53 protein-coding genes, 2 tRNA genes and 2 pseudogenes (2 of these 57 cut by a window edge) are annotated in these 57,671 nt (G+C 39.2%); 15 read left to right on the plus strand and 42 right to left on the minus strand.

The genetic code is table 11. The features are described from left to right. The 3 genes from CSB87_RS07720 to truB form a co-directional block, all read right to left on the minus strand. A protein-coding gene (locus CSB87_RS07720) for a hemerythrin domain-containing protein (RefSeq protein ID WP_002051715.1) crosses the window boundary here: on the minus strand, window positions 1–123 show its start. It extends 321 nt beyond the left edge of the window; only the first 123 of its 444 coding nucleotides appear in the window; its start codon is at window positions 121–123; the stop codon falls past the left edge of the window. 211 nt (window positions 124–334) lie between these two features. Then, on the minus strand, window positions 335–1,111 hold the full coding sequence (locus tag CSB87_RS07725; RefSeq protein WP_004711708.1) for a sulfite exporter TauE/SafE family protein: 777 nt from the start codon (window positions 1,109–1,111) through the stop codon (window positions 335–337). Between the two features lie 19 nt (window positions 1,112–1,130). Continuing rightward, window positions 1,131–2,036: a tRNA pseudouridine(55) synthase TruB gene (gene truB, locus CSB87_RS07730; RefSeq protein WP_002051694.1), complete on the minus strand. Its 906-nt coding sequence runs from the start codon at window positions 2,034–2,036 to the stop codon at window positions 1,131–1,133. A gap of 153 nt (window positions 2,037–2,189) precedes the next feature. Between truB and CSB87_RS07735 the strand changes: the two genes are divergently transcribed. Both CSB87_RS07735 and CSB87_RS07740 read left to right on the plus strand, forming a co-directional pair. Further along, the gene (locus CSB87_RS07735; RefSeq protein WP_002051740.1) at window positions 2,190–3,224 is read left to right on the plus strand and encodes a lipase secretion chaperone; all 1,035 of its coding nucleotides are present in this window, start codon (window positions 2,190–2,192) and stop codon (window positions 3,222–3,224) included. A gap of 114 nt (window positions 3,225–3,338) precedes the next feature. After that, on the plus strand, window positions 3,339–4,280 hold the full coding sequence (locus CSB87_RS07740) for a lipase family alpha/beta hydrolase (RefSeq protein WP_079377864.1): 942 nt from the start codon (window positions 3,339–3,341) through the stop codon (window positions 4,278–4,280). A gap of 51 nt (window positions 4,281–4,331) precedes the next feature. On the opposite strand, the gene rplS is transcribed toward CSB87_RS07740, so the two are convergent. The 13 genes and pseudogenes from rplS to ispH form a co-directional block, all read right to left on the minus strand. Beyond that, on the minus strand, window positions 4,332–4,700 hold the full coding sequence (gene rplS / locus CSB87_RS07745) for a 50S ribosomal protein L19 (RefSeq protein WP_002051668.1): 369 nt from the start codon (window positions 4,698–4,700) through the stop codon (window positions 4,332–4,334). 215 nt (window positions 4,701–4,915) lie between these two features. Beyond that, window positions 4,916–5,671 (minus strand): tRNA (guanosine(37)-N1)-methyltransferase TrmD, encoded by a 756-nt coding sequence (gene trmD, locus CSB87_RS07750; protein WP_004884678.1) that lies wholly within the window; start codon window positions 5,669–5,671, stop codon window positions 4,916–4,918. 46 nt (window positions 5,672–5,717) lie between these two features. Beyond that, window positions 5,718–6,266 (minus strand): ribosome maturation factor RimM, encoded by a 549-nt coding sequence (gene rimM / locus CSB87_RS07755; RefSeq protein WP_031953422.1) that lies wholly within the window; start codon window positions 6,264–6,266, stop codon window positions 5,718–5,720. Window positions 6,267–6,285: 19 nt separating this feature from the next. Continuing rightward, window positions 6,286–6,537: a 30S ribosomal protein S16 gene (gene rpsP / locus CSB87_RS07760; protein WP_000260334.1), complete on the minus strand. Its 252-nt coding sequence runs from the start codon at window positions 6,535–6,537 to the stop codon at window positions 6,286–6,288. A gap of 146 nt (window positions 6,538–6,683) precedes the next feature. Further along, window positions 6,684–7,109, minus strand: a complete 426-nt coding sequence (locus tag CSB87_RS07765) for a type IV pilin protein (RefSeq protein WP_017392607.1) — start codon at window positions 7,107–7,109, stop codon at window positions 6,684–6,686. Then, complete coding sequence (locus CSB87_RS07770; protein ID WP_004884685.1) at window positions 7,106–7,588, minus strand: type IV pilin protein; 483 nt, start codon at window positions 7,586–7,588, stop codon at window positions 7,106–7,108. Before CSB87_RS07770 ends, CSB87_RS07765 begins: the two co-directional genes overlap by 4 nt. A 12-nt stretch (window positions 7,589–7,600) precedes the next feature. Beyond that, window positions 7,601–10,570 (minus strand): annotated as a pseudogene (locus tag CSB87_RS07775) (PilC/PilY family type IV pilus protein); the annotation flags it as partial. Window positions 10,571–11,599: 1,029 nt separating this feature from the next. Beyond that, window positions 11,600–11,785, minus strand: a pseudogene (locus CSB87_RS20255) (hypothetical protein); the annotation flags it as partial. Continuing rightward, window positions 11,785–12,600, minus strand: a complete 816-nt coding sequence (locus CSB87_RS07780; RefSeq protein ID WP_004711686.1) for a PilX N-terminal domain-containing pilus assembly protein — start codon at window positions 12,598–12,600, stop codon at window positions 11,785–11,787. The pseudogene CSB87_RS20255 and the gene CSB87_RS07780, both read right to left, overlap by 1 nt. Further along, window positions 12,597–13,595 (minus strand): PilW family protein, encoded by a 999-nt coding sequence (locus CSB87_RS07785; protein ID WP_031953425.1) that lies wholly within the window; start codon window positions 13,593–13,595, stop codon window positions 12,597–12,599. Before CSB87_RS07785 ends, CSB87_RS07780 begins: the two co-directional genes overlap by 4 nt. Then, a complete protein-coding gene (gene pilV / locus CSB87_RS07790) occupies window positions 13,595–14,155 on the minus strand; it encodes a type IV pilus modification protein PilV (RefSeq protein WP_079377028.1) in 561 nt (186 codons plus the stop codon). The genes CSB87_RS07785 and pilV overlap by 1 nt, the downstream gene beginning before the upstream one ends. Next, window positions 14,149–14,622, minus strand: coding sequence for a pilus assembly FimT family protein (locus CSB87_RS07795; RefSeq protein ID WP_016803890.1), 474 nt, complete (start codon window positions 14,620–14,622; stop codon window positions 14,149–14,151). Before CSB87_RS07795 ends, pilV begins: the two co-directional genes overlap by 7 nt. Before the next feature lie 168 nt (window positions 14,623–14,790). After that, a complete protein-coding gene (ispH, locus tag CSB87_RS07800) occupies window positions 14,791–15,741 on the minus strand; it encodes a 4-hydroxy-3-methylbut-2-enyl diphosphate reductase (protein ID WP_002051768.1) in 951 nt (316 codons plus the stop codon). Between the two features lie 122 nt (window positions 15,742–15,863). Between ispH and gmk the strand changes: the two genes are divergently transcribed. From gmk to bfr, 7 genes are all read left to right on the plus strand, one after another. Beyond that, a complete protein-coding gene (gmk, locus tag CSB87_RS07805) occupies window positions 15,864–16,493 on the plus strand; it encodes a guanylate kinase (RefSeq protein ID WP_002051739.1) in 630 nt (209 codons plus the stop codon). A 72-nt stretch (window positions 16,494–16,565) separates the two neighbouring features. Beyond that, a complete protein-coding gene (gene rpoZ, locus CSB87_RS07810; protein ID WP_000135049.1) occupies window positions 16,566–16,844 on the plus strand; it encodes a DNA-directed RNA polymerase subunit omega in 279 nt (92 codons plus the stop codon). 38 nt (window positions 16,845–16,882) lie between these two features. Continuing rightward, entirely contained in the window at window positions 16,883–17,014 is a 132-nt protein-coding gene (locus CSB87_RS07815; RefSeq protein WP_102990545.1) for a hypothetical protein, read from the plus strand. Window positions 17,015–17,053: 39 nt separating this feature from the next. Further along, the gene (locus tag CSB87_RS07820; protein WP_004711681.1) at window positions 17,054–19,159 is read left to right on the plus strand and encodes a RelA/SpoT family protein; all 2,106 of its coding nucleotides are present in this window, start codon (window positions 17,054–17,056) and stop codon (window positions 19,157–19,159) included. A gap of 121 nt (window positions 19,160–19,280) precedes the next feature. Next, window positions 19,281–19,664, plus strand: a complete 384-nt coding sequence (locus CSB87_RS07825) for a RidA family protein (protein WP_002051728.1) — start codon at window positions 19,281–19,283, stop codon at window positions 19,662–19,664. Window positions 19,665–19,883: 219 nt separating this feature from the next. Further along, window positions 19,884–20,078, plus strand: a complete 195-nt coding sequence (locus CSB87_RS07830; protein WP_000289091.1) for a bacterioferritin-associated ferredoxin — start codon at window positions 19,884–19,886, stop codon at window positions 20,076–20,078. Window positions 20,079–20,321: 243 nt separating this feature from the next. Next, window positions 20,322–20,786 (plus strand): heteropolymeric bacterioferritin subunit Bfr, encoded by a 465-nt coding sequence (gene bfr / locus CSB87_RS07835; protein WP_000678123.1) that lies wholly within the window; start codon window positions 20,322–20,324, stop codon window positions 20,784–20,786. A gap of 40 nt (window positions 20,787–20,826) precedes the next feature. Here the strand turns inward: bfr and CSB87_RS07840 are convergent, their stop codons facing one another. The 17 genes from CSB87_RS07840 to CSB87_RS07920 form a co-directional block, all read right to left on the minus strand. Beyond that, window positions 20,827–22,455 carry a PglL family O-oligosaccharyltransferase gene (locus CSB87_RS07840; RefSeq protein WP_031953426.1) on the minus strand — a complete coding sequence of 543 codons (1,629 nt, stop codon included), beginning with the start codon at window positions 22,453–22,455 and terminating at the stop codon, window positions 20,827–20,829. A 110-nt stretch (window positions 22,456–22,565) separates the two neighbouring features. Continuing rightward, window positions 22,566–23,876 carry an O-antigen ligase family protein gene (locus CSB87_RS07845; protein WP_031953427.1) on the minus strand — a complete coding sequence of 437 codons (1,311 nt, stop codon included), beginning with the start codon at window positions 23,874–23,876 and terminating at the stop codon, window positions 22,566–22,568. 53 nt (window positions 23,877–23,929) lie between these two features. Beyond that, a complete protein-coding gene (locus CSB87_RS07850; protein ID WP_031953428.1) occupies window positions 23,930–24,358 on the minus strand; it encodes a pilin in 429 nt (142 codons plus the stop codon). A 339-nt stretch (window positions 24,359–24,697) separates the two neighbouring features. Further along, window positions 24,698–25,258: a TPM domain-containing protein gene (locus tag CSB87_RS07855; protein ID WP_031953429.1), complete on the minus strand. Its 561-nt coding sequence runs from the start codon at window positions 25,256–25,258 to the stop codon at window positions 24,698–24,700. Beyond that, window positions 25,252–26,334: a TPM domain-containing protein gene (locus tag CSB87_RS07860; RefSeq protein ID WP_004884716.1), complete on the minus strand. Its 1,083-nt coding sequence runs from the start codon at window positions 26,332–26,334 to the stop codon at window positions 25,252–25,254. The genes CSB87_RS07855 and CSB87_RS07860 overlap by 7 nt, the downstream gene beginning before the upstream one ends. Window positions 26,335–26,355: 21 nt before the next feature. Then, window positions 26,356–26,946 (minus strand): LemA family protein, encoded by a 591-nt coding sequence (locus CSB87_RS07865; protein WP_002051712.1) that lies wholly within the window; start codon window positions 26,944–26,946, stop codon window positions 26,356–26,358. Between the two features lie 131 nt (window positions 26,947–27,077). Next, the gene (locus CSB87_RS07870) at window positions 27,078–27,965 is read right to left on the minus strand and encodes a metal-dependent hydrolase (protein ID WP_031953430.1); all 888 of its coding nucleotides are present in this window, start codon (window positions 27,963–27,965) and stop codon (window positions 27,078–27,080) included. Between the two features lie 173 nt (window positions 27,966–28,138). Then, window positions 28,139–29,560: a glutamate synthase subunit beta gene (locus CSB87_RS07875; protein ID WP_002051782.1), complete on the minus strand. Its 1,422-nt coding sequence runs from the start codon at window positions 29,558–29,560 to the stop codon at window positions 28,139–28,141. 69 nt (window positions 29,561–29,629) lie between these two features. Continuing rightward, window positions 29,630–34,105 carry a glutamate synthase large subunit gene (gene gltB / locus CSB87_RS07880; protein WP_171057467.1) on the minus strand — a complete coding sequence of 1,492 codons (4,476 nt, stop codon included), beginning with the start codon at window positions 34,103–34,105 and terminating at the stop codon, window positions 29,630–29,632. Between the two features lie 462 nt (window positions 34,106–34,567). Continuing rightward, on the minus strand, window positions 34,568–35,443 hold the full coding sequence (locus tag CSB87_RS07885; protein ID WP_031953432.1) for a hypothetical protein: 876 nt from the start codon (window positions 35,441–35,443) through the stop codon (window positions 34,568–34,570). Window positions 35,444–35,458: 15 nt separating this feature from the next. Continuing rightward, window positions 35,459–36,541, minus strand: a complete 1,083-nt coding sequence (aroB, locus tag CSB87_RS07890) for a 3-dehydroquinate synthase (protein ID WP_004884725.1) — start codon at window positions 36,539–36,541, stop codon at window positions 35,459–35,461. A 28-nt stretch (window positions 36,542–36,569) separates the two neighbouring features. After that, a complete protein-coding gene (aroK, locus tag CSB87_RS07895; RefSeq protein WP_031953433.1) occupies window positions 36,570–37,139 on the minus strand; it encodes a shikimate kinase AroK in 570 nt (189 codons plus the stop codon). An 11-nt stretch (window positions 37,140–37,150) separates the two neighbouring features. Then, entirely contained in the window at window positions 37,151–39,316 is a 2,166-nt protein-coding gene (gene pilQ / locus CSB87_RS07900; RefSeq protein WP_031953434.1) for a type IV pilus secretin PilQ, read from the minus strand. A 62-nt stretch (window positions 39,317–39,378) separates the two neighbouring features. Continuing rightward, window positions 39,379–39,906 carry a pilus assembly protein PilP gene (locus CSB87_RS07905; protein WP_006582542.1) on the minus strand — a complete coding sequence of 176 codons (528 nt, stop codon included), beginning with the start codon at window positions 39,904–39,906 and terminating at the stop codon, window positions 39,379–39,381. A 10-nt stretch (window positions 39,907–39,916) separates the two neighbouring features. Next, window positions 39,917–40,657: a type 4a pilus biogenesis protein PilO gene (locus CSB87_RS07910; RefSeq protein WP_006581061.1), complete on the minus strand. Its 741-nt coding sequence runs from the start codon at window positions 40,655–40,657 to the stop codon at window positions 39,917–39,919. Beyond that, window positions 40,654–41,298, minus strand: coding sequence for a PilN domain-containing protein (locus tag CSB87_RS07915; RefSeq protein ID WP_006581060.1), 645 nt, complete (start codon window positions 41,296–41,298; stop codon window positions 40,654–40,656). The genes CSB87_RS07910 and CSB87_RS07915 overlap by 4 nt, the downstream gene beginning before the upstream one ends. Further along, window positions 41,298–42,356 (minus strand): pilus assembly protein PilM, encoded by a 1,059-nt coding sequence (locus CSB87_RS07920; protein WP_031953435.1) that lies wholly within the window; start codon window positions 42,354–42,356, stop codon window positions 41,298–41,300. The genes CSB87_RS07915 and CSB87_RS07920 overlap by 1 nt, the downstream gene beginning before the upstream one ends. Window positions 42,357–42,518: 162 nt before the next feature. Between CSB87_RS07920 and ponA the strand changes: the two genes are divergently transcribed. Continuing rightward, the gene (gene ponA, locus CSB87_RS07925) at window positions 42,519–45,077 is read left to right on the plus strand and encodes a penicillin-binding protein PBP1a (protein ID WP_031953436.1); all 2,559 of its coding nucleotides are present in this window, start codon (window positions 42,519–42,521) and stop codon (window positions 45,075–45,077) included. 17 nt (window positions 45,078–45,094) lie between these two features. Here ponA and CSB87_RS07930 read toward each other — a convergent pair whose 3' ends face one another. From CSB87_RS07930 to CSB87_RS07970, 9 genes are all read right to left on the minus strand, one after another. After that, window positions 45,095–45,919, minus strand: coding sequence for a putative RNA methyltransferase (locus CSB87_RS07930; RefSeq protein ID WP_106105057.1), 825 nt, complete (start codon window positions 45,917–45,919; stop codon window positions 45,095–45,097). Between the two features lie 2 nt (window positions 45,920–45,921). Beyond that, window positions 45,922–46,254: a hypothetical protein gene (locus tag CSB87_RS07935; RefSeq protein WP_002051722.1), complete on the minus strand. Its 333-nt coding sequence runs from the start codon at window positions 46,252–46,254 to the stop codon at window positions 45,922–45,924. Between the two features lie 60 nt (window positions 46,255–46,314). After that, entirely contained in the window at window positions 46,315–47,433 is a 1,119-nt protein-coding gene (gene mraY / locus CSB87_RS07940) for a phospho-N-acetylmuramoyl-pentapeptide-transferase (RefSeq protein ID WP_002051726.1), read from the minus strand. Then, window positions 47,434–48,834, minus strand: coding sequence for a UDP-N-acetylmuramoyl-tripeptide--D-alanyl-D-alanine ligase (locus CSB87_RS07945; protein ID WP_031953438.1), 1,401 nt, complete (start codon window positions 48,832–48,834; stop codon window positions 47,434–47,436). It abuts the gene before it with no gap. Between the two features lie 8 nt (window positions 48,835–48,842). After that, window positions 48,843–50,342 carry a UDP-N-acetylmuramoyl-L-alanyl-D-glutamate--2,6-diaminopimelate ligase gene (locus CSB87_RS07950; RefSeq protein ID WP_031953439.1) on the minus strand — a complete coding sequence of 500 codons (1,500 nt, stop codon included), beginning with the start codon at window positions 50,340–50,342 and terminating at the stop codon, window positions 48,843–48,845. Between the two features lie 3 nt (window positions 50,343–50,345). Next, window positions 50,346–52,178 carry a penicillin-binding protein PBP3 gene (ftsI, locus tag CSB87_RS07955; RefSeq protein ID WP_106105058.1) on the minus strand — a complete coding sequence of 611 codons (1,833 nt, stop codon included), beginning with the start codon at window positions 52,176–52,178 and terminating at the stop codon, window positions 50,346–50,348. Window positions 52,179–52,189: 11 nt separating this feature from the next. Continuing rightward, entirely contained in the window at window positions 52,190–52,522 is a 333-nt protein-coding gene (locus CSB87_RS07960) for a cell division protein FtsL (RefSeq protein WP_002051754.1), read from the minus strand. Continuing rightward, window positions 52,522–53,445 carry a 16S rRNA (cytosine(1402)-N(4))-methyltransferase RsmH gene (rsmH, locus tag CSB87_RS07965; RefSeq protein WP_002051672.1) on the minus strand — a complete coding sequence of 308 codons (924 nt, stop codon included), beginning with the start codon at window positions 53,443–53,445 and terminating at the stop codon, window positions 52,522–52,524. Before rsmH ends, CSB87_RS07960 begins: the two co-directional genes overlap by 1 nt. Window positions 53,446–53,666: 221 nt before the next feature. Next, on the minus strand, window positions 53,667–54,668 hold the full coding sequence (locus CSB87_RS07970; RefSeq protein WP_004884742.1) for a sulfate ABC transporter substrate-binding protein: 1,002 nt from the start codon (window positions 54,666–54,668) through the stop codon (window positions 53,667–53,669). 400 nt (window positions 54,669–55,068) lie between these two features. Here CSB87_RS07970 and CSB87_RS07975 point away from each other — a divergent pair, with 400 nt between their 5' ends. From CSB87_RS07975 to CSB87_RS07995, 5 genes are all read left to right on the plus strand, one after another. Next, window positions 55,069–55,368 carry a hypothetical protein gene (locus CSB87_RS07975; RefSeq protein ID WP_002051642.1) on the plus strand — a complete coding sequence of 100 codons (300 nt, stop codon included), beginning with the start codon at window positions 55,069–55,071 and terminating at the stop codon, window positions 55,366–55,368. Between the two features lie 117 nt (window positions 55,369–55,485). Next, window positions 55,486–56,994, plus strand: a complete 1,509-nt coding sequence (gltX, locus tag CSB87_RS07980; protein WP_002051704.1) for a glutamate--tRNA ligase — start codon at window positions 55,486–55,488, stop codon at window positions 56,992–56,994. Window positions 56,995–57,051: 57 nt separating this feature from the next. Further along, window positions 57,052–57,127, plus strand: a tRNA-Ala gene (locus CSB87_RS07985). Window positions 57,128–57,152: 25 nt separating this feature from the next. Then, a tRNA-Glu gene (locus CSB87_RS07990) sits at window positions 57,153–57,228 on the plus strand. 131 nt (window positions 57,229–57,359) lie between these two features. After that, a protein-coding gene (locus CSB87_RS07995; protein WP_031953440.1) for an amino acid permease crosses the window boundary here: on the plus strand, window positions 57,360–57,671 show its beginning. It continues 1,107 nt past the right edge of the window; only the first 312 of its 1,419 coding nucleotides appear in the window; its start codon is at window positions 57,360–57,362; its stop codon lies beyond the right edge, outside the window.

Raw genomic sequence — 57,671 nt, forward strand, 5'->3', positions numbered from 1 at the left:
TTCATTTTTTAATGCATCAAATAATTGTTTTCGTTCTTCAGTTAAACCATGAGTCTGGATTAATTGTTCAGAAAGGTTACGTTGATTTTCATGGCTTTCTCTTAATGCTTCGAAAATATTCATTCTCTTCCTCATTTTTTAGCTAAAAAATCTTTTTTATTTCAAGGTTTATGATACGTTGAAATTTATATTGTTTACGTAGCTTAAAATGAGACTATTTTTTACACAGTTTTCTTTCTAGTAAATTTCTGTAATGATTTTTATATTTCGAATTTTAAATGATACATAAAAGTATGAACCGAACTCAAAGACAGCTCATACTTTCAATACTATTTTAGCCCGTGACAAAAATTTGATACCCTAAACGGCAAATCAAGATACTCACCAAAATTAAAAAGATAATACGGACAAAACCACTACCGTATTTAAGCGCGGTACGCACCCCAACAATAGAACCAATAACGTTTGCAGCTGCCATCATTAAACCGATATGTAAAATAGCGTGACCAGTTGGAATCAGAAAACTCAACGCAGCAAGATTCGTCATGAAGTTACCGATTTTTGACAATGCTGAAGCATGTAAAAAATCGACTTGTAAAAAGCGGATAAAGAAAAAGATAAAGAAACTACCCGTACCCGGCCCAAAAATACCGTCGTAAAAGCCAATCGCCAAACTACCAATACCTGCTAAAACTAGCATTTTCGTAGTAATTTTTTGCTCAGTATGAACTTGACCAAAGTTCTTTTTTACTAAGGTATAAATAGCAATTACGATCAGCATTACAAATACAAAAGGACGTAATACAGATTGTGGAATAAGTGATAAGCACGCTGCACCAGCAAATGAGCTAATGAGAGCACAAATGGCAATGACTGCCAAAAGCTTCCATTGCAACTTCACTCTTTTTGCAAACGTATAAGCCGCCGATGCAGTACCAAAAATCGATGAAACTTTATTTGTACCAATAACCGTTGCAGTCTGCATGGACGGGAAAGTACTCATGATGCCGGGAATCTGGATGAGTCCACCGCCACCAACGGCAGCATCAATTGCTCCCGCAGTAAACGCAAAAAAGATCAAACTAAGGATAACATCCCATTCCATGCCCATGCTCTATACTCTACATCTACTACAAATTTAAGATACGCTTAGGTACCAACCGTTTTTTATCAGTAATCTCAGCCAAACCTAAACAGCGTTCACCCGAAAAAACCAAAACTTCTGCTTCCGCAGAATGATCAATATTGCTTTCTAAACCATTGCAAAAATATTTTTCCCTTCCTTCAGGAACCTGAATTTTTAAGAAATGGTCAATTGGCGCATACACTGGTAGTAACAAAGTTTCTCTTTGCTCTTCCGTTAAGCTTTCTAAATATTCAATGGTATAACTTGGGATTAACTCAAAATGCCCCGTTTGAATACGGTGAAGCATTGTCAAATGACCACCACAGCCAAGTGCCTCACCAATATCTTCACCTAGCACACGAATATATGTTCCTTTAGAACAGGTTACATCTAGAGTGATACTATTTTCGGTAAATTCAATAAGCTCTAAAGCATAAATCGTAACTGGGCGCGCTTCACGTTCAATCTCGATTCCTTTTCTAGCAAGCTCATATAACGGCTTGCCCTCTTTTTTTAACGCCGAATACATCGGTGGAACTTGTTGAATATCTCCCCTAAACTTTTCTAAAGTTTGCTCAATAAGCTCTTTGCTAAGAACAGGAATAGGACGTTCTTGTAAAATATCGCCTTCAACATCGCCTGTTGTTGTAGTTTGGCCTAATCGAACAGTCGTCTGATAACGCTTTGTCGAGTCCAGCAAATAATGTGAAAACTTAGTGGCCTCTCCTAGACAAATAGGAAGTAAACCAGTCGCTAATGGATCTAATGCGCCAGTATGGCCTGCCTTTTGGGCACGGTACAGCCAACGCACTTTTTGCAAAGCGGCGTTTGAACTGAGCCCTAATGGTTTATTTAATAGAAATACACCACTGATATGGCGACGAGAAATTTTTTGATTTTTTGTCGTCATTTTTACTGGAACACAAAGCTAGAAAAAAGTGCCGACATGTTAGCAAATTCGGTAAGATATTTTCAGAATATTTAGATGCGTTTTCACTTATTTTATGGCACATTAATGATCGAGTAAAAAAACAACAAATTAAAACTTAAGGAAGATATCTTTATGCAAAGGATGCAGAAAAAGATATTGTGGTGTGTGCTCGGATTTTTTATTTTGAGCCTCATCGCATGTGTATATTGGCTAAGCCCCGATTCGAAAAGTAGCTCACCTCGGTTCAATCAGGATGAGACTAAAACTTTAACATCTACTCATCAAACACCTTTAAATTCAATAACAAGTGATAATGCTTACTTAAGTAAAAGTCAGCAAGATACTCAAGTTAATTGCCAGTTAAAAATTGATAGTTCTCAACATTTAGTTGTAAATAACCAAACCCGTGACTGTTTTGAATATTTTATTACACAGTATGGAGAATCTAATTTACAACAAGTCAAAACGCATTTTGAGAAATTCATACAAGATCAGTATTTAGAACCAGCCCGCTCACAGATTATTGACTTGTGGACTCGTTATTTAAAATACCGTGAGCAGCTTGCACAAATTCAACCACCTCAATCTAAACAACAAGATCAAAATTATTTTCAAAAGATCTTTAGTTCAATTCAAGATATTAGAAAGCGTTTCTTCTCTGCATCTGAAATTGAAGGACTCTTTTCAACAGAAGATATCTATCAGAACTACACATTAGATCGCATGAAAATTTTGGAAGATTCATCTTTAAGTGAAATTGAAAAAGCTAAAAAGCTAAAAGAACGCTTTGAACAGCTACCAGCAGACTGGCAACAAAATCTGCAAGAACTATCAAAACTTGATGATTTGCATACACTGACCAAACAAATTAAAGCTCGCAATGGTTCAGCGGAGGAACTGCGTCAAATGCGTACAGCACTTGTAGGAGCTGAGGCAACACAAAGATTAGAAACTTTAGATACGCAGCGTAATGCTTGGCAACAGCGAGTTACAGGCTTCTTAAAACAGCGAGATGAAGTTCTCAATAGCAATATGAGTGATAGTGCTAAAAATCAAGCAATTCAACAACTACGCCAACAACAATTTAGCTCATCACAGGAACAACTTCGTCTTCAAACTTTTGAAAAAGTCCATGACCAAGGAGGTGAACTACCATTTAACTATTAGGCTTTTCTATTTCAAAGTGAGCCAAACCTTATCCAGCAGTAACAGCTGCTGCTCATACAAAATAAAAATAGTGAGTAAAAAATGAAAAGGAACTTAATATTTTTCTGTGCTGCAATACTCTCAGGACTGAGTATTTCAGCAACCCATGCCACAAATGCAGAGCAAGTAAAAAGCTCATTTGTCTATTCGAATTATGCTCAAACCAAATATCCATTGGTTTTTAATCATGGTATGGCCGGTTTTAGCCGAGTTGGGACAGATACGCTTGGTCTTGATTATTGGTATCAGATTCTTCCTGACCTTGCGCGTAACGGAGGAAATGTCTGGGCAACAAGGGTTTCACCGTTTAACTCAACCGAAGTTCGCGGAGAACAACTTGCCCAACAAGTAGAAGAAATTATTGCTATTACGGGAAAACCTAAAGTCAACTTAATCGGACATAGTCACGGGGGACCAACAGTTCGCTATGTCGCTGGTATCATGCCAGAGAAAGTTGCTTCACTTACTACTATCGGAGCACCTCACAAAGGTTCTCCAATGGCAGATGTCATCCTGAATGTTGAGGGTACTCCTCTGTCTGGACTGGCAACATTAGTAAACTGGTTTTCAGCAGCGATTACTTGGGCAGAAGGCCTAGATCCAACTAGTTATCCGCATGACTCTTTAGCTGGCGCTCATAGTCTCTCAACTCAAGGCTCGGCACAGTTTAATGCACAATTTCCAATGGGTGTTCCTACCACATCTTGTGGTGAAGGTGCTTATCAAGAGAAAGGAATCTATATGTATTCATTCTCTGGCAATAAAGCACTCACAAATCCATTAGATCCTTTTGATATTGCATTAACAGGAAGTAGTTTGGTTGTTGACCCACTGGGAGATAACGATGGACTAGTTTCTAGATGTAGTGCCAAGTTTGGTAAGACTATTCGTGATGACTATAACTGGAACCATTTAGATGAAGTCAACCAAGTGCTTGGTATACGTTCTATTTTTGCAGCAGACCCAGTCTCGGTTTATCGTCAACATGCTAATCGTTTAAAACTACAAGGATTATGATTCCAAATAAAAAAATGCGCCAAAAGGCGCATTTTTTTACTCGGTATAAGCTTACGCTTTACGAGCTGGTAATTTTTCACGAATACGTGCAGCTTTACCAGACAAGTCACGGAGGTAGTAAAGTTTAGCACGACGAACGTCACCACGACGTTTCACTTCGATTTTAGCAACAACTGGTGAGTGAGTTTGGAATACACGCTCAACACCAACACCGCTAGAAATTTTACGTACTGTGAACGCAGAGTTCAAACCACGGTTTTTCTTAGCGATAACAACACCTTCAAATGCCTGAAGACGTTCACGATCACCTTCTTTTACTTTAACTTGAACAACTACTGTGTCACCAGGAGCAAATTCAGGAAGGTCAGTTTTTAACTGTGCATTTTCAACAGCTTGAACTAAAGGATGTTTACCACTCATTGTGGGAATCTCCAATATGTGCGGAGTCAGAAGAGGTCTGAGTTTCCGCTGGGGATAGAGGCTAAAAACGCATATCAACCCGTTTAACTTTCCCTTTACGACAATCGTAAAGAGCCTTAATTACACACAAATCTATAAATTTAAATAGACTTATGGTTTAACTCGAAGCATTGCTTCTCGTCTTGTGTTAGAACTTTCGTTCTTGAGAATAGCAATTAAGAATTACCGCCATTCTCTTGTATATCTTTCAGCCATTTTTTTTGCTGTTTAGTCAACTCTACTTTTTCTACCAACTCTGGTCGGCGTTCTAAAGTCCGTTGATATCGCTGCAAAAAACGCCACTTTTCAATGTTGGCATGATGTCCTGATTTTAAAATTTCAGGGACATCCAAACCTTCAAAATGGTCTGGCTTAGTATATTGCGGACAATCTAAAAGACCATCTACAAAAGAATCCTGTATCGCTGATTGCTCATCTGACATTACATTCGGCAAACGGCGAATAATACTATCAAGCAACACCATGGCAGGTAGTTCACCGCCAGATAAAACATAATCTCCAATTGACCATTCCTGATCAACATAATGCTGGATCAAACGTTCATCGACGCCTTCATAACGTCCACACAATACAATCAAGCCGTCATAATCAACAAACTGCTGTACTGCCTGTTCATTTAAAGTTTTGCCTTGTGGAGACATATACACCACAGGCACATGAACACATCCTGCTTGCGAAGCAAGTTGTTTGGCATGGTTAATTGCTTTTGCGAGAGGCTCAGCCATCATTACCATACCAGGACCACCGCCAAATGGACGTTCATCCACTCTCCGGTAACTCCCTTCAGCAAAATCACGTGGATTAATACAAGTGACTTGTACAATGTCACGCTTTGCTGCGCGTCCGCTAATCCCGTAGGCTGTAATCGCTTCAAACATTTCAGGAAAAAGCGTAATGACTGCAAAAAACACCGCAGACTCCTCTATTTTCCTGCTGCGTTAATCCCCTAAAAAAGGATTAATAATCTACGCCCCAATTGACGTAAATGCGACCAGCTTCAAGATCAACGCGTTGTACCACGTCTTTATGCCAAGGAATCATGCGTTCTTCTGAATCAATGCTGTCTGGTGTAGCACGTACAACCATCACATCATTAGCTCCAGTTTCAAACAACTCATGAATTTGCCCTAGGTTTACTTCCTGTTCTTCATCATCAAGTCCTAACACCGTTAAGCCTTTCAAATCTGACCAGTAGTACTCATCTACATTTGCTTTTGGCAATTGAGATTTAGCAATCCAGATATTAGCGCCAACCAAGCTCTCTGCTCCAGTGCGATCACTCACACCTTTTAAAGAGACAACTAAGCCTTTGCCATGTGGTTTCCAACGTTTTACATCAACTGTTTGCCAACCAGCCTTGGTCTCAATGTACCAAGGCAAGTAGTCAAACATATTGCTCATGGGTTCCGTATTGGAATACACCCAGAGCCACCCATTTAATCCATAAGCTGAACGTAACTGTCCAATCTGAATACGATCTTCGGGAACATTCTGTGTTGGTGTCATGGGCTACCTACTACAATAATTATGCAGTAGCTTTTTTAGCTTGAGCAGCCAAAGAAGCAACACGTTCAGAAGGTTGAGCACCTTGAGAAACCCAGTGAGCAAAACGGTCTGCGTCTAAACGAAGTTTTTCTGCTTGACCTTGTGCAGTTGGGTTAAAGAAACCGATACGCTCGATGAAACGACCATCACGTGCATTGCGGCTATCAGTCACAACGATTTGATAGAATGGACGTTTTTTTGCGCCGCCACGTGCTAAACGAATAACAACCATGATAAAAGCCTTATAATTCTTACGGATTATCCCTGCGCCGACCATCGGCAACACTTCAAACCCCTTTCATAGAGGGCGACATTCTACGTGATTTTCACCCTGAAAGAAAGATTAAATTTTGAGTTATCCGCAGTTTTGAATTTAAATTACTCTGTCCAACTTGATGAAGCCGATAGTGCACAATCTGTAGCACCTTTTGCCCAAAATTTTTGCCCTTGATCATTTAAGCAAATAATTCCATCACCCGCTTGTGAAGTATTAGCGATTGGTGTTGCCGTAAGCACCCATGTCGAATCGTTTAAAGTAGTAAAAGCTAAAGTATATAAAGCTTTGCCCTGAAGAGGACTCACATTAGAGCCATAAATTGATTGTATAGTTGCATTTGAGGGATAACGGTTATTCACCATCTTTTGAGACTCTAAAGTTTGTGCAATATTCATCATTTCAGATTGAACGGCTGTACGATTCCCTTTACGAACATATTGTAAATACGATGGAGTAGCTATCGCTACCAAAATTGCAATAATTGCTACCACAACCATAATTTCTATCAGTGTAAAACCATTCTTCACTGCCAACTCTCACTATTTGCTTCACATGTGTTACATGTAGTTGTTCCACCACAATCATTATCAACAGCAGTAGCTGTTAAGCTCTGGCAACGTAAACCTGAGTTTTTAGCAATAAAATTAAGATTTCTGGAATCTGTAGTAGTCGCTCTAATCACCCATGTCTGCCCATTCGCAGCAGAACTCGTTAATAAATTACCAGCAGTCGTATCATCAGTGATCTGAATCGTATACCCCCCACGAGTTAACGTTACAGAGGTTGTGGTAAATCCCCTATAGGTAAAATTTCTAGACTTATGCTGCTCCAATCGCTCAGCTAATTTTAAAATCTCACTCTTAGCGGCAGATGCGGTAGCTCTACGGGCATAACTTTGATAAGAAGGAACAGCAATAGCAACAAGAATAGCTAAAGTAAGAAGAGTGACCATAAGTTCAATCAGAGTAAAACCCCGATTGAACTTCAAATTATAGTATTTACTCATAAACCATCCCTTTTAGCGATACCGCTCATACCAGCGTGCAGGGATCAAATAGCTTGTGCATTGCCACTGCCCTGTTCCTTGCTCATTACCAGATAGCTTTAATTTTCCACAACTGTTTTGCGGAGATGGATTATCTTCACTAGGCACAAAAGTAATATTGCGAACCCCTGAACCAATTACATTTAGGTTCTTTGTTCCATCTGTTCCAAAACCACTATTATCTTCCTTATTATGATTAATCGATCCATCAGTATTCAGACACACTCCAAATGGTAGACAATAAGTTTGTCGATCTGTTTCACCTACTACACGTGGTAAACAAGGGTCTGACGCAACAATACCCGTTCCTTGAGGATCATAGACAGGAACGATTAAATTACCTGTAATTGCTATTGGTTCTTCAAAGGCTTTCATTCCCCCTTTAATACGGAAGCTATTATCAGCTTTTTCAGTACCATTGCTCGTACTAGAAAGTGATCGGTACCAACCTGCTTGACCTATACCCGTACTTGGAAAGAAAACTTGCCCTACGCTCGTTTCGCCTGCTCTTAATATTTGTGGGTTTTTCCGCAGATTTGAGCGAATAAGATCCTTAGTTTCAAGCTGACTATCACTTAACGACATTAAATTCTTTTTGATAAAGTCTCTATCAATAATTCCATAAACATTATTTACAGGTCGACCACTAAGCGCCGTACTAGGAGACATACCTTCCCGGCCAATAATTGGATAAACATCTAGTGGTGTACTTCGATCACCAGAAGCGATACCAACCGTAATAAATGAGCGAACACCATAATCATGAATTGTTACGGTAGGCGGCTCATAAAAACGAGGGGCATTTCCACCTGTGTAATCATTTCCACTATCATTTGTTGTATCGTTTGTTGCCAGATTTGCCAATCTCACAACTCTTATACCGAAACTACTATAAGTCGAGTTAGTTTGAGTCTGATTATTATTAAGATCTACACGAAAGACTTGTCCACCTAAATCGCCAAAATACAAATGATCTACTAAGCCATCACCATCTCGGTCCAAAGTACTAATACGGCTAACAATACTATGCTTCATATTAGCGTTATCATTATTGGAACCTGTATCACTGGCCCACCATAAACGCTCTCCGGTTTTAGCATCGATAATATAGACAGCATTTCCTTTTGCCTTACCATTGCTAAAGCATGAGTCACTCAACGTGATATTTGGTTTCTCATAGCATTGATCATAACCACCACCAACAATCATGACACGTCTAATCGCACCGTTATAACGAATATTTGCAAGTACAGGCTTAGACCAACTTTGCCCCATACGGCTATAGTCAGATTGATCTGCACCTATTCTAAACATTAATTGTGGGGAACTTGGATTTAATACATTTAATCCATAATAGCTACTGCCCCCCATACGCATTCCACCATAAATATTCATTTGTTTAGCAGTAACTTTTGATACTGCTGAACTACCTGAACCTGTAGTAGTAATGTTATATGCTGGATCCGATACCCATGCTCCATCCATACCTTGAGCAGGGGCTGTTGAATCACTTTGCCCTACCACTAAAGCTTTAGACGCTACCGTATCATTTAATATATCGGCTGGGATAAATACCATTTGCTCAACCCCAGAAGAGGCATCTACGATATGCAATCCTCCTTCCATACTTCCGTAAAGAATAGATTGCTCACGTGCACTGGTTAAATTTCCATTTTGATCTAAAGTACCACTATAAGTCAGCTGTACCGGAAAAGAGTGGATACTCCCGCCCATCGATAAATAAGGGGCATTTGATGTGGTTAATGTGCTTGGTAGAGCTGTCGCCGTAATATCTGTCGGATAACCCAAGTAATTTAATAATTTTAATTTCAAGCTCACAGGAAATGCCTTCAAAACATCTTGTCCCGTAGAGCTATTAAATTTTCCTAGCACATAACTTGCAGTATTAGCCGCTGTATCAAAAGGATTTGTATTTACAGCAGGTGCAGCAGGAATTTTCAGTAAGTTAGTATTTGTAGTTGATATTTTAGTTAAACTACCATCTGTAGCCACGGTAGAAACATCAGTAAAAAGATTTCGGATTTTATTTTTTGCTGCATAATAATATTTAGTAATATTACCTTGAGAATTTACCTCTTCTGGCTGACCTAAAGTTGGTAATGGTACATTGCTATAGGCTCCTCCTAAGAAAACTTTTCCGCCATCATTATAGCTAGAGCTATTCCAATAATCTTTTGTACCACTACGGAATGCTCCATTTGTATCATAGACCAGTCCACCAGAGTTCGCTTCAAATGCACCAGCATTTGAACCAGATAAAACCACATGATATTTTTTTAAGTTACCTCGCCAAGTCAGATAAGCATTTGCCGGATCTGGCTCAAAAGCCCGTAAATAACCATATTCCTGTAGATTTTTAGGATTCAATGCATCATAAGGTACAGAAATCGCACCAGTAGTAAGAGGCTCTAAAGGCACCTTCCCTAAGTTATTAATAAATGCAATTACGCTATCGGTTACTCCCTGCGCACTTTGGGTAGGAAAAAATCCACCATTACCATAACCTGGGGCAGATACAGCATTTGTTCCCTGATTCGGAGAACATGCATCATCTCCACTTCTATCTATTTGAGTACGAGAACTCATTTTACAAGCGTTCTTCGCATCTGTAGTGCTCAAGGCATTTAATGCTGAACCAAAACCAACAAAAGCAGTTTGTATAGATACATTAGCTGGGTTTGTAGCATTATTAGCATCACTTTGAATTACCCCGCCATTAAATAAGGCCTTAGCGAAGTTACTCATATAATCCCAGTTTGTACCACCGCTCAGTCCACCACTATTACTAAACGAGCTAAGGTTCAATGCAGAGGCTAAAACAGAAGAGTTTACGTTATTCGTTGGTTCACCATCAGACAAAATATAAACCCCTTGTCCATCACAACTTTGACGCTGACTAACGGGAGGTAATGGTGATTTATATGTAGTGTAGTTGGTATCTGGATCTTTTGAACTTTGAACGGAGCTATTAAATCCACTATAACTGTTTGTACCTAAAATTGTTTTAGTTTGATAGACACATGTACCAGCCACTGTATTAACTGTACATTGCGTATCATAGGTATCTGTTGTTGGATTAGTTAAAGAAGCCGCACTCCAAGTAGTACATCCATTAGAGTTATATGCTGTACAGCTTTGATAATTAGGTGTTGAACTGGTTACTTTAGTTTCACTATAAGTAGTTTTATAGTAATAGGTCGTTGTAGGATAAAACCATCCAGTCGTTTTATAATAATAAGTGGTGTAAGTCGTTATATTTCCATTTGTTGAGCTTGTAGTATTACTACTATAGTTAGATAAATTAGACTGGCTTGGAATTGTGGTCGGCGTATATGTACACTTTGTATTATCTGTTGAACCACTAGCTGAAGTATTACCACAGGCATAGTAAACGGTTTGTGACGTCTGAGTTAAAACTGGATAATATTTAAAATACATTGCCACATTTGCTGTAGTCGAGCTTAATGTTCGTGTTCCCATTAAGTAAGCTGCTGCCTCAGCATAAGCATTAGCAGTAGGCGTTCCTCCACTTGCTTCTAATCCAGCTACAGCATTTTTTAATGCAACTCTTTGTGCAGATCCTACAACGCCCAAATTTGCTGCTGGAACCAAAATTTCTCCGCTACTGCCATCACCAGTAGTACCACTACTGTATGTAGAGAAATGCCCCAATCCAACACTTACATTATTAAATATCGGGTTATTATTTTCTAAAAAAGAAAACATACCATCTTTTAGGCGCGTTAACCGGTCATAACAACGATAACTATTATCTGCCTGTTTCTCACATCCGGTTGCTAAATTAGTTACTTTGCTATTAGTGGTATTTGAGGAAACCCCGCAATAATACCGACGATAACTAGGAGTAGTTGTTGAGTTTACATAAGTAGTTGAACAACTTGTAATACCGTAATCATCATAAATACTATAACCGGACTGGATCGTACGCCCCATTGATCCAGAAGTATCTAGCATCATAACAATTGTTTTTTTACCTGCTGTAGGTGAGGCATAAATTTGTAAATCACTTGCCTGCACTACAGAACTTGACATAAGCCATGTAAATGTCATCGAAGTTGAATAGATGGCATACCATAATTTATTTGGTTTGAAATGTAGTTTCATGATATTCCCCATTATGAACCTGGCGCCATAGTTTCAGTAAGCTTATTGGTATAGTTAAATTCTTGAATCTGAGTACTAAAAGGTACGTTATGATTTGCCAAACAATCAGCTAACGTTTGTTTATTACTTAATGAGCTATCAAAGTTATCGCTGATCTTGGCACTATTTGTACTCAAACAATCTGCTTGCAAAGTTTGCATTGAGGTAGAAGCATAAGCAGGTAAAAAAGAAGTTGAAATCACTCGAATGCGTTGTGTAGAAAGCATACTCTTTGGTAAAGCAGTACCTTCAGACGCATTTGTTCCGCGTGGTAAATTTGAACCTGGAACATCATTAACGGCATCTGTTGGAATGCTTACAGCAATTTGTGTAACGACAGCTTGACGATTACTTCCATAATCAGTGGTCAGGTCACAAAAGCCAGCCACTCCTCCATCCTCTACCACGGCATTGTTAGCAGTTCCTGCTCGCAGTAAACTCGCATCTCGGGTTTGGGCAAAACTTACAGTGGTCGAAACTGGCTTATAGCAAAAATTATATTCCGATCCAGGATGACTTTCATTTTCTTTGAGTGCTGCTCCTAACACATTACTAATATTTGTAAGCGTCGTTGGATCCATCTGGGTGATGAGCTGTATAGGAGTATCAGAAGATTGAAAATTTAATTGACCAATTTGGCTATTTGTTGCAACTTTCAAAGAAACAATAGCCACCCTGATGGCTAAAACCCCCACAGCAATAACAATTAACAAAATAATAAGCACAACAATAAGCGTCGCACCTTTTTGATGATGTTGGACTATATATTTGCTTCTCAAATGGGTCATAGTTTTTCCCCCATTGCATTACGTAAAGCAATTGTTGTGCTATAAACGCGTCGTAAGAATCGTGTACTTGTATCTGAGGCATGTACTGTTTGATCTAACATTACAAAAGTTTGATTAGGATCGACTGCTTTGTTTTGAGCATTATTGGTAGAACGTGCTAATACAGAAATTTGTATGGATAAGATACGCGGAGCTAATTGTGTAGGGGTCGCATCTCTTGCAGCTTGTGCAGCCACTCGATATTGGGGAATAGTGTAATAAGCAAAATTACCAGCTGCATTTTTCGCGCCTAATAGAACATGAAAATGATCAATACGTGGCAATATAATTTGACCCGCATCTCCAAACCCATCAACTGATGTTGGTTGAGCTGTAGGTGTGGTAGAAGGTGTATTTGCATCACATGCTAGTGCATAATCTTGTTGTGAACTCCCATTATTATCGAGACGTAAAAAATAGCGCTCTACAACAAAATCGCCCGCCAAAACATTTATACCTTCACAATTTGTCATATTAGAAGGAGCAATAAATTGAATAGTAAGCTGATCACTCTGTATAGTTGCATTTGAACTGTTCTGTATATTTGAAAGGCCTTTCCACTGGTTATTTAAGGTACTTACTGTATCGCCTGCACCACGGCTTAATAAAGCATCTGCGATATAGGCGTTAGTCCCCGTATTAGGCACAAAATTTACATTGTTATTATTGGTAGCAGTAGAACCGGTTAACACTATCCCTCCCCAAGGAGTAGTATCATTTAACTGAGGATTTATAATATTTCCATAATTGACAAGTCGTATGTCACGTACAATATAATCCAGACCAAAAATACCACTATCTTGTATTTCAGCATTCGCTTTTTGTAGACGACTTGATAAAATTCCACCTATAAACAATTGAGTAGCAGCTGCAACAAGAATTAAACCTAAAGCCAAAGCAACCATAAGTTCAATTAAGGTAAATCCTTGCTGCTTTTCTAAAAATGATCGATTCATCAATATGTCTCCATCATTAAACACTTAGAATTAGAGACATAAATTCCACTACTAGTGATGCAATTTGATACATCTACAGTTGATGTACTCCCACTTGTACTCGTTACTGGTAAAGTTTTTCCCCAAAAAGCGAATAAACATTGCCTTTGTAAAGTCATAGTTGAAGTAACGCCTGGACAATTTGTCATTGTAATTTTGATACCCAGCTGATCTGCATTTTTTGCTGTTTGATATGCGTCAAATTGAGCAAGCTGTGAAGGCGTACACGGCGTATTAAAGCAGGAAGTCGGAGCCACTGTAGTTGATGAAAAATTACTATAACTACGCACAAATGCTGGATATTGACCAGCTTGAACACTATTTGTGCGAATATTTTCAGCTAACCCCCTCATGACTATCATCGCCTGAGATTTAGTTAATGCTTCTGAAGATGCATCCATTGCCCTAATCTGAAGTGCTACATAACCAAGCACTCCTATTGCAAGTAGAATTAAAGCGACTAAAACTTCTATTAAACCAACACCTGCTTGAGCTTTTAGATTGTTTAAATGCATTAGCATGTCTCCTCAGCTTTAAAAACCAAAGCTCCAAGTTTTGTAAGTATAAAATTTTTCTTTTTATTTATTCTTGAATTACAAATAGATATAAGTGCATCCTGAGTAATATTACTCACAACTCCATTTGCATTAAATGTTAAAGTAGTGATAGCTAAAGAACTTTGGGTATTATCAGCAGCTATATTTTTTAGCGTTAGGGTGTTGTTAGAAGTAGGTTGCCAATTTAATAAAGTGGCAGTATTAGAAGCCGCTGAATTCAAATTAACTGAAACATTCTGACGACCAAGCACAGCCTGACTTTTCGCCTCAGATAGAGTACTAATTAAATCTCTTTGATTAGTATCTAATCGTTTACTTTCTAATAAATTTGACATAGACGGCGCAGCCATCATTGCAATAATAGCCATGACTGCAATTGTTACGATGAGTTCCACTAAGGTGAACCCTTCTTGCGGAGTAATTCCCCTCATCCCCATAACCCCAAATAAATTTAAAACTTTTTATTTCTATATAAATTTTACGTTCTACTTTTACAAAACGAATACAAACCAGATAAAGGGTATAAAAAAACAGATAACCGTCATTTGACAATCATCTGTTTAAATTTTTTAAAATCAGTATGTTAAACAAGTCACATTTTATGCTTGAGTCACATGAATACGTAACTCTTTAGGAAGACTAAAAGTAATATTTTCTTCACGCCCTTCTAACTCTTTAGGTGCTTGGGCTCCCCAATCCTGTAAACGTTGAATCACTTGTTTAATTAAAATTTCTGGAGCAGAAGCGCCTGCTGTAACGCCAATTTTACAAGTATCATTGAACCATGATTGTTCAAGCTGATCGGCGTTATCTACTAGATAAGCCGCTTTGCCCATACGTTCAGCAAGCTCTCGTAAACGATTCGAATTTGATGAATTAGGTGATCCAACAACTAATACGACATCGCATTTTTCAGCTAAATCACGTACGGCATCTTGTCTATTTTGAGTTGCATAACAAATATCATCTTTGCGTGGCCCTTGAATTTTAGGGAACTTCGCACGCAAAGCATCAATGACTTTTGCAGTATCATCAATAGATAAAGTCGTTTGTGTAACAAAAGCTAATTTTTCTGGATGTCTGACTTCAAGCGCTGCTACATCGGCTTCATCTTCGACCAAATAAATGTCACCGCCTTTTAATTTGTCATATTGCCCCATTGTTCCTTCCACTTCTGGGTGCCCTTCATGACCAATTAAAATCGCTTCTGTACCTTCACGGGCATATTTAGTCACTTCAATATGCACTTTCGTAACAAGCGGACAAGTCGCATCAAAAACTTTGAGACCTCGACGCTCTGCTTCTTGCTGAACCGCTTTTGAAACTCCGTGCGCACTGAAAATTACAATAGAATCATCTGGCACTTGATCCAGCTCATCAACGAAAACAGCCCCTCTTTGACGTAAGTCATCTACCACAAATTTATTGTGTACAACTTCATGACGCACATAAATAGGTGGATTAAAACATTCCAAAGCCCGATTGACGATTGCTATGGCTCGATCAACACCGGCACAAAAACCACGCGGATTAGCTAACACAATTTCCATAACAGCCTCAAAATTAATAAAACAGGGGAAGTTCTCGTAAATATTTGCAGTTAAAACTATTCAGTTTAAACGCACGGTACACTACAATAGCGAAGATATTTTATCATATCAGGAAAAATATCATGTCGGGTCTATTGTTTGTCGTTTCTGCTGCATCAGGAACGGGCAAAACATCTTTGGTGAAAGCCCTACTTGACCGTGTGAGCAATTTACATGTTTCAGTTTCGCATACTACCCGAGGTCAACGACCAGGTGAGTTAGATGGTGTTCACTATCATTTCACAACAAAAGATGTCTTTTTAGACCAAGTAAATCAAGGTGGATTTATTGAATACGCTGAAGTATTTGGTAACTACTACGGCACTTCTCAAGCAACTGTTAAACAACAATTAGCTCAAGGGCATGATGTCTTGCTTGAAATTGACTGGCAAGGTGCTGAGCAAGTACGTAAACTCTTTCCTGAATCTAAACAGATCTTTATTTTACCACCTACTCAATTCGATTTACGTCAACGGTTATCTAACCGTGGCACAGACTCGGTGGAAGTTATCGAACATCGCTTAAGCTGTGCTGTGGAAGACATGCAACACTATGTAAATTTTGATTACATTATTATTAATGATGACTTTAATAAAGCACTTCATGAGCTTGAAGCAGTAATTACTGCAAACCGATTAGTGTTATCTCAACAAGCAAATAGACACCAAGCATTAATTCAGGACTTGATTACTCCTCAACCAAAACAGGAATAACTTGAGTCTAGAACGAAAGCCTTTTATACTATTTAGTCTGTTCAAATTTACCATTCCAAAACGAGAACTTTTATGGCACGCGTCACCGTTGAAGATTGTTTAGATCATGTAGACAACCGTTTTGAGCTTGTGCTCGTTGCAAGTAAACGTGCTCGTCAATTGGCACGTCAAGGCATGGAGCCAACTGTAGAATGGGATAACGACAAACCAACAGTTGTTGCTTTACGCGAAATCGCTGTAGGTCACGTAACGAAAGAAATTCTTAAACAACGTGAGCAAGATTATCAAACTTCTAGTCTTGATCTTGCCCTTTCTACAAACAGTTTAAATTTAGAAGGTTTTTCTTTCTAATTACTCCTGTTTCTATAAAAAACCATCGTTTCTTTGCGATGGTTTTTTATTTGGCTTCTTTATATTTAAAAACATATTGGCAAAAGCAATTATTTTCATTGAAAAAAAAATACACTTTTTCAAACGAAAAAATTGACAAGTTCCGCAATATGCTTTTCATTAAGAAGTAGATAGATTTAGTTTTTTAAGTAACAGAAAAAGGGTGGTCTATGCCAGGCGAAGAGGTCAGCCAAGCCAAGCAACAGCTCAAATTAATTATCGAACCTTACTTATCAGTAAGTGAAGTCGAGAAAGTGCTTGCTGCCTGTGATTTTGGAGATCTGGCACACACTGGTATTACCCGTAAAAGTGGTGAACCTTATATTCTGCATCCTATTGCTGTCAGCTGTATTTTAGCTAATATGCGTTTAGATCCGGAAACTTTAATGGCAGCGCTCTTACATGACGTCATTGAAGATACTCAATATACCAAAGATGATATTATTGAGCGCTTCGGGCAAACAGTTGCAGAACTCGTTGATGGCGTAACTAAGCTAAGCCAGTCAAGCGATAAAGAATATAATAAAGCCGCATCTTTCAGAAAAATTCTGCAAGCAACCTTACAAGATCCACGCGTTATTATTATTAAATTAGCTGATCGCTATCATAATATGACCACATTGGGTGCTCTGCGTCCCGATAAACGTGCTCGTATCGCGCAAGAAACTTTTGATATTTTTGTACCTATGGCAAGATTAGTCGGCATGAATGAGATGGCTGATAATCTTGAAAATTTATGTTATCAAAATCTTGATTTAGATATGTTTGATAACGTTCAAAATGCTTTACTTCAAACCAAACCCGAACGATGTAAATATCAAAGTATTTGGGAACAAAATCTTGCAGAGCTTCTGCACAACTATCACATTCAAGGTCGCATTAAAAAGAAAAATAATAATATTGAGTTATTACGCCATTTCGTTAAAAACGAAATGGATTTACAAGAGCTGACTCATAGTCATGCTTTTGAAATCGTTTTACAGTCTATTGCTGACTGCGACCGCTTAGTGGCAGCATTAAAAGAAAATTTCCAAGTCATCCAATATCAAGATCATATCCGCCGTCCACTACCTGGCGGGAATCAGTCTTTACTGATCAAGCTCAAAGGCGAAAAAACTACGCTATCACTCACCATCCAAACTGAATTGATGCGTAAAGCTGCCCGTTTTGGTGTGGTATTAGGTGAAAATGCTCCACAAACTTGTCGCTCTGCCATTCAGGCATCAATGCAAAATTTAAATACACTCATTGATAGTGAATGCGCTAAGACAACTTTTAACGATTTACTTGATTATCTACATCAAGAAAAAATTTGGGTCTATACCCCACATGGTCAATTACATGAATTACCACAAGGTGCAACAGTAGTTGATTTTGCCTATTCAGCTAGTCTTTTCTTGGGTAACCATGCGGTAGGTGCTAAAGTTGATGGTGAAATTAAGCCACTTTCAACCCCCCTAGTCAGTGGACAAGTTATTGAGATTATTACTGATGTTTTAGCAACACCAAATCCAGATTGGCTTAGCTTTATTAATACTCAGAAAGCTCGTCGTGCTTTACAACACGTGCTCAAAGATCAAGATATTGAAGAACAACGCTTAGTGGGTGCCCAAGCACTTTCACGCGCTTTGAAACTCTTTAATCGTTCAATCAACGACCTTTCAGATGCAGATTGGCTAGATCTTTTACAATGGCGTCATATTGACAATAAAAATGCATTATTTGAGCAAATTGCAGTTGGAGATTTACTTCCTCAACTTGTAGCCAACCATTTGTTTGCAAATGATAAACATCCACAAGTAGAAAATTCGGACCGATTAATTCAAGGTACTGAAGGTATCGATGTTAAATATGCTCACTGCTGTAACCCAATTTTAGGCGATTTAATTCAAGGTCATTTAACACGTCGTGGCCTAATTGTGCATCGTATTCGTTGTCATAATTTACTTCATGAACAACATCTACACCCAGAAAATATTATGCCACTTCAATGGAAAGCAGATGATGTAGATGATGTACGATTTACGGCCTACCTTGCGATTTATATGGCAATGAATGATGAACAGGTATCAGATCTCATCTATCAATGCCGTAAAAATAATGCGGGGGTGGAAATGGTGCATTCCAATGAGCAACGTACTTTCGTCAATATTGTAGTCAACAATCGTAAACATATTGCGAAAGTCATTCGTGATTTACGAATGCACTATGGATTCCCACGTATTGAGCGTTTGGATGCCCCTGCTCCACAAGCAGAAGTTTCTAAAGTCAGCTAAAAATTGTTCTACTTTACTAAAATCTAACTTTCCATAAGCACCTAATTAATTAAATCGATGATACTTTTGTCAAAACCTATCATCGATTATGATGGAAAAAGATTTAATCAAGGAGAACCAAATGTCCCGCCAAGTCATTCATACTGAAAATGCCCCTGCTGCTATCGGCACATATTCTCAAGCTATTTTAGTAGGTAACACACTCTATCTATCAGGGCAAATTGGTTTAGACCCTTACAGTATGGAACTTGTAGACGGTATTGAAGCTCAAATCCGCCGTGTATTCGATAATCTCAAAGCTGTATGTGAAGCTGCGGGTGGCTCACTTGCAGATATTGCAAAGCTCAACATCTTCCTTACTGATTTATCTAATTTCCAGCTTGTAAACCAAATTATGGGCGAATATTTTGCTCAGCCATACCCAGCTCGTGCAGCACTTGGGGTAGCAAGTCTACCTAAAGGCGCATTAGTAGAAATGGATGGAATTGTAATTATTAATCAATAAGATAAATATTTAAGGAAAAAATAATCCTTAAATATTTAGTTCTAAAATTAGATACCGCTATGCTTAGAAATCTAAACAACCATTAGATTTCCGCTTAGGCGGTATTTTTTTATCCAAAATCCCAATAAAGATAAATGAGATTTTAAATGAATTTCATTGACAAACGATAATAATTATCAATAATATCAATTATCGCATTTATATTTGGGGATTACTCCCATGTACGTTTGCTTGTGTCGTGGCATTACCGATCAGGATATTAAAGACGCTATTGAAAATGGCGCTGAAAGCTATCGTGAAATTCGCGATTTGCTTGACCTCGGTACTTGCTGTGGACGCTGTGCACCAGAAGCACGTGCTATTATTAGTGAAGAATTAGCAGAAATTGCTGCGCGCATTTCTGTAGCTGCATAATAAAAATTAGTATTTAACAGTAAATTATTGACTCCTCCACCGCTTTTGCGGAACGTTAATTGTTCCTCATTCAAGCGGTTTTTTTTGGAAGGAAATTCAGCTTTACCAATATTGTGTTGTTTTTGATTGCGATTTTCATTTGCTGTTCTATAAATTACTCGCCATATCTGTGAATGTTCACTAAAATGAATTCATAGATTGCCTTAATTGGATTAAGGCAGAAATTGTTTTGGAGTAGCTACAATGAAAGGCAATCGTGATGTAATCAATCAGCTTAACCAAGTGCTGTATCATCATTTAACTGCAATTAACCAATACTTTTTACACTCTCGCATGTTTAATGACTGGGGAATTGAACAACTCGGTTCTGCTGAATATAAAGAATCAATTCGTCAAATGAAGCATGCCGACAAGATTATTGAACGTATCTTATTTTTAGAAGGACTTCCTAATCTTCAACATCTAGGTAAATTGTATATTGGTCAGCATACAGAAGAAGTTCTGCAATGTGATATTCGCAAAGTGAAAGAAAACATTGAAGCTATTCAAAAAGCAGTTGCATTAGCTGAAACAGAACAAGACTATGTAACACGTGATTTGGTACAAGAAATCTTAGAAAAAGAGGAAGAATATTGGGATTGGTTAGATACTCAAATTGATCTTATTGGTAGTGTGGGTATTGAGAATTATATCCAGAGCCAAATGTAATTTCTCATAAAAAAATCCCCTTGAATACAAGGGGATTTTTTTATTTATCTTTTAATAATTGCGGCAGTGTTATTTGCTGTCCATAAAGGTGCTGCAAAATAAATATTTGTCGCTCTGCCTGATCTATTTTTCCATTATAAGCAAGTAACTGAGCATATTTACGTAAATTATAGGGGGTTGCTTTGTTCTTCACAAAATTTCCCCATTGAATTAACTCTGCTTCAGATAAAGTTACATGAGGATTAAGCGCAATCCACTTTAAACGCTGCTCAAATTGGGTTAGAACAAAAATCTGGTCACTTCCCATAAGCTCGGCATTTGGCTGCTTATTTTTAAATAGTAAATTACTATTCATGACATATACGTTGTAATCACGCCAAATTGCGATCATAAGTATTAAGCTAACACCCCAAATTAAATGCAGAAGATGTTTACCTAGTACAAAACCTTTCAGTATTGGAGTCTGTGCTTGAATTACACCCAATAAAAAGCCACAAGTCAGCAAGAAATAAGCATAACGCTGCGGAAATTCTAACATGGCATGAATAAGTACTGTACAGACCATCATCACTGCAATAATCGAAATTGTTTCTTTCGCTTGTTGATTTAACCAAAATAACCAACATGTAAAGTAAGCAATAATCACGATACCAATTGGAATACCATTCCAAATAATAAGATCTAGCAACACATTGTGAGCGCTAGTCGTCCATTCTGCTGTTGGGAAAAGAGCATAAGCAGACATTTGAGCAACACTAGTTTGATTCCACCCATATCCCAACCAAGGATGTTGCTGTACAGCGAGTACCATTTGCGTCCAGATATTAAAACGCAAATAACCCGAGCTTGCCCGTTCAGCCAAGCTACTCGCCTGAGTTATATCTGTATGCGACCATGCCTCAATTAAGCTTGTAAGAAATGGTAAAACTAAGCCCGCCATGAGGAAAAAGCCAGCACACCATAATAAGCCTTGAAAAAGTCCAAAACGCTTCGGTTTGTTAAATTGCTTAATGGTCCAATAGATGAGTAAAAACGGAAAAACAATCCAAGAGGTTCTTGATTGGCTCAGAACAACTGCAAATAAAATAGTTAGTGCTGATGGCAAGAGTAACCAAACTGAAGCCTTGTTCTTTTCATATAAATATAAGCACCCTAATAACCCCATAATGAGAAAGGTTGCCATATTATTGGGTTGGCCAAAGTTACCGTATGGACGATTACCAATCAAATGCAACATATGTGCAAAATGCGTATCAATATTTAACCATTGGCAAACTGCAATAAAGCTAGTTGCAACTGAAACAATAACGGCAAGCAGGCTAAACCCTGTAAAAATTTGGTCCCGCTGCTGATAATCTAATGACAGGTTATAGCCAGCCACAACCATAAACCAAAAACCTAATAAGTAAAGTGAACTTAACAAAGCTGTACTAAAATCAAAAACCAGACCAAAAACCCACTGTAGCACTGGAATTAAAATAAATGGCAATAGTAATAATTGTGCCCGCGGAATTTTTATATTTTGATAAAAAAGTGCAGCAATGACACTCAGACCTGCCGCAAAGGTACTCATTTCACTAGAAAACATCACCCAAGGGTTATAGTGAAATGGAGATAGCCATGCAAAACCTAACAGGATTGCTGCGAGGAATAAAAAGAATACTTGCATAGTGACAGGTTACAGACCAAAAACTTGAGAAGAATTATACATGGAAGCTTTAAAAAGAAATGTAATAAAGCTAGCGCATCTTAGTCGAACTATAGTATCCCCAAGATAAATTATGGAATCTGGGTAGTTGGAATTAGATGTTCAGTTCCGCCATATTCCCAAAAGTTTGGAGCCATTCTTCCCACATAACTGCTGCATCCCCAACACATTAAATCTTGCCCTAAATAAGTTATTGTAATGTATAAAAATAAAGCCCCCCATAAGCTGATAAGTACTTTGGTAGACAAAAAAGAAAATTGAGAACTAGAAGTTACTTTCCTTTGAGAAAATGCAAAAGCTATAAAAAATATACAAGCGATTTGTGAAGTTGGATATACCATGCTACCAGAGAACATTGCATCAATTAAAATTGCAGCAACACCAGCTTTTGCAATGGGTAAACTTCCCTTATTCAAAAATAATTTTACTAGTTGATAAGTCATCCAAACTAGAAATATATATCCAATCGCTCCCCATTCAAAAATTAATCTTAAATAAAGATTATGTATATGATGGCCATATTGATATTGGATTCTAGATAAATATCCCCCTCCCACTCCACTAAAGGGATGCTGTTTCCATTGCTCAAATACAAAATGCCACATTTCGGCACGTAAAGATGTACCTGATCGCATTACAGTCATCGTATTTTTATCTGCAAAATAAGCTGTACCTTTATAAACTATAAAAGCTGAAAATATATACAAAAATATTTTTAGAACCAATCTACGATTTTCTTTTGATAAAAGGAAAAATATTATTAGACCAGTTATGATTGCAAACAAAGCAGAACGTGCACCATCAAAAAACCAGGCTAGAGAAAAAAAGAAAATTGTGATTGGATAGAAATAATCGATATGAGGATATTTGTTATTTTTTAAAAAAATCAGGAAGAAAAATAGAGGAACAATAACGCTATCATAGATCCGAATCGTGCCCGAGTTAAACTGCCAGTCATACCATTGTTTAGTAGAAATAAATTTAATGATAGAAATAAGAATAAATGAACATGGAATTAATGCTGAAACTATAATCAAAGCTATGACATGTTGTAGATAAGTTTTACCTTTTAACTCAAATACTAAAATAGATAATATAAATAATAATGCTATGGCTGACCATAATTCTTGAAACTGGAAGATATTCCAATTTATTTGTTGAATCGATATTAATATTGCAATAATAAAAAAAGTAATTTTAGTGTAAATCGAATATTCTATTTTTTTTGTAAAGATTAGGCTTAATAACGCATACAAGGCTAGAGGAAATTGTAATAAGCGGAGTTCATCGTATTGTGAACTAGACCATCCTATTTGATATCCCATTAAAGCAATAATGAGATAAATTCCCATTAATAATAAAATAATATTCTTTTTTAGCATATTTATTTTTTCAAAAAAAAGAGAGGATTGACCTCTCTTTTTTATTTCTAAAATTACGATGCTACAAATGATTGAGGAAGTAATTCAACTGGTGTATCTGTACCACTATTCTTTGTTAGAATACCTGTTTCACTTACATTCATTACAATCTTTGTAGATGTAAGTTTATTTGATACACCTGATGATTTAAATGTATAAGTAATAGTACAGTTCGGAGCAGATCCACCAATCTCCGCATCACCATATTTCCCACTTACTTTATCAGCTGCTGTCACTGCAGTAGCACCACCTGCAAAACAAGTTCCAGCTTGTAAATTAGTATTAATTGTCGTTTTCAAACCATCTGCTAAAGTAAATGCTTCAGATGCTTGAGATTTAGCAATATAGTTTTGATAAGCAGGAATCGCGATCGCTGCCAAAATACCAATAATCGCTACAACGATCATAAGTTCAATTAATGTAAAACCTTTTTGTGCATTCATAGCCTTTTCCCCAAAGATTGTATGTATGTTTTTATATAAGCTTTTTGAGCTATAGAATATATTGCAGCAACCATGCCAACTTTTATTTTTATTAAAAAACAAAAGCTTATAAGTATTTTAAATTTATTCGAAATGCTAAAGCAGTAAATAAGTGACAAAAATTGTCACTATAATTTTTTTAGAATTAAATCACTAATAAAAATTTCTTCACAGCCTACTTCTTTTTTTTACCTTTTAATGTGACAAAAATCTCTTTAAAAATACATGATTAGATGACATTTTTTGTCAGTCAGTTTATTGTCCAAATTTTTTAAAACAGCTAGAGTTTGTGTAGATAATTTAATTAATAATGATAGGTGCATTACCCAATTCATTATTCTGATCTGGCATATTTTCATCGTAAAACCGAGACATCACATCACCAATTTGCTGAACCCCAATCACTATAGCTTGTAGATACTGCTTTTGTTTAAGCTGCTGCACAATAGACTCACAAATCTGTTGCCATACCTGCTCAGTCGTCGCGCTTCGAATACCACGATCAAATATAATTTCTACTGTGCGTTCACATAAATTTAAATAGAGCAGTACACCGCTATTAAGTTCAGTATCCCAAACCCCAAGTTCTGCAAATAATTGCTGCGCCCTTAAGCGCGTGTTCTGCCTATATGCTTGTGAACAAGGAATATGCCCTTCTATAACGACCTGTATTTCACCAACATGACCAAGTTCTGCTTTTTGAACCGCTTCAGTAATAGCTTGTTTATCCCTTTTACTAAAATAGCGGCTACTAGCAGGAAAATAGCAAAGATGCTTAAACCAACGTTTTAAACTTGGCTCTACATATTCCTCAATTTTTGGTTGAGTAATAATTTGTGTTGTTTCTGATGTTGTTACCATGACCCTGAAGCACCTCCACCACCAAAACGACCTCCACCGCCGCCATAACCGCCGCCGCCACCACCGAAGCCGCCTCCGCGTCCACCCCCACCAGAACCACTTAAAATAGCCTGTAAAATAAGTTGGGCAATTGAGGTAATGAGTAAAAAGAAAATACCAAATCCAAGTAATAAACTAGTGACCAAGCCAGCACCGTTTACAAAGCCTGCTACCGCGGCAGCAACACCTGCTGTAGAAGCACTAAGAGGTCGACCAACAATAAACGAGCCTACAATTCCGGCAATAAGAATAAACAACGCCATTGTCAAAGTAGTTTGTTTGGCTTGTTGTTCTTCGGCAGCCTGATGTTGGCGCTCTTTTAAATCTTGAGCAGCTTGCTGAGCAACTTCCGGATCTAGATTTAAAATCCTTCCGATTTCATCAAGACCAGCGTTTAAGCCTTGGGCATATTGAGCTTGTTTAAAATAAGGTGTAATTTGATTTCGAATAATTCGACTTGCCACAATATCAGGCAATACGCCTTCTAAACCATATCCAGTCAAAATTTGTATTCTATGATCATTAATAGCAACTGCGATAAGTAAACCATTATCTCGTTTACTCGAACCAAGTTGCCATTTTTCGCCGACACGTAAAGCGTAATCAAATATATCTTCTTGGCCTGTGGTCGGTACAATCACAATACCTATTTGTGCCTTACCTTGCTGGTATAGATTTAAAATTTTCTGATTGAGTTGCTGCTTTTCAGCTTCACTCAAAATATTGGCTTGATCAATAACAGGCTGATTTAATGTTGGTAAACCGCGAATTGATTCACCATCAGCCATGTCATTCGCAACCTGAGCTTGAGACGCGGCACTTGAAGCAGCCTGCTCATTGATTTTAGGTTTCGATGCTTGAGCTTGCTGCTGTTGAATAATTTTACCTGCCACCACAGTATCAGTTTCATCTGTAGCAGTGGCAATATTATTCTCACTCCAAGCCGCACTCTGAAACAGAACACTGCAGCAGAGCACTATTAAGGTAATAACAAACACCTTAATTTGCTTAAACTGAAGCAATATAGTATTTCTCATGCGGCTCTTCCTTGATTTAAATTAATCGAAAGAAACTTTTGGAGCCTGCTGAGCCGATGCTTCTGCAGAGAAATTAGCTTTTGGATGCATACCAATCACTTTCGCTGTTACAGCTTGTGGGAACTGACGGACATAAGAGTTATAGTCTTGAACAGTTGTAATATAACGATTACGTGCCACAGCAATTCGGTTTTCTGTACCCTCAAGCTGAACCTGTAATTCTTGGAATTGGGTATTGGCTTTTAAGTCTGGGTAATTTTCTGAAACAGCAATCAGTCGAGATAATGCACCAGTTAACTGGCTTTGCGCTTGTTGATATTTTTCAAGTAATGCTGGGTCTTCCAATACTTCTTTATCGACCTTCAAACCTGCTACATTTGCGCGTGCCTGAGTTACTTCAGTTAATACTTGCTCTTCGTGCTTAGCATAACCTTTAACTACGTTTACAAGATTTGGTACTAAATCTGATCGACGTTGATATTGGTTCTGTACCTCAGACCAAGCCGCTGTTACAGCCTCATCTTTGACCTGTAAAGTATTATAGCCACAGCCGGAAAATAGTAAGGTGCTTGCAAGTGTTGTCGCGATTACAAGTTGTTTAAACGTTTTCATCGTCACTTTATCCTCAAGTTTTTCTTTATATTTTTAACCTCTTGTCTCGATTGTATGATGAATTTGGCATTATTGTGTTGCTTTTATTTTATAGATTTAAAAAAACCGGATCTTTAAATCCGGTTTTTATTCTAGCTTGGCGTTAACTTTGTTTCTTCTTGGAAACTTGTCATTTGATATTCATCCGCCAAATAACTCTTCCAGTAATCGACCATCTGCCCATAGTTTTTTTGACTCGGATGAAAGTCTTTTCTGTAATAAGCAAAATATTCAGGTGTCAGTTGTATAATCATTTTAACAAGCAAATACACACCAAAAATATTTCCGCCCATTTTAGGCAAGCTTTTCCATTTATCTTGCCAAAATAATCGCGTCGTACCATAGAAAGCAAGACTCGCAAATCCCGTAGTAACACTACGCATGAGTAAACGGCGAATACGATCATCTCCATAGACATGTTGGTACACATCAAATGCAACTGAACGATGCTCGATTTCCTCAATAGCATGCCAGACCCAAAGCTTTAGCGCATCTTGGTCCAAAGTTTTTAATAATTCAGGATGCTGTAAAATATATCCTCCAAGCAAAGCCGTAAAATGCTCAAATGCACATGTCAATGCCAGCTGTAGCTTAGGAGAAATTGTTCTTAAATATTTATCACGCTCATTCAACCAAGCTTGAAAACGATCCAGATTATAATCATCACGGCGCCAAGCCTCATTAAATTCACCATGCGCTTTCGAGTGCATCGCTTCTTGTCCAATAAAAGCTGCAATTTGTGCCTGCAATTGGGGATCGGAAACTTTGTCACGTACATTACGCACGCTATTTACAAAAAACTGTTCTCCTACGGGAAATGTTGAAGAGAGTGCAGTTAAAAAATGGGACATTAAAGGCGAATTTGCAAAATAATAGCGCTTGATTGCTTGAGGATTAAACTCAAGGCGACGCACTGTAATACCCAACGCTTTTCGACGATTTAAATATGATTTTTCTGCCGTCATACCTGCGATGTTCATGCTCAACACCTACTGTAGTGAAGAAGGAAGCTTTGAGTATCTCTTGCAACTAAGGGGCTAAAAAGGGCAAAAAAGCTTATTATATTTGCCAAAAACGTCAAACTGATTAACGGTAAAAAATAAAGCCTGCATATAGCAGGCTTTATCAAAAACTTTAGTAATGATTTTTTAGATTAAACACCAAGATAATCTAAAATACCTTCAGCAGCTTGGCGACCTTCCCAAATAGCTGTAACTACAAGATCTGAACCACGCACCATATCACCACCAGCAAAGATTTTCGGGTTTGATGTCTGGAATTTAAATTCTTGGTGCTCTGGTGCAACTACACGACCTGAACCATCAAGATTAATATTCACATTACCAAACCAGTCTGCTGGACTTGGACGGAAACCAAACGCGAGTAAAACTGCATCTGCCGGTAAAATTTCTTCCGAACCCGGAATTGGCTCAGGGCTACGGCGGCCACGACTATCTGGTTCACCCATCTGCGTCGTTACCACTTTTACGCCTGTCACTTTGCCATTCTCACCAACAATTTCGATTGGTTGGCGGTTAAACAAGAACTTTACGCCTTCTTCATACGCATTTTTTACTTCACGTGCAGAACCTGGCATATTGCTTTCATCACGGCGATATGCACAAGTTACATCATGAGCACCTTGACGCAATGAAGTACGGTTACAGTCCATTGCGGTATCACCACCACCAAGAACAATAACTTTTTTACCGTCTAAGCTAATGTATTCACTTGGATCTTTTTCCCAACCTTGGCAACGATTCACGTTAGAGATCAAGAAATCTAGCGCATCATAAACACCATCAAGATCTTCACCCGGGAAACCACCTTTCATGTAGGTATAAGTTCCCATTCCCATGAATACTGCATCATATTCAGCAAGTAATTCATCAATCGTGACATCTTTACCAATTTCAGTATTTAAGCGGAATTCAATCCCCATACCTGTGAAAATTTCACGGCGGCGCTTCATGACATCCTTTTCCATTTTGAATTCTGGAATACCAAATGTCAGTAAGCCACCAATTTCAGGACGCTTATCGAATACAACTGGCTTAACACCACCGCGGGCTAAAATGTCGGCACAACCTAGCCCTGCTGGACCTGCACCAATGATCGCAACTTTTTTACCTGTCCACTTTACATGGGACATGTCTGGGCGCCAACCCAAAGCAAAAGCGGTGTCATTAATATATTTTTCAGCATTCCCAATAGTTACTGCACCAAAACCATCATTTAAGGTACAAGCACCTTCACACAAACGGTCCTGCGGACACACACGACCACATACCTCAGGTAAAGTGTTCGTTTGATGGCAAAGCTCAGCAGCCTGGAAAATTTGTCCTTCAGCAATGAGTTTTAACCAGTTTGGAATGTAGTTATGTACAGGACATTTCCATTCGCAATATGGGTTACCACAACCTAAACAACGGTGTGTCTGATTAGTGACAGTTTCCGAAGTAAAAGGTTTATAAATTTCCACAAATTCTGCTTTGCGGACAGTAATATCTTTTTTCTCTGGATCTTGACGTGGTACATCCAGAAATTGAAAGTCATTATTTAGGCGTTCTGCCATGTCTCTCTCCGTGGGTAGGCGCGGATTTCCCTGTTGCCCGCACCTGCCTATGTCTTTGCAGTCGTGGAATTATTGTGGATCAGCTTGTGTAGTTTTCAAAAGCGATTGCAAGTTAGCAGCTTTTGGTTTTACAAGCCAGAATTTACGGCTGTAGAAATCGAACTCATTGCGAATTTTATAAGCCCAAGCACTACCAGTTTCTTTAATATGCTCGTCAATAATACGCAACAAGAACTCTTTATGATCTTCCATAGATTCTGTTGAAATACGGGTTAAGTCAATTAACTCGTGGTTGTAGTAATCTACAAAGTCATTATCGAGGTCAAGCACATAAGCAAAACCGCCTGTCATACCTGCACCGAAGTTATGACCCACTTTTCCAAGCACAGTCACAACACCACCAGTCATATATTCACAGCAGTGGTCACCTGCACCTTCAATAACAGCAAACGCACCAGAGTTACGAACAGCGAAACGCTCACCTGCCGTACCAGCTGCAAATAACTTACCGCCAGTTGCGCCATATAAACAAGTATTACCAATAATTGCTGTATTTTGTGTTTGGAAAGGCGAACCTTTTGGTGGGAAGATCGAGATACGACCACCCGCCATGCCTTTACCTACATAGTCGTTAGCATCACCTTCAAGACGGATATGTAAACCACCAGCATTCCAAACACCAAGTGACTGACCAGCAGTACCTGTTAGGTTCATTACAACCGGATGTGCTTCCATACCCAAGTTGCCATAGCGACGAGCAATCTCACCCGATACACGTGCACCAATTGAACGGTCACAGTTCACGACATTAAAGTTGAACTGACCGCCTGCACTTGACTCAATTGCAGGAAGCATTTCTGCAACCATTTTCTCAGCCAATACACCTTTATCAAATGGTGCATTACCTTGTACTTCACAGTACTGCGCTTTACCTTCAGCAGCAGGATGAGAAGTTAACAATGCACTTAAATCAAGGTGAGCATGTTTTTCAGTTTCACCCGGTAATACTTCAAGTAAGTCCACACGACCAATTAAGTCTTTAAGTGAAGCTACACCAAGAGCCGCTAACCATTCACGTGTTTCTTCTGCAATAAAGTGGAAGAAGTTAATGAGCATTTGTGGTTCGCCAATATAGTGTTCTTGACGTAAATGGTCTTGTTGAGTTGCAACACCAGTTGCACAGTTGTTTAAGTGGCAAATACGTAGATATTTACAACCTAATGCAATCATTGGTGTTGAACCAAAACCGAAACTCTCAGCACCTAAAATTGCTGCCTTAATAACATCAAGACCAGTCTTTAAACCACCATCAGTTTGTACACGTACTTTGCCACGTAAGTCATTTACACGAAGTGCCTGATGCGCTTCACTCAAGCCAAGCTCCCATGGAGAACCTGCGTGGTGAATTGAAGAAAGCGGAGACGCAGCAGTACCACCGTCATAACCAGAAATGGTAATAAAGTCTGCATATGCTTTAGCAACACCAGCAGCAATCGTACCTACACCCGGTTCAGATACCAACTTCACAGATACCATTGCTTTTGGGTTAACTTGTTTCAAGTCAAAAATCAGTTGCGACAAATCTTCAATTGAGTAAATGTCGTGGTGTGGCGGAGGTGAAATAAGTGTCACACCCGGTACTGAGTAACGTAAACGCGCAATCAAGCCATTCACTTTACCACCTGGTAACTGACCACCTTCACCTGGTTTTGCACCTTGAGCAACTTTAATTTGCAAAACTTCAGCAGAAGTTAAGTAAGCAGGTGTTACACCGAAACGACCAGATGCAATTTGCTTAATTTTCGAGTTACGAATTGTGCCGTAACGTGCAGGATCTTCACCACCCTCACCAGAGTTTGAACGACCACCAATAGTGTTCATCGCAATTGCAATTGCTTCATGTGCTTCTGGAGAAAGCGCACCTAAAGACATGCCTGCCGAGTCGAAACGAGGCAAGATATCTTCAACCGATTCAACTTGTTCAACTGGGATCGGATTAGTTGTTTTTAACTTAAATAAGTCACGAATAGTCGCTACTGGACGGTTATTTACCAATTCAGCATATTCTTTAAAGTCTTCGTATTTACCAGAGCGAACCGCTTTATGTAGTGAGTTAATCACATCTGGGTTAAACGCATGGTACTCTTTACCAAATACGAATTTAAGCAAACCACCCTGATCAATTGGCTTACGACTAGACCAAGCTGTCGCCGCTAATTTTTTCTGGTCATTTTCAAGATCAACAAATGTTGCACCTTGGATACGACTTGGAACGCCTAAGAAACACTGATCTACCACTTCAGATGATAAACCTACTGCTTCAAAAAGCTGACCACCACGGTAAGAAGCTACTGTCGAGATACCCATTTTCGAAAGAACTTTTAACAAGCCTTTCTCAATACCTTTACGGAAGTTTGCTTGTGCATGAATCGGATCACCTAAAAGCTCACCTTTCGCAATCAAGTCATTGATTACGTCATATGCAAGGTATGGGTAAACAGCAGTTGCACCAAAACCAAGTAATACCGCAAATTGGTGTGGATCACGTGCAAAACCAGTTTCAACCATAATATTTGCATCAGTACGCAAACCAGTTTTAATGAGGTAATGGTGTACCGCACCCGTTGCAAGTGCAGCGTTTGCAGGTAAGTAACCCTCACGAATGTTTTTATCAGTTAAAACAATTAGGGTTTTACCATCACGAACAGCTTGTGCAGATTCTTCACAAATACGCGTAATTGCCGCTTGTAAACCTTCTGTTTCAGCATAGTTCAAATCAATATCAACTGCCTCATAACCCGCACGCTCAATTGTACGGATTTGCTGCATTTTTGAATTTGACAATACAGGGCTAGAGATGATGATACGATCAGCATGCTCAGGACCTTGTTCGAATACGTTCTGCTCACGCCCCAAACAGGTTTCAAGTGACATAACAATTGATTCACGCAGTGGGTCAATTGGTGGGTTTGTCACCTGTGCAAACTGTTGACGGAAGTAGTCGGTCACATGACGTACTTGACGAGACAATACAGCCATTGGCGTATCGTCACCCATAGAACCAACAGCTTCCTGACCGCTCTCAGCGATTGGACGTAACAACTGGTCGCGCTCTTCAAATGTCACCATAAACATTTTTTGAGCTGCTTTTAATGCTTCACCAGTTAAACCTTTATCAACAAGTTGCTCTTCAAGTTCTGGGTTTGCATTTAAGCGAATCGCGTGATCACGTAACCACTCACGGTACGGGCGCATGTTTTTCAAATGAGTACTAACATCTTTAGTATCAAGTACTTTACCTGTTAAAGTATCGACTACCAAGATTTGACCAGGACCTACACGCCCCTTAGAAACTACGTCTTCAGGTTCATAGCCCCAAACACCAATTTCAGATGCTAAGGTAATATAATCATTTTTAGTAATTACCCAACGTGCAGGGCGCAGGCCATTACGGTCAAGCATACAAATCGCATGGCGGCCATCTTGAATAACAAGACCAGCAGGACCATCCCAAGCTTCCATATGTTTTGAGTTGAATTCATAGAATGCACGCAAGTCTGCATCTAGAGTTTCAACGTTTTGCCATGCTGGCGGTACGAGCATACGTAAAGCACGGAATAAATCCATACCACCGCCCACCAAGATCTCAAGCATATTATCCAAGCTTGAAGAATCCGAACCTGTACGGTTTACAATCGGGTTAAGCTCAGTAAGGCCTGGCAATAATGGGTTTTCAAATTTAGGAGTACGCGCTAACGCCCAGTTACGGTTTGCTGTAATCGTGTTGATTTCACCATTATGCGCAAGGTAACGGAATGGCTGAGCCAAAGGCCAACGCGGTAATGTATTTGTAGAGAAACGTTGGTGGAATACCACGATATGCGATTTTAAGCGCTCATCTGCCAAATCTGTATAGAACTCAGCAATTGCAGCAGGCATCATCAAGCCTTTATAGCTAATAACTGTCGAGCAAAGCGTAGTCACGTAAAATGACGGATCTTTTTGAAGTTGTTGTTCCGCACGGCGACGCGCCAAGAATAACTTACGGTTAAATTCAACCTCAGTTACACCCATTGGACAGTTCACAATGACTTGTTCAAAAGCTGGTAAAGATTGAAGCGCAATTTCACCTAATGCATCGTTATTTGTAGGGACGATACGCCAAGCGAGTACACGTAAACCTTCTGACTCAATTTCTTTTGTTAAAATATTTTTAGAGTGCTGTGCTAATGCAGGATCAATATTTAAAAATACCGTACCCACAGCAAAAATTTCACTTAGTGTAATATCACTTAGTTTTTTTGCTTCATCACGGAAAAATTGCTTTGGCATCGCCAATAATAAGCCGCAACCATCTCCCGTCTTGCCATCTGCGGCAATACCACCACGGTGCGTCATGCAACTTAAACTGTGAATCGCGGTTTCTACTAGATGATGACTTGATTCACCCTTCATATGGGCAATCAGTCCAAAACCACAGTTATCCTTAAACTCATCAGGCTGATATAAACCTTGAGCGGGAGCTACAGTATTAGGCGATGGCATGTGCATAGCGTACCCTTCTTTCAATAAGGCTCTTTCGAGCGTCAAACAAACAACTTCTTTTTGCGATAGTGCCTACGGATGACAGTTAGCTCAATGTTTCGCAAACAAAAAATTTTGGGCTGATAAGCCAATATACGCTGTTCCATTTTTACGTACACTGGTTTTTGCTAGAAAAATGTTTTGACTTATTTCGCACTCTTTTAAAGCAGTTGGACCCCACGCCTCTGCATAGAATTCACTTCTTAGAGGGCTAAAATAGTTTGCAGCACATTAATAAGCACAACAATAAAGCAAAAAGTGTGCCATATTGGGAAAATGAGACTAAATCCTTATATTTATTATAAATATAGTTATTTTATTCGCGTTATCATGTTAAAAAATGTCTAAATATGCACCACATCTGATCAAAAAATATTATCATATAATTAGTTTGCACCATTTTCGCGCATATTATTAGATAAATTAATTCCCTTTTGTGCCCTCATTTGTGGCATTTTTCTGCTGTCCCTCATTGATTCGTGTTTGAGGTGTTCTATTAGGCTGATCAATATTAGAATTTGATTGCTGTACATCAACCACATTTCCTTCTGCATCACGACGAATAATCGTAGTTTTTGTAGCTGAATTAGTTGCAGGAGCTTTAGGCTGAGCATTGGCAGTTCCCGTAGCTACTCCTGACATCAATAATGACTCATCAATTGTAGGTAAAGCAGCCGGACGCAGACGTACTTCATAAAGCTGATTATTGCCACCTTTCATCTCATCTGCCCCTAAGTCATTTACCAATGAAGCATAACTTGAGAACTGTTGTGGCTGAGGTTTAACTGACTCAGGTAATTGCAGGTTAATTTGTGTTAATTGCTGAATCGCATCTTCTGAGCGTTTAAACGTGCCATAAACCAACACATACTGCTCTGCTTGTTGTTCCCCACTTAAACGGAAATAAATAAATTTATTACGGTCGGTACGATTTTTTAAAAAGTTTTTAATAATATCTTCATCAGAGGCACGAAATAACTCAAGCGTCCATTGTTTTTTATTTTCATTAATAAACTTTGTACCGCGAAACTCAGGTTCATGCTCACCCGAAGCCACAGTACGTGTAGTTAAATCGAGTGGACGAACCTCATCAGCCAAAGCACCTAGGTTAGGTGTTGTAGCAACTTTCTCTGGTTGAATTTGTACAGGCGCCTCAGAGTCAGCGGACTTTTCAACTTCAACCAGTTTTTTGCTATCTGTAATTACCAAAAAAATAAAAGCAAGCAATAAGCAGGCAATACCACCAACCAACCAGATATATTGTTGAACATTCTGCCAAAGTGTACGTGATACAGTCATGCTTTACCTTATTTGTTATCCGTGTTGATTCGCCAAAATAGCCTGTTTCATCAATTCGACATCAAAGTCCTTGGTAATTACTGCTTGTCCAAGTTGCTTTAACAACACCAAACGTAATTGTCCATTAAGAACTTTTTTGTCATGAGCCATATATCCAAGGAAATCATCCAATGGAATTTGTGGACATGATATCGGCAAATTCGCACGTTGAATGATTTTTTTTGTACGAGCTACATCTTCATTTGAAATCCAGCCCAAACGCTGTGATAAATCTGCTGCCATCACCATACCAGTTGCAACAGCCTCACCATGCAACCAAGTACCATAACCTAGATACGACTCAATCGCATGGCCAAAAGTATGGCCTAAATTAAGTAAAGCGCGTTCACCTTGTTCTTTCTCATCATTCGCAACAATACGCGCTTTATGAGCACATGAACGATAGACAGCTTCTGCAAGTAAATCAGCATCTCTAGAAACAAGGCCATCCATATTTTCTTCAAGCCAAACCAAGAAATCAGCATCACCTAAAAGTGCATATTTGATCACTTCAGCTAAACCGGCCGAAAGCTCACGTTCTGGCAATGTATTCAATTGTGCCATATCAGCTAAAACGACTTGTGGTTGTTGAAAAGCACCTAACATATTCTTGCCAAGCGGATGATTGATTCCTGTTTTTCCGCCAACACTCGAATCGACTTGTGAAAGCAATGTCGTAGGAACCTGTACAAAGTAAACGCCACGTTGGAAACAAGCGGAAGCAAAACCCGCCATATCCCCAATCACGCCACCACCTAAAGCTAAAACTGTACAATCGCGATTAAAGCCGGCTTCAAGCAATGCATCAAAAATTAAATTTAAATGTTGAATATCTTTATATTTTTCGCCGTCAGGTAAAATACAAGTCGCAACCGTTTTACCCAGACTTTTTAATGCTTCTTGATAGTGGCTTAAATATAATGGTGCAACCGTAACATTGCTTACAATCATGACCTGTTGACCATGTATATATGGCTCGAGTAACTGTTTCGGGTCAAGTTGACTACCAATAAAAATAGGATAACGGCGTTCGCCTAATTCAACATGTAAAGTTTGCATGAATTTATAAAACCACTAGTCAGTTCGTCTATTTTAACTTGTTCGCTAGAATAAGTTGCAAAATCTTTTGTGCGAGATCACGTGCAGCACCTTGATTTGTTTCAATCGTATAATGTGCAACTTCTCTATACAGGGGGTCTCTAATCTTTAATAAATCCCGCAATTTTTGTTCAGGATTTTCAACTTGTAATAAGGGTCTGTTTTTATCCCGATAAGTTCTTTGTAGTTGTAATTCAACAGGAGTATATAAATAAATAACGATTCCACGTTGCTTTAAAAATTCTCGGTTAGGTGCTTGAGTAATCGCCCCACCACCCGTAGCAAGCACTAATGCTTTACGTGAAGTGAGCTCATTTAAGACCACAGTTTCACGGGCACGAAATCCAACTTCTCCTTCTTTTTCAAAAATCCAGGGAATAGTCGCCCCTGTTTTGCGCTCAATTTCATGATCACTATCTAAGAATTCACGCCCTAATAGTTCTGCTAAATGACGTCCAACGGTTGTTTTTCCTGCCCCCATGGGCCCTACCAAATAAATATTTGGCAGGGTTTCAAACGCTTTGCTTGGCAAGGCGCCACCTATTTCAATTGCTTTCATTAAAAAATATATTAATGATTTCTAGCTAAAGTGTCATTAACAATTCGTGGTGTTACGAAAATCAATAATTCTTGCTTATCATCAGACTTTACATCTTTTCTAAATAAATGCCCTACAATAGGAATATCACCAAAAAACGGAACTTTGGTTTGAGAATTCGTCGTTGTTTGCTCGAATACACCACCTAAAATAACGGTCTCTCCATTATCAACCAGCACATTGGTATTAATATTATTCTTATTCAGAATTAATTCACCATTTGGGGCCGCACCTGCTACAGAGTCCTTAGAAATATCCAATTTCATTTGAATCTTACCGTCAGGCGTAATACTTGGAGTTACATTTAGGCTTAGTAATGCATCTTTAAATGATGTTGTGGCTGTTGAGCCTGCAGCAGAATTTGTCGTAGTTTGATATGGAACTTGTTGACCTGTTGCTACTTTCGCAGTTTGCTTATCGGCGGTCATCACTTTAGGCGTTGAAATTACTTCACCATAACCATCGGCTTGTAAAGCTGAGAGCTCAAGATCCAACATGAAGTCCGACATACTAATAAGACCAAAGGCAATACTACCGGCAGGATTAGAAACCCCCAAATCAACGTTTAAATTATCTGGGCGCTCAATCGTATATTTATAGCCACCTGTAGTTTCATCTTTTTTAGGTTCGCGCAGATTCCATAAAGTTGTTTCACTACCACCAACCAACAAATTTTTATTATTGGTAATACCTTGCGAAAGAATGCCCCACTTCACACCAAGTTCTTTGGTAAACGACGTAGACGCTCTCACAATACGTGCTTCAACCATAACCTGTTTAACTTGCACATCAAGCAAGTCAATCATTTTTCGAATTTGATCAATCGACTGAGCAGTATCATTAATAATAAGAGTATTAGTTCGGTCATCTTGAGTAATGGTACCGCGAGGGCTAAGTAAACTACCCACATTATTCCCAAGACTATCAACGCCAGTATTTAAATTGGTTGAAGTTGAAGTTCCTCCACCAGAAGTATGTTGTAAGCCATTACTATTATTTGAGCCTTGAGTAATTAAACCCATAATATCGCCAGCTTTAGCGTATTTAAGTTGAATATACTCTGTCTGTAACGGAGCAAGTTTTACACTTTGCGCTACAGCTTTTGCTTCTTCCTCTTCCGCTTTAATCAACTCTGCAACAGGAGCAATCCAAATCACATTCCCATTACGACGTTTATCAAGATTTTTAGTTTTTAAAATAATATCCAGAGCCTGATCCCAAGGTACGTCTTTCAAACGTAGCGTGATATTACCTTGCACACTATCAGCAGCCACCATATTGATTCCAGTAAAATCAGCAAGGAGCTGTAAAACACGGCGCACTTCGATGTCTTGAAAATCTAGCGAAAGCTTATTTCCAGAATAATTTGGCGTTTTATATAAAGAAGTTACATTTTTATCTTGTGGTCGTTTCAAACTGATTGTGAGCTTATTTTCAGCCTGATATGCCATGTATTCGTAGCTACCAGATGACTGAATAGTAATTACACCAGCACCTTTATCATTATAAGCATCAATACTTGAGACTGGTGTTGCAAAATCATTTACATTTAGACGACGCGCCAAATGTGCCGGAATTTTTGTACCTAAAGTTCTTATAACAACTTTACTGCCTTGTTGTTGAACATCTACAGGTGTATTACTTCCCAAAAGATCCACAACAACTAAACCTTCTCCCTGACTACCGCGCTGAAATCCAATGTTTGAAATACCTTGTGGTTGTGCAGTAACTACTGGTACAGGTTTATTATTCGGTTGGACCGAATTAATTTTTAAAATGAAAGTATTACCTTCCACACGTGTTGTAAACGCTCCAGCATCTTTTAAATTTACAGTCAAACGTGAACGTTGATCATCTGAAGTTACATCTACAGAGCTTGCTTCATTGGTTGCAACAGCAATTTTAGACTGTTTTAAACTTTGTTGAGCTTTATCAAAATCTAATATTAAACGTGACGGATTTTCAAGTTGGTAAGCCTGCGGCTGTGGTGGCAATCCATTAAATATAACTCTAATTTCTGTGCCCTGACCTGCAACTTGCGTTGGTACTATATTGGTCATGCTGACCTGTGCAGATGCAGCCTGCATAATTGCAACAGCTACAGCCCCCATAGAAAACTGACGGAATACCTGATTCATTGTCTGACCATCCCCAATTAAATAATCTTTAAAAATACTTTTTCGTTTTTATTCCCTAAGTTTTAGGGTGCAGGCCCAATCAAGACCAAAGTTCTCGGTCTCTCGACATAGCCTTCTCGACCATCTGGCACAATCTCGACCAGATCAATCTGGGTTGGACTAATATGAGTAATACGGCCCTGATTCATGCCCATATAATTACCCACTTGTACCCGTTCAATTTGATGATCCGGTGTCTGAATCAAAGCCAATATTTGACCACGATTATTACGCATGCTTCCTTTCATATTTAAGGCTTCAAGTGCATAGTTTTCTAATGGTTGCGGTGCACGTGAGAAATTTGGATACACTCGCTTCCCGGCCATAATTTTAAGTTCAGCTGCCAGTGAGCTTGGCATAAACGGGCTTTTTAATTGATGAGCAGCATAATTAAATTGTGGTACAGGGGTAAAGATCGGCGCTGGCTCAATAGGGAGCGGTGGCTGATTACGAATACTTGCCATTTGCTGATTGACTGCGTCAATTCTTGAATCACATCCCACAAGAGCGGCACAGGCCAAAACATAAAGAGTAATTTGCTTAATTTTCATCATAACTCTCCTATTTCGGCTGAGCATTAGGGCTAGTTGGTGCAGTCGCCGCTGCAGCCTTAGCTGGTTGTGCCGATGCCTCTGTTGCTCCTATATATCGATAGGTTTTGGCTTTAATAGAATAATTAAGCACAGGAATATCTGACTTACTATCTTTAGCTTGAGCAGCCTCTACAACAAAGTCATGCATCGTCACAATACGTGGCAAAGCAGAGATACTACTTACGAAAGCACCGAAAGCGTGATAGTCGCCTGTTGCTTCGATGGCAATTGGTTGTTCAATAAAAATTTCCTGCTTTACTTCATCCTCTAAACGGATATTTTTAAATTTCAATCCAGAGTTCACACCAGTTAAGTTAATATCCTCAACTAAACTTGGAATCTCTGTTTCTTTCGGCAATTGTTCTAATTGCTGGTTGAAATTTGCCTGCATCTCTTGAAGCTGTACTTGATACTGCTGAAGATTACGTAATTTCGAGTCTTTTTCTCGAAATTCATTTAATAAATTACCTTCCTGAGCTTGGGCATTATCAATTGCTTGTAGCTTTGGCTGAATAGCAACAAAATAACCCAAAGCTAATACAGCAAAGAAAATAAAAATCCAGCAAGTAATTTTTACAGATATTGGCCAACTACCATAGTTGTTCATATCAAGCGTATTAAATTGCTGAAGGAATTTATCGAGATTAAATTTCTTTTTCTTTGAAGCTGATTGCTCTAATGATAATTCTTGCAGTTCATCTTGACTCATTTGGCTGCCCCCGTGTCTTTCGCTACGGCTGGCTTATCAGCATCGTTATTCGTTGTGGTCACGCCCATTTCCCCCAAATCGACAGTCACAACAAAACTGCCATAGTTATCTTCCACCCTAGGAAGAAGAGAACTCGCAGTCTTATCTTTTTTATCTTCATTAGCCAAGAAAGAATTCATAAAAGCATTACGATACCAAGGAGACGATTCAAGGTTACGAAGCAATTCAGCTACCGTATTTGGACTCTCAGCTTTACCCTCGATCGTAAATTTATCCCCCACTCGACTAAATTTGGTTAGATACATTGCTGGTGGCGTGACTCGAACGAGCTCATCAACTAATCGCACCACTACTGGCCGTTGACTCTGCAAATTTTGAATCAACTTCATACGCTCAATAATGGCATCACGCTGCTCTTGTAAACCGTTTAATGCTTTTAATTGCTGATCAAGGTTTTGATTTGTACTTTTAATAAGTTGGTTTGCTTGTTCTTGATCATCTAATTTATGATCAAAATAGAACCATCCACCAAATACGGTTGTAATCCCCAAAACAACCACCCCAAAGCATAAAGTTATAAATTGTTTTTTTCGTTGCTCCCTCAGCTCTTCACGCCAAGGTAATAAGTTAATTGTTGCCATTAATCAAAACTCCTTAAAGCCAAGCCGCATGCCACCATTAAAGATGAAGCATCATTTTCAATTTTTTGAACGTCGACTTGAGGAGAAAAACCCATTTGTAAAAATGGGTTGGCAATAGTGACACGGTAGCCTAATTTTTGTTGCAAAAGCTTGGCAAGACCTGGAATATTCGCATTGCCACCTGCAAGCAAAATATGGTCTATTTCGTTAAATTGAGATGAAGAAAAGAAAAATTGTAATGAGCGGGCCGCCTGCTGAACCACAGCATCTAGAAATGGATCTAGTATCTCAATTTCATAATCATCTGGCAAAGTGCGGTCTTTTTTAGCTCGGCTTGCTTCTTCTAGAGAGAGGCCATAACGACTTTGAATTTCGAGCGTAAGTTGCTTACCACCAAAAACCTGCTCACGAGTATAAATAATCTTGCCATTTTGCATGACCGATAGTGTTGTCATGGTATGGCCGATATCTAAAATTCCTATCGTATTTGCGCCCATCGGCAAGCTATCAGCAAACACACTAAAAGCACGTTCGACTGCATAACTCTCGACATCTGCCAGTTTAGGATTCAAATCTGCCAATTCAAGAACTTCAACACGTGTTTCAACGTTTTCCGTTCTTGTTGCGACCAAAAGAACATTTACTCGATTTGGATTCAGCAAGCGATCAGGCAAAACCTCAAAATCAAGGCTCACCTCATCCAACGGGAACGGTATGTACTGCTCCGCATCTACACGAATCTGAACTTCACGTTCGTCATCGCTCATATCTGCATCCATTTCGATAGTTTTATGAATAACCGTCGATGTTGGAACAGCAATTGCAGCATTAGTGGTTTGGGGATTTGCTAAATTCATCGCCCGTTCCAAAGCTTCTGCTACTGCTTCTGGATTTAAGATATTTTTTTCAACTACACTGTTTTCAGGTAAAGGCATCAAAGCATAGCTTTCTACCCAATATTTACCGTTCTTGACAGAGAGCTCTAACAACTTAACAGAAGTCGAACTAATATCGACGCCCATTAACCCCTTATTAGGTTTACGATATAACCTGAGCACACTATTGTCCTATTATTTTTTTATCCCCAAAAAAAAATTACAAACCAATAATCTCGGTCTTTATTTTTACACGGATACAATATCTCATCTAACAATCCGCATGTCTAAAGGCTATACTGACCACAATTAGTTTGTATTCGATCTTATTAAAGCTTACTTATCATGAAAAAGCTATCCAGTTTGGGCTTCGTGCGTCCAATTTTTTTGATCATTATTATTATCTTAGTCTCACTTCCGATGGGATTTTATGGCATGTATCTCTATATTGCCCCAACCCTCCCGGAAATGAGTTCACTAAAAAAAGCACCGCTTTTAAAGCCCTTGCAAGTCTATACAGCCGACAACCAACTTATTGCTGAGTACGGTGGTAAACTTTCTATTCCTGTTGAATACAAACAAATTCCTCCTACGTTTATTCATGCATTCCTAGCAGCAGAAGATTCTTCTTTCTTCGAACACAGCGGCATTAGCTTTAAAGGTTTAGGCCGTGCTTTAAGTGAAAGTGTTACTGGGTCTGATGTGCAAACAGGTGGTTCTACCATCACAATGCAGGTTGCAAAAAACTATTATTTAAGCCCAGAAAGAACTTTAAAACGCAAACTAACCGAAATCTTTTTGGCCCGAAAAATTGAACAAAACTTATCTAAAGAAGACATCTTAAGTCTTTATGTGAATAAGATTTTCTTGGGTAAAAATGCTTACGGTATCGCAGCTGCTGCAAAAATTTACTATAACAAGAGTATTAATGAGCTCAGCATTGCTCAAATGGCTATGATTTCTGGCTTACCGAAAGCACCATCTAAATACAACCCAGTGGTTAACCCAGAACGGGCACTTGAACGCCGCAACTGGATTTTAGGCCGTATGTTGCAGCTCGGTTATATTTCTCAAGCAGAGTATCAAAAGGCTGTTGCAGAGCCGATCAACTTGAATATGCCCAACCGTGACCTAAATAATATTCACCCATATGCAGGTGAAATGGTCCGCTCAGAGCTTGTAAAACACTTTGGTGAACAAGCAATTGACTCAGGCTATAAGGTTTACACGACCATTAACGCCCAACGTCAGGCTATTGCAGAAAAATCTGTACAAGATGGTTTAGAGGCTTATGACCGTCGTCATGGCTGGCGTGGAGCAGAAGCACATGACAAACCATTAAGCCAATTTAGAGCTTATGCCAACACCTACCCTGCAGAAGTGACTAAAGTAAATAACAACTCTTTTGAAGCGTTAATGCAAGATGGTTCAATAGTCACTGTGCAATGGTCTGGCATGTCTTGGGCCCGCCCCTATCGCAATGCAAATAGCGTAGGTGGAGCACCTTCACGTGCATCTCAGATTGTTAAGGTTAAAGATATTGTTCGTTTACGTCCAAATGAAGCTAAAACTGCATGGTCGTTAGTTCAAGTACCTAAAGTTCAAGGTCAGCTTATCGCAATTAATCCAAATGATGGCTCCATTGAAGCAATTGTTGGTGGTTATAATTTCTATCAATCAAAATTTAACCGTGCTTTACAAGGCTGGCGTCAGCCGGGTTCGACCATCAAACCATTCCTTTATGCTTTAGCATTAGAACGTGGCATGACACCTTATAGCATGGTCAACGATAGCCCGATTACCATTGGTAAGTGGACACCAAAGAACTCTGATGGCCGTTACCTAGGTATGATCCCATTACGCCGAGCTTTGTATTTGTCTCGTAATACCGTCTCTGTAAGACTTTTACAAACTGTAGGGATTGAACGTACTCGTCAGTTATTCATGGATTTTGGTTTACAAGAAGATCAGATTCCACGTAACTACACCATTGCTTTAGGTACACCTCAAGTATTGCCAATTCAGATGGCAACAGGTTATGCAACGTTTGCAAACGGTGGCTACCGTGTCCAACCACATTTCATTCAACGTATTGAAGATGCATACGGTAAAGTGATTTACGAAGCTAAGCCAGAATATGCATGTATTCCATGTATTAATTCACCTGAAACAACTGAAGATGCACAGGCAACTACACCAGATGATCAAGTTGTTGAAGTGACCAATAAAGAGTTGGAACAGAAAGAAAAGGCGGCCAAACAGCTCAACCTAAAACAAACTGATAAGAATAATAGTCAATATCGTCAAGCTCAGCGTATTTTAAAATCAAGCTCTGCTTATGATATGGCAAATATCTTACGTGACGTAATTGAGCATGGTACAGGTCGTGCCGCACTTAAAATTGGCCGTAGTGACTTGGGTGGTAAAACAGGTACAACGAACGACGCAAAAGATGCATGGTTTGCAGGTTTCAACGGCAAGTTAGTCGCAATTACATGGGTCGGCTTTGACCAACCAACAACACTTGGCCGTCGTGAGTATGGTGGTATTGCCGCATTACCAATCTGGATTAACTTTATGGATCAATCTTTAAAAGGTACTCCAGCTTCTTGGGTTCGTTTAGAAAAAGATGCTCAGGCACCTATTTCTCGTGACAAACAAGCTGTCGTTACAGAAATAGGCGATAAGAAAACATATCGTGCTGCACCACCATTAGCACGTCCACTCTATCGTCCTGCACCACCGCAACCGAAAACTAACACCAATAATGACTTTGATGACCTACCTGGTGAGGAAATTGTAATTCCATCTAAGGCAGCACCTCCGGCAATGAAGCCTTCACAAGGAACAGCGCCGAAGCGTGACAAAGATGAATTAGAAAACTTGATTAACCAAATTGAGTAAAAATAAAAAAGCCATCGTTAGATGGCTTTTTTATTACGCTTTTGAAAAAGATAGATTTGAAAAGATGCTGTCACTTTCAGGTGTGATTGCTGTTCTAATTGCATCCGGCGCTCTGGAGATGCCTTATACGCATAAGGCGTCATAGCGATCAGATTCTTTAAAGCTTCTTGGTCAAGTAATAAAGGAGCATCTATAACTTGCTGTTCTTTCAACTCAAATAAATCTTGCAGTTGTTCAACAAACTTTTGCGGTGTGTGCGGATTAACCTGCTCAAATAACGCTTCACGCATTGCATACAGATGATCGGTTGCAGGAGTCACAACAATTAAATACCCATCATCTTTTAAAACGCGCAAAATTTCTGCTTGTGGAATCGGGCTAAAAAGACTCGTACACACATCTATACTTTGATCAATTACAGGTAAAGTTGCTCCTGTACCGACAACCCAAGTCACGTTGGCATTTAACTTTGCAGCACGTTGTACCGCATTTTTTGCAATATCTACACCTATACATTGCTCAACAACCTGTTGCATCGCACTCGTGTAATATCCCTCACCACAGCCAATATCAAGTACAGCTTTAGCTTTAAGATACTTTAGCAAATGAACTACTGCTTGCTGTAAAGGCTCATAATAGCCACCCTGTAAAAAGGCACGGCGTGCATCTACAGACTCAGGAGTATCCCCGGGATTTTTACTGTGTTTATGCTGTACGACATGTAAGTTCACATAACCTTGCTTTGCAATGTCATAGCTATGACCCTGTTCACACCGCCATGTTTTGTTTACCAGCTCAAGTCGCTGACGACATACGGGGCACATTAAATTTTGCGTAGTCACGTTTAATTATTCTCTTGTTCTTTTTGTTGCAAATAAGCCTTAGCGTGCATTCCAACAAATGTGCGGCCTGCATTTGTTCCAGAAACCCATTCATCTACTTCAAACAAATCAAATAATCCCACTTTAATTAAAGTTGGAATTGCGATCTTCAACTCTTCTTCAATTTGCCCTCTTTGTCCGGCATTATAAAGTTCAATATTATGCAGCATTGTCGCGACAGTTCCCGTTTGTACCTGACTACCATCTTTAAGTACAACTTGAGGTAATACTTCCCCATCACTAACCACTTTTTGGTTAATTACAGATAATTGGTCTAGCCCAACAACCTTTGTCATTTACCTCTCCAATAAAAAAAGCCAGTAGAAACTGGCTTTATATTGACACCAAAATAAGTTCTAGCGCAATTTTAAGGTCATTAGGCCTAAAACAACTAGCATAATCGTAATAATCCAGAATCGAATTACAACTTGAGTTTCTTTCCAGCCTTGTTTTTCATAGTGATGGTGTAAAGGTGCCATCAAGAATACGCGCTTATTTCGCATTCGCAACGACCCGATTTGCAGGAATACTGATACAGCCTCCATCACAAAAACACCGCCCATAATCGCAAATACGATTTCTTGGCGTACCATCACAGCAATTGTTCCAAGCATTGCGCCTAAAGCTAAAGCGCCCACATCACCCATAAAGACTTGTGCTGGATGTGCGTTATACCAAAGGAATGCCAAGCCTGCACCAATCATCGCAGAACAGATCACCACAAGCTCAGAGGTATATTTCACATATGGAATATGTAAATAGTTAGCGAAACGGATGTCACCAGATAAATAAGCAAATACACCTAAACCTGAAGCCACCATAACCACCGGCATAATAGCTAAACCATCTAAACCGTCAGTTAAGTTAACCGCATTAGAAGCACCATTAATTACTAAATAGGTGAATACAATAAATGCCAAACCTAACGGAACAATAGAAAGTGGAATTGAAAGATTCTTGAAGAAAGGAATCAATAAATCCAGCATATTTGCTGTGTATTCTGAATTAGATTGTTCAGTTGCAATTAAATATAACGCAATACCAGCACCAAGTGAGGCAATAGAAGTCCAGAAGAATTTCTTACGTGCAGGTAAGCCCGCATTATCTTTATAGCGAATCTTAATCCAGTCATCTGCCCAGCCAACCGCACCGAACACAACCATTACACCAAGTACAATCCAAACATAAGGGTTAGATAAATCAGCCCACAATAAAGTACTAATACCAATTGAGAGTAGAATTAAAATCCCTCCCATTGTCGGTGTACCCATTTTTTTGGCATGATTTTCAGGAGCAAATGAACTTACTGCCTGACCGTATTTTAACGCTTGTAATTTACGAATCATGATTGGTCCGAGAACCAAACCAATGGTCAGTGACGTTAATACACTGAGTAAAGAACGTAATGTTAAATAACGAACAACCTGAAACGAACTGTGATAGCCCGCAAGTTGTTCAAACAACCATAACAGCATTTAAAGTTTCTCCATCAAATCAGCCATCAACGTTTCCATATGAGTAAAGCGAGAACCTTTAAACAGGAAACTCATGGACTGGGGTTGATGTGTTTGGATTAGATTGATTAAAAATGGAAGCGCCTCAGCTTGAGTCTGAAATGCTTTCAATTTAGTAGAATGAAGGCCCGCACCTTCGAGAGCTGCTGAGGCAAACTGCCCAACTGCAATAATATGATCTAAAGGAAGCTGAGCGAGATCGCGACCTAAATCATGATGTTCTTGCCAACTACTATCGCCAAGTTCCCCAATATCCCCCATCACCATGACTTTAATGCCATTTTGTTGAAGTAATACTTGTGCCGCAGCTCGCATAGATGTTGGATTAGCGTTATAAGTATCATCAATAAATAAATGAGGCGCTTTTTGAATAAAGTTCAAACGGCCTTTCGCGCCTTGTGCTTGCTCTAATCCTTTTACAATATCGTCTAGGCTAACACCTAATGCCAAAGCAAATGCTACTGCAGCAGTTGCATTTTGCACATTATGCTCACCTGCAAATGGCAGCCTTACAAAACTTGAACCTTGAGGTGTATGTAACTGGAAATTGGCAGATTGTGGCAACAATTCAATCTCTGTAGCAAAGACATCACCACCAGTACCAAAACTCATAATGTGATGACTTTTTGCTGCTTCACGAATCTCGGTAGTAAAGTCATCTTGTTGCGGAACAATAGCAACACCGTGAGGTAGAATATGACGATAAATTTCTGATTTAGCACGGCAAATACCATCGCGACCACCGAACTCACCTAAGTGAGCAGTCCCAATATTTAAAATGCCAGCGACATGCGGTTGAACAAGTTTTGATGTGTAATCAATTTCACCTTGATGATTTGCCCCAAGTTCCATCACTGCATATTGATGTTCCTTGCGAAGCTCAAGCAGCATCATCGGCACACCAAGGTCATTATTTAAATTGCCTCGGGTAATCAATGTAGGGGCTAAACGAGATAAGATGCTTCCTAGCATTTCTTTAGTGGTGGTTTTACCGCTACTTCCCGTTAAAGCAATAACTTTCAATTGAGCATTTTGTTCACGGCGATACGCACCAAGTTGCCCTAAAGCCAAGCGAGTATCAGCAACTATAAGCTGAGCAATGTTGGCATCTATAGGTTGCTCAACAATAGCGACTTGGCAACCATTTGCAGCGACTTGCGCGACAAAATTATGCGCATCGAAACGTTCACCTTTTAATGCTAAAAAGGCATCCCCACTTTCTGCATGACGCGAGTCAGTCAAAATACGTTTAATTTCAGTTTGAGGGATCTGGTCTTTATGCCAGTAACCCTTTGTTGCCTGTTGTAATTGTTGAGCTGTCCACGGTTCCAAAGGCACGGTACTGGTGGTTGAAGTATGCATAATTTTTCCTATTGTGCAGGGTAAGCAGCATCTACCGTATGATGTTGTGCATCAATCGCAGAACGCACTTCAACCACATCATCAAACCAGTGACGCACACCATTAATTTCTTGATAATTTTCATGACCTTTTCCGGCAATCACCACAATGTCACCAGCTTGAGCGTGCTGTGTAACAAATTTAATTGCTTCACGACGGTCATGAATTTCATGCATACGATGCCCTGAAAAATCTATTCCTTGCTTCATATCAGCAAAGATTTGTTCAGGGTCTTCTGTTCTTGGGTTATCTGAAGTCAGAATAACCGGATTTGCACCATCTAAAGCTGCTTGAGTCATGAGTGGGCGCTTACCACGGTCACGGTCACCACCACATCCAAATACAGCCCAAAGCTGATTCGAAACGTGACGTTTTAATGTTTTAAGCACTTGAATCAATGCATCGGGTGTATGCGCATAATCCACCACAAAAAGTCGCTCATCATCACGAATGACCTGCATTCGGCCTGGTGCGCCAATCAGTTTAGGAACAAAATTAACTAATGCTTTTAAATCGAAACCAGCTTGCTCAGCAGCGATCAGCGCCGCAATCAAGTTTTCAACATTAAAATGACCTAATAATGGACTTTCTACAGTAAATGAACCTTGCTGCCCCACTAAATTAAAGGTTGCACCTGCCAAGCTATAACTTAAATCAGTAATATAATAATCGGCCGTATTTTGAGTAAGCGAATAAGTCAAAATTTTAGGTTGCGCTGGATTATTCTTCGCCGATTTAATCATTAAATCTGCATGTGCATCATCTAGATTAATCACAGCAACTTTTAACGAATTAAACTTGAATAAACGAGCCTTTGCTTCTGCATAAGCTTCTAGCGTGCCATGATAATCGAGGTGATCACGACTTAAGTTACTATAAACAGCAATTTCAATATCACAACCATTTAATCGGCCCTGCTCAAGACCATGCGAACTCGCTTCTAAAGAAGCAAAAGTTGCGCCGTGCTTAGCATAAGCATGTAATTCATTTTGTAACTGCAAAGCATCAAGAGTAGTATGTGTAGAAGGCGTTAAGTCCGGCAAAATACCATTACCAGTCGTTCCCATCACCGCACAGCGCTGCTGTTGCGAACTAATTAACTCAGCAATTAGGCGAGAAATAGTCGTTTTACCATTCGTACCTGTTACAGCAATAATCCGTAATGGTTTAACCGTATCAGTTTGTTGTAAATAACGTTTTTGCCACTCACCCATACGCTGACGCACATCAGAACACACCCACTCATTCGCTACACCTAATTCGGTTTCACTAATTACAGCAAGTGCCCCATTTGTTAAAGCTGCTTCAGCAAATGTGCGTGTTTTTTCAGGTTGGCTATAACTGGTCAAGGCAATAAAAATTTGGCCAGCTTCTACTTTACGACTATCTAAATTAAAGCCATGAAATGGCTGTTGAGGCCATTGTGCATCAATCTCGATTGGATTAATTTCTTGAAAAGAAACAGTCATAGCTTACCTGCGAATAGGATTTTGTGGAGTGTTAAGTGGCTTATCAAGCGGCACGTTCATTAAACGTAGTGACTCTTGCATAATACGAGCGAAAACTGGGGCTGCAACCAAACCACCGTAGTAACGACCTTGTGGATTTTCCACAACCACAATAACAGCTAAACGCGGATCACTAATTGGTGCAACGCCGGCAAATAAAGCACGATATTCACTATTTGAATAGCCTTTACCATCAGCACGCAATTTATGAGCAGTACCTGTTTTACCGCCTACTCGATAGCCTGGAATATTGGCTTGTGTCGCTGTACCACCCGGCATAGTCACTTGCTCAAGCATTAACAAGACTTGATCAGCAATTTTTGGGTTAAGAACTTGCTCTCCTTTAGGTGCCTGATCTAATTTATGCAAGCTTAATGGCATTTTGACGCCATGATTTGCAAGCATGGCATAGCCTTGTGCCAGCTGAAGAATAGTTGCGTTTAGACCATAACCATAAGCCATGGTACCAATTTGAGAAGAGTTTAATTTATTTACAGGAAGTACTAAGCCAGAACTTTCCCCTGGGAACTTCACAGCAGAACGCTTACCAAAACCAACACGATTAAAGAAGGTCGGTAAAGTCTCTTTTGGAAGTGATAATGCAATTTTTGCAGAACCCACGTTTGAAGACTTAATAATCACACCTGTTACGGTCAAAGCCCCATAGTTATGGGTATCACGAATAGTATACCAACCTAAACGCATTGAACCAGGAGAGGTATTTACAATCGTATTTGGTGTGTATTGACCAGTTTCTAATGCAGCAGAAATGGTAAATGGCTTCATGGTTGACCCCGGTTCGAACATATCGATCGCACCACGGTTACGCATAGCATCTTTATTAGACAAGCCATTCTTATCATTCGGGTTATAAGATGGCCAACTGGTCATTGCCAAAATCTCACCCGTTTTAACATCAACCGCAATAGCCGTTGCTGAACGTGCATTATTCGCAACACCCGCTGCGGTCAATTCGCGATACATAATGTACTGTAAACGAGAGTCGATACTTAAAGTGATATTCTCACCCGGCTCGCCCTCACGAATCACCTCAGAAACTTTTAAACGATTACCACGCTTATCACGAATAATTTTTTGTTCGCCATCTACTCCAGAAAGCTGCTTATTCAACTGCATTTCCAGGCCTTCAACACCTTGACCCTCACTATTAGTCAAACCAATAATTTGGGCATTTGGTTGTGGCTGCGGATAATAGCGTTTGTAAGTTTTTTCTGCATAAACCCCTTGGAAGTTACCTTTCATAATGAGGTCAGCTTGTTGCGGCGGTACTTCTTTTTTCAAAACTAAATAACGAGAACGCGGACGCGCATTCATCTGTTTCTTAAGGTCAGCACGATCAACACCGACCACATCGGCAAGCTCATCTAAGTTTAAATTTTTATCTGGTAATTGGCGTTTTAATTTACGATTTTTTGGATCTTGTTTTAGTTCAGCCGAAATTTGATCATATAAATGTTTAGTTTCAAAATAATCACGTGGGTCCATCACAATTTTCATGATTGGACTACTGATCGCTAAAGGTACACCGTGGCGATCACTAATTACGCCACGCATAGCTTCTACACGTTCAGTACGCAAAATATTGGCATTGGCCTTATTTTGTAAAAAGTCCTTATTAATGATCTGAACATAAAATGCACGTGCAATTAATACCACAAAACACAGGAGCACCACTGCCCAGAGCAGATAAAACCGCCACATATCAAAGGCAAGACTTGGTTTTTCCGAAATAGACTGCTGTTTTTTTCGTGTTTGCTTTGTTCGCTTATCTACCATACAGCAAGGCCTTACTTATTTTGCTCTGAGGTCATCGGTAAAGAAATTACCACCGTTTCTGCAGCCGGTGGCGAAAACATTCGTAATTGTGTCACAGCACGCGTACCAATTTGAGCAGTCGCACCAAATGTTTGTTGCTCAATCAATAAACGTCCCCATTCCGCATTGAGGTCATCACGTTCACGCATATAAGAGCTTAACTCTCTATAATCATGACGGTATTCAAATACTTGCAATACCACCATCATGGCACTGATGAAAACCAACGCCACCATGACTGTATATATCACAACTTTTTTGACCACTTTATTTTCTGTGGTTTCGATTTCATCACTGCTTTTCATTACGCGCCTTTTTGTTCCAAGCGTTCAGCAACCCGAAGCCATGCACTACGTGAACGTGGATTCGCTTTTACTTCTTCTTCACTCGCACGAACCCGTGAAATTTTCTTTAATCTTCTCGTATCAACCTGCTGTTGAGGCATCCCCCAACCAGAATCTTCTGCAAGCGTTGATTCTTTTTGAATAAACTGTTTAATCAACCTGTCTTCAAGCGAATGGAAGCTGATCACAGACAAACGTCCCTTTGGTTTAAGCAAGTCTACAGCTTGCGGTAAAAACACTTCAATATCATCTAGTTCTTTGTTAATAGCAATACGAATAGCCTGAAAAGTACGTGTCGCCGGATGCTTATGTTTTTCCCATTTTGGATGGGCTGTTTTTACAAGTTCAGCCAGTTGTGCTGTCGTATCTAATTTTCCAGCTTGTTTAATTGCTTTAGCAATACGGCGACTATATCGTTCTTCACCATATTGATAAATGATATTCGCCAACTGTTCCTCTTCAATTTCAAGTAACCATTCAGCAGCAGTCAAACCTTTAGAGTTATCCATACGCATGTCTAAAGGGCCATCTTGCATAAAACTAAAGCCGCGTTCTGCCTGATCTAATTGAGGAGAAGATACGCCTAAGTCTGCCATAATTCCATCGACACTTTGCACCCCAATTTCCTGCATTTTTTCTTTTATATCAGCAAAACTTGCATGAATAATGGTAAATCTCGGGTCTTCTTGTGCTAAAGCGGCTGCAACTTCTAGAGCCTGAGGATCTTTATCAAAGGCATATACTCGAGCGTTTTCATCGAGTTTCGACAATAATAAGCGTGTATGCCCACCTCGTCCAAAGGTTGCATCGATATACACCCCAGTTGTGCGATCTGCCAATAAGCTTTCAACGGTCTCAAAAAGTAAGACAGAAATATGCGACATAGGAGTTAAATCATAGCGTAAAAATGTAACTGCACATTATCACCTTGTTTACGATGAACACCAAACGGCTTTTTGTAGGAAAATATTAATTTTTCATAGAGAAAACCGTTTTCTTTGCATTTTTTAAGCAAAATAAAAAGCAAGCTCACCTTTTCAGGTTCACTTGCTTCAATATGAAAAGTTTAATTAGTTTTTAAACTAGGGAGCTGCCCATATTTTATTTACTGTTTCCCATCATAAATCTGATCAAAGATAGCCCCATTGGCAAAGTGAGTTTGCTGGGCTTTTGCCCAGCCACCAAAAACATCATTAATCGTAAATAATTTAATTTTTGGAAATTGTGCTGCATATTTAGCAGCGACTTGAGGATTACGTGGACGAAAATAATGTTTCGCAGCCAACTCTTGCCCTAACGGTGAATATAAAAAGTTGAGATAGCCTTTTGCTAAAGTACGGTTACCGTCCTTATCGACTGTCTTATCTACAATCGCAACAGAAGGCTCTGCCAAAATTGAAATCGATGGGTACACAATTTCATATTTATCTTTATCGAGACCTTTCGTTGCCAATAATGCTTCATTTTCCCAAGAAAGTAGAACATCTCCAATTCCACGCTCAGCAAATGTAGTAAGCGAACCACGGGCTCCCGAATCTAGCACCTTAACATTGTGATAAAGTTTTTTAACTAGCTCTTTTGCTTTGGCGTCATTGCCACCAGGCTGTTTTAAAGCATATCCCCACGCAGAAAGATAAATCCAGCGCGGTGCTCCACCCGTTTTCGGATTAGGTGTAATAATTTCAACACCTGGTTTAATTAAATCATTCCAATCACGGATATTCTTTGGATTACCTTTTCTAACCAGAAACACCACTGTAGAGGTATAAGGCGCAGAGTTATTAGGAAACTCTTTTTGCCAGTTTGGCTGGATATATCCAGCTTTAACAATCTCATCAATATCATTTGCTAAAGCCAAGGTTACTACATCGGCTTGAAGACCAGTTGCTACAGCTCGCGCCTGTTTTCCGGAGCCCCCATGGGATTGTTTAAAATCGACATCCTGACCGGTGCGTTGTTTCCAGAATTTTCCAAATGCCTGATTATATTCTTGATAAAATTCACGCGTTGGATCATAAGAAACATTTAAAAATGTAGTCGCAGCCTGTACTGCACTTACTGCTAACCCCATATATGTAGCGACCGCAATTTTTACTATTCTTTTCATTTATAAATACCAATTTTACTTTTAAACTATACTACATTTTTATATTTTAATTTTTCTATCAAACACTTATAACAATTCAAGGTTTACTAATCACTTTAAACGATATCACTCACGCTTACTTTTTATTCATAATTTCGAAAAGTTTTGTAATTATTCTTATAGTTTATTTATAGTCTTCACTTTATCTACACATTAATTTGTTAAATAATGAGACGTAATGGATACAGATAGGCTACATTTGAAAGATACCAACGTAAAATAAAGGTATTTTTTGTAAAAAGTGTGACATGGTTCTACTTTTTTATTAAAATTTATGTTTGAATCGTAGCGTTACCGTAATTTTACATTTGGTTAAACTCAAAAAATAGACGAAATGTACGTACTGAGGGGATGAGTAAAAATGAAAATTAAGTATGGAAAAGCTTTGAGTTTGGGTTTGGTGCTCAGTTTTGCATCACAATTATCAGTTGCCGCAGCACTCAAAGACACACCAACCAAAAGCGTTTCTGACCGCCAGTCTTCGCTTATTGAAAAAGCACTCGACCAGCAAAAACGCAATACTATAGCTCTACCATCTACAGATGATGAGTTAAAAGTACTTAACACTATTCGTGTGACACCTACTCAAAACTTTCTTGCAGCACAGCATGAACGTTTCTCACGTTTTGTTCAGGCCATCTTCCAGCCACATACTTCTTAATATTTGAAACGCCCCCTCATCGTTTCAACTTAAGCCCAGTCTGCCGTTAAATAAAAACGTCAGAATACTGGGCTTTTTCGTTATAATAGTTTCAATTTTTATTTTGACCCATTATCTATGAAAGTTCGTACTCGTATTGCACCTTCTCCTACTGGTTTCCCACATGTTGGTACTGCCTATATTGCTTTATTCAATATGTGTTTTGCGAAACAACATGGCGGGGAATTTATTTTAAGAATTGAAGATACCGACCAACTTCGCTCTACACCAGAATCTGAAAAAATGATTTTAGATTCTTTACGCTGGTTAGGTTTAAATTGGTCTGAAGGTCCAGATGTGGGTGGTCCACACGCGCCTTATCGCCAATCAGAGCGTATGGGAATTTATAAGCAATACGCGTTAGAACTTGTTGAAAAAGGCCATGCTTTTTACTGTTTCGCGACAGCAGAAGAACTTGATCAAATGCGTGCCGAACAGCAGGCTCGCGGTGAAACACCAAAATATGACGGCCGTGGTTTAAAACTTTCTCAAGAAGAAGTAACTCGCCGCCTAGAAGCAGGCGAACCTCATGTCATCCGTATGAAAGTTCCAGAAGAAGGTGTATGTAAATTTAACGACTTACTCCGTGGGGAAGTAGAAATTCCTTGGGCACAAGTCGACATGCAAGTCCTTCTTAAGACTGATGGTTTACCAACTTACCATTTAGCGAATGTCGTTGATGACCATTTAATGGAAATCACTCATGTATTACGTGGTGAAGAATGGCTTCCATCTGCACCGAAGCATCAATTGCTTTACCAATACTTTGGTTGGGAAATGCCAACACTTTGCCATATGCCATTGCTACGTAATCCAGATAAATCGAAGTTATCTAAACGTAAAAATCCAACATCAATTAACTACTACCGCGATATCGGCGTCCTACCAGAAGCCTTACTCAACTATTTAGGCCGTATGGGCTGGTCAATGCCAGATGAGCGTGAAGTATTTACCCTGCAAGACATGATGGATCACTTTGATATTCAACGTGTATCTTTAGGCGGCCCAATTTTCGATGTTGAAAAACTCAATTGGTTAAATGGTCAATGGATTAAAGGTTTAACACCAGGCCAGCTACTAGACCGTTTACTTACTTGGAAGAGTGACCGCAATACATTAGAAGATATTGCTGCTGCAATTCAACCGCGTATTAATTTACTTTCTGAAGCAGTAAATTGGGCTGGTTTCTACTTTAACCATATGCCACAAATTACAGCCGAAATGTTTGAAAGTAAAAAATTGACTCAAGAACAAGTTCGCCAAAGCTTACAATTTGCTATTTGGCGTCTTGAAAGTCAGTTTACTTGGAATAATGACACGGTTAGCCAAACATTAATGGACTTGGCAAATCAAATGGGTATTAAATTACGTGATTTTATGCCTGCTTTCTTTATCGCAATTGCTGGCTCAACCAGTTCAACACCAGTGATGCAATCAATGGTTACGCTTGGTCCAGATTTAACCTTTGCTCGCTTACGACATGCATTAGAAATTGTTGGTGCCCCGAGTAAAAAAGAGGTAAAAAACTGGGAAAAGCTCAATGAAAGCTTAAAACTGCCGAAAAATGAAGCAACTAGCGAAGCTTAATTCATTTTTTTGTTGACGTGTGGGCGCATTCACCCTAATATTGCGCTCACACAAACTGGGGCCATAGCTCAGTTGGTAGAGCGCTACAATGGCATTGTAGAGGTCAGCGGTTCGATCCCGCTTGGCTCCACCAAGATCCTTTGTGTTTGCCTCATCAAGTCCCTATCGTCTAGAGGCCTAGGACATCGCCCTTTCACGGCGGTAACCGGGGTTCGAATCCCCGTAGGGACGCCATTTTCTATTTTAAAAATTCCTTTTAAAGACTCTATCGTCACCTTCCTGTCTATTCTTTGACACCTTCTTGATTGCACATTTGTCTATTTTATCTAAAATAGCGTCTTTCTTAAATTCTCTCAATGTGTAATATGCAGCCATCTGACAATCAACTAGATGCTCAGCATCAGAACAGTACTGCACCTTTAAAAAGAGCCATGAGTACTCGCCACCTTGTGATGTTATCGCTAGGCGGTGCAATCGGTACTGGTTTATTTTTGGGTTCAGGGGAAGTCATTTCACAAACTGGACCTATTGGCGCAATTATTGCCTACATTCTTGGGGGTGCAATTGCTTACATGGTTATGCTCTGTTTAGGCGAGCTGGCTGTGCACATGCCTGTTTCTGGTTCTTTTGGTGCATATGCCCAAAAGTACATTAGTCCAAGTACAGGTTACATGATT

Source organism: Acinetobacter sp. AR_0276 (genome assembly GCF_003000705.1).
GTDB classification, from domain to species: Bacteria; Pseudomonadota; Gammaproteobacteria; order Pseudomonadales; family Moraxellaceae; genus Acinetobacter; species Acinetobacter nosocomialis.

Bases quoted from the DNA above. Each gene is read 5' to 3' on its own strand.
- aroB (WP_004884725.1), bottom strand. From the start codon at position 36,541: ATGCAAACTTTACATGTTGAATTAGGCGAACGCCGTTATCCTATTTTT.
- rplS (WP_002051668.1), bottom strand. From the start codon at position 4,700: ATGAGTGGTAAACATCCTTTAGTTCAAGCTGTTGAAAATGCACAGTTA.
- CSB87_RS07780 (WP_004711686.1), bottom strand. From the start codon at position 12,600: ATGACCCATTTGAGAAGCAAATATATAGTCCAACATCATCAAAAAGGT.
- rpsP (WP_000260334.1), bottom strand. From the start codon at position 6,537: ATGGTTGTTATTCGTTTAGCACGTGGCGGCGCAAAAAAACGTCCATTC.
- ftsI (WP_106105058.1), bottom strand. From the start codon at position 52,178: ATGGTAGATAAGCGAACAAAGCAAACACGAAAAAAACAGCAGTCTATT.
- CSB87_RS07865 (WP_002051712.1), bottom strand. From the start codon at position 26,946: ATGAAAACGTTTAAACAACTTGTAATCGCGACAACACTTGCAAGCACC.
- CSB87_RS07935 (WP_002051722.1), bottom strand. From the start codon at position 46,254: ATGACAAAGGTTGTTGGGCTAGACCAATTATCTGTAATTAACCAAAAA.
- CSB87_RS07905 (WP_006582542.1), bottom strand. From the start codon at position 39,906: ATGAAAATTAAGCAAATTACTCTTTATGTTTTGGCCTGTGCCGCTCTT.
- CSB87_RS07820 (WP_004711681.1), top strand. From the start codon at position 17,054: ATGCCAGGCGAAGAGGTCAGCCAAGCCAAGCAACAGCTCAAATTAATT.
- CSB87_RS07795 (WP_016803890.1), bottom strand. From the start codon at position 14,622: ATGAGGGGAATTACTCCGCAAGAAGGGTTCACCTTAGTGGAACTCATC.
- mraY (WP_002051726.1), bottom strand. From the start codon at position 47,433: ATGCTGTTATGGTTGTTTGAACAACTTGCGGGCTATCACAGTTCGTTT.
- CSB87_RS07960 (WP_002051754.1), bottom strand. From the start codon at position 52,522: ATGAAAAGCAGTGATGAAATCGAAACCACAGAAAATAAAGTGGTCAAA.
- rpoZ (WP_000135049.1), top strand. From the start codon at position 16,566: ATGGCACGCGTCACCGTTGAAGATTGTTTAGATCATGTAGACAACCGT.
- CSB87_RS07915 (WP_006581060.1), bottom strand. From the start codon at position 41,298: ATGGCAACAATTAACTTATTACCTTGGCGTGAAGAGCTGAGGGAGCAA.
- CSB87_RS07840 (WP_031953426.1), bottom strand. From the start codon at position 22,455: ATGCAAGTATTCTTTTTATTCCTCGCAGCAATCCTGTTAGGTTTTGCA.
- rsmH (WP_002051672.1), bottom strand. From the start codon at position 53,445: ATGTCGCATATTTCTGTCTTACTTTTTGAGACCGTTGAAAGCTTATTG.
- pilQ (WP_031953434.1), bottom strand. From the start codon at position 39,316: ATGAATCAGGTATTCCGTCAGTTTTCTATGGGGGCTGTAGCTGTTGCA.
- CSB87_RS07885 (WP_031953432.1), bottom strand. From the start codon at position 35,443: ATGACTGTATCACGTACACTTTGGCAGAATGTTCAACAATATATCTGG.
- CSB87_RS07855 (WP_031953429.1), bottom strand. From the start codon at position 25,258: ATGGTAACAACATCAGAAACAACACAAATTATTACTCAACCAAAAATT.
- rimM (WP_031953422.1), bottom strand. From the start codon at position 6,266: ATGACACCAACACAGAATGTTCCCGAAGATCGTATTCAGATTGGACAG.
- bfr (WP_000678123.1), top strand. From the start codon at position 20,322: ATGAAAGGCAATCGTGATGTAATCAATCAGCTTAACCAAGTGCTGTAT.
- CSB87_RS07850 (WP_031953428.1), bottom strand. From the start codon at position 24,358: ATGAATGCACAAAAAGGTTTTACATTAATTGAACTTATGATCGTTGTA.
- CSB87_RS07725 (WP_004711708.1), bottom strand. From the start codon at position 1,111: ATGGGCATGGAATGGGATGTTATCCTTAGTTTGATCTTTTTTGCGTTT.
- CSB87_RS07875 (WP_002051782.1), bottom strand. From the start codon at position 29,560: ATGGCAGAACGCCTAAATAATGACTTTCAATTTCTGGATGTACCACGT.
- gltB (WP_171057467.1), bottom strand. From the start codon at position 34,105: ATGCCATCGCCTAATACTGTAGCTCCCGCTCAAGGTTTATATCAGCCT.
- CSB87_RS07945 (WP_031953438.1), bottom strand. From the start codon at position 48,834: ATGCATACTTCAACCACCAGTACCGTGCCTTTGGAACCGTGGACAGCT.
- CSB87_RS07975 (WP_002051642.1), top strand. From the start codon at position 55,069: ATGAAAATTAAGTATGGAAAAGCTTTGAGTTTGGGTTTGGTGCTCAGT.
- CSB87_RS07825 (WP_002051728.1), top strand. From the start codon at position 19,281: ATGTCCCGCCAAGTCATTCATACTGAAAATGCCCCTGCTGCTATCGGC.
- CSB87_RS07910 (WP_006581061.1), bottom strand. From the start codon at position 40,657: ATGAGTCAAGATGAACTGCAAGAATTATCATTAGAGCAATCAGCTTCA.
- truB (WP_002051694.1), bottom strand. From the start codon at position 2,036: ATGACGACAAAAAATCAAAAAATTTCTCGTCGCCATATCAGTGGTGTA.
- CSB87_RS07950 (WP_031953439.1), bottom strand. From the start codon at position 50,342: ATGACTGTTTCTTTTCAAGAAATTAATCCAATCGAGATTGATGCACAA.
- pilV (WP_079377028.1), bottom strand. From the start codon at position 14,155: ATGCTAATGCATTTAAACAATCTAAAAGCTCAAGCAGGTGTTGGTTTA.
- gltX (WP_002051704.1), top strand. From the start codon at position 55,486: ATGAAAGTTCGTACTCGTATTGCACCTTCTCCTACTGGTTTCCCACAT.
- CSB87_RS07770 (WP_004884685.1), bottom strand. From the start codon at position 7,588: ATGAGTAAATACTATAATTTGAAGTTCAATCGGGGTTTTACTCTGATT.
- CSB87_RS07815 (WP_102990545.1), top strand. From the start codon at position 16,883: ATGGTTTTTTATTTGGCTTCTTTATATTTAAAAACATATTGGCAAAAG.
- gmk (WP_002051739.1), top strand. From the start codon at position 15,864: ATGTCGGGTCTATTGTTTGTCGTTTCTGCTGCATCAGGAACGGGCAAA.
- CSB87_RS07845 (WP_031953427.1), bottom strand. From the start codon at position 23,876: ATGCTAAAAAAGAATATTATTTTATTATTAATGGGAATTTATCTCATT.
- CSB87_RS07785 (WP_031953425.1), bottom strand. From the start codon at position 13,595: ATGAATCGATCATTTTTAGAAAAGCAGCAAGGATTTACCTTAATTGAA.
- ispH (WP_002051768.1), bottom strand. From the start codon at position 15,741: ATGGAAATTGTGTTAGCTAATCCGCGTGGTTTTTGTGCCGGTGTTGAT.
- CSB87_RS07735 (WP_002051740.1), top strand. From the start codon at position 2,190: ATGCAAAGGATGCAGAAAAAGATATTGTGGTGTGTGCTCGGATTTTTT.
- CSB87_RS07860 (WP_004884716.1), bottom strand. From the start codon at position 26,334: ATGAGAAATACTATATTGCTTCAGTTTAAGCAAATTAAGGTGTTTGTT.
- aroK (WP_031953433.1), bottom strand. From the start codon at position 37,139: ATGAAAGCAATTGAAATAGGTGGCGCCTTGCCAAGCAAAGCGTTTGAA.
- CSB87_RS07870 (WP_031953430.1), bottom strand. From the start codon at position 27,965: ATGAACATCGCAGGTATGACGGCAGAAAAATCATATTTAAATCGTCGA.
- CSB87_RS07970 (WP_004884742.1), bottom strand. From the start codon at position 54,668: ATGAAAAGAATAGTAAAAATTGCGGTCGCTACATATATGGGGTTAGCA.
- ponA (WP_031953436.1), top strand. From the start codon at position 42,519: ATGAAAAAGCTATCCAGTTTGGGCTTCGTGCGTCCAATTTTTTTGATC.
- CSB87_RS07830 (WP_000289091.1), top strand. From the start codon at position 19,884: ATGTACGTTTGCTTGTGTCGTGGCATTACCGATCAGGATATTAAAGAC.